The following is a 57671-nucleotide window of genomic DNA, read 5'->3' on the forward strand; positions in this document are numbered from 1 at the left end:
CGATCCTGCGTGACATCACGGACGACAAGGCGGTCCGGTGATGGTTCGCCCCAGCGAACGGGAGCTGCTCGACCTCAAGGGGTCCGAGCTGCCCCTGGGGGAATTCCTCGAGCTTTTCGGTGTCAGGGTGCGCCGGCCCTGGAACGTCCATGAAATCGCCCAGGTGTTGAGCGACGCCGGACTTGCCACCCTTCCGGACTTCGCCACCTGCGGGGCAGGGGACAGGGTACAGGTCGTCGCGCTCGTCACGGCGGTGCCCCCGCCCGGGGAGAGCGAGGACCAGGAAGTCGAGGGCGGCTCGCTGCCGTCCAGTGCACTTCCGCAGCGCCTGCTGATCGGTGACCTGCCGTCTGCCCGTGGGGGAGTGCGCTGTGTCTCCGCCAGCAATGCACTGTCCCAGGCGACGTACCTCATGCGCCACCACGGCTGTGACCAGGTACCCGTCACGACAGGCATGACGGCCGTGCACGGCGTCGTCACCTGGCGCTCTCTGGCCCTCATGTACGAGCGGAACAAGGAGCCGACCCTCGACAACGCCATGCAGCAGGAGTACCTGCCGTGGGCCGACGTCCGACAAGAATTCTTCACCTGCTTGCCGATGCTCACGGAGCAGGGCTACCTGCTGGTGAGGCGGGAGGACGGAAGCCTGTCCGGGATCGTGACCCATGCCCATGTCGTCGATCGCTTCAAGAGCGCTGCGCACCCGTTCTTCCTTCTCGGGGAGATCGAGTCCCTCCTGCGCCGGTGGCTGGGAGCCAGTCTCACCGAAGAGGCGGTCAAAGCCGTCCAGACCAACAAGAAGGCCGAGCAGCGTTCGGGCAGGGTCGAAGACCTGATGTTCGGCGACTACGTGCGCCTGCTCGACGGTGAGCAGAAGAAGACGGGCATGGCGCAGCAAGCCGATCTCAACTGGACGGCACTTCAGTGCGGTTCCCTGGACCGTGCGCAGTTCGTCCGACACCTGCAGCAGGTGCAGGCGATCCGGAACCGGATCGCCCACTTCGATGAGGGACCGCTGCCGCCCGAGTCCATGCGAGAGCTGACCGCCTTCACCGCCCTGCTGCGCGACTATGTCGGCTGAGCCACGACGTCATCAGCACGTGGACAGGCCGAACTGCGTCCGCAGCAGACCGTGGTGCAGCCGGAGCGTCCGCCCGTCCGGCAGCGTCTCCAGGACCTGTATACCGTCATAGTTGAGGAGCTGCCGCAGAACCGCCGCGAAGCCGTCGGCCCGGGTGGCGGGGTAACCGGCTCGCTGGGCGAGCGCCGTCGTCGGCAGCGTGCCTCCCGCGTCGAGGAGAGCAAGCAGCGCCTTCTCGACCTTGTCCTGCGGCGGCTTCCGGGCCAGCAAACCGATCTGGTCCTGGAACACCTCCGACGCGACAAGCGCAGCGACCAGGGACTCGTCCGGCGACACCAGCGCCGTGCTGAGCAGAGCCTCCTCGCCGTCGCCCGCCGGCACCGGGGCGACGTCGAACAGCGAGTCGTGCGTCCGGTCGAGCTCGACCTGGGTCTTCGTGGGCTTCTGCCGGCCGGGCTTCTTCGGCGCGGAGGGTGCGGAGGCCCGGTCGGTCTGCACCGCTGCAGGGCGTGGCTGCTGCCCGTCCAGATGCCACCACAGCGGCCGCTGGTCGCCCAGTTCCTTCCACTCCTTGGGCGGAGTCGCGCCGAAGGGGAGGAAGGCGAGAACCGGAATGGCGAACTCGGCGAGAGAGGCACCGCCGTGGTAGCCCGCCTTAAGGGCGGTGTAACGGGAGTCGGCGTCCCACAGCGCGGTGATCGAGGAGCCGGGCTCGGGCCAGACCACACGCGGCCCGGAGAGCTCGACCTCGGCCTTGCCCACCGTCCCGTCCGGAACGCGGTGACGGGCGGACTCGGGGGACTGTGCCTCGGCCCTCACGCCGTGCCGGTCCACCACATGCCCGTGGTCGCTGGTCAGGAGTACGGCCATGCCTTGCGTGGCTGCCACGCGCAGCAGCTCGAGGAGTCCGGGGATGTGGCCGGCACGCCAGGATCCGTCGCCGAGCTTCTGCTCCTTGGCGAGTCGGTCGTCGATGGCGTTCAGGACGACCGCGACGTGTGTGCGCCCGTCGGTGAGGGCCTCGGCGAGGCTGGAGCCGAAGGTATCCCCCACTCCCTCGCCCCGTAGGTCGTCCTTGTGGAACACCGCGGCGGGAGCTCCGCCCCAGAACTTGTGGGCGGGAAACAGGCGCTGTTCGTCCGCCTGCGATCCCTTCACCAGGCTTCCCGCGAAAAGGGACGTACGGGAAACCGCCGTCACCGTCGGCAGAGCGGCCGCCATCGCACGGCGGCGCGGCACACCCTCCTTCACCGGATCGAACTCGGCCCACGAAGCGCGGAGCTCCTCCGCCAGCTCGACGGCGATGGCGGCGCTCATACCGTCCAGCACGAGCAGCAGGACGCGCTGCGCGTTGCCGCCCCGTACGACCGGTTTCACGACCTGGTCGAGGAATGTCTCCACCGTCAGCATCGAACCCGGCCGAGTGCCGGCTGCCGTCCATTCTGCCAGCGTGTGGGCGAAGTTCCGGTCGATCTCGTGACGGCGCTCGCGGACGTGGGCGCCGAGCCGGTCGTACGCGGACTTCAGTACGGGATCGGGGTCGCCGCCGGCCTCGATGTACTCGAGGGCCTGGTCCACCCACCCGGTCTCCGCGACCTGCCGATCGATCGCGGCGGCCACTGTGTCCGTCGCGACAGCCGGGTCGCCCGCCATCCACTGGGCCAGGCGCTGCCCCATACGGGCCCGTTCGATGCGCACTCGTGACTCGGGCAGGTCCGCGCGCCTGTGCACGTCAAGGGAGCCGACCGCCTCCGCCAGAGGCCCGAGCCGTCCGGCTGCCAGGGCCTGCCCCACGGCCGTGAACCGGGCATCGAGGCCCCCGGGGAGTACGGGACTTTCCGCCGCAGCCGCCTCCGCGCCGAACTGGCGGACGAGGGCGGATGCCCGGTCCAGCACGGTCTCGCTCATCCGCCGGGCCTCCCGGCCCTCCTCCGTGGCGCCGCCCGTCCCGCGTGCCGCGATGATGAGCAGCGCGCAGACGTAGCCCTCCGAGGCCCGGCCGAGGGCGGAAGCCAGGGCGTCGAGGTGCTCACCGGTCGCCGGTGGCTGCTCCCCGAACCACCGCTCGGCGCGCCCCCGTGCCCGGTAGACGCCGGCGTCCGGCGCGGCATGCAGCCACAGGGCCGCGCACACCAGGCCGAACGCGACCGCGTCGGCACCGTGCTCGGCCTCCACCAGGGCAAGGAGCCCCCGGCCTGCGAGGCCCGCCTGCTCCTCCTCGCTCAGGAACGCGGCCAGGGCCGCACGCTCGGGTCCGCGCAGCTCGAGGAAACGCTCGGGGCCACCGACGGTCAGGGACCAGTCCAGCAGGGCCTGCGCGTCGAGACTGCCGTCCGCCGGACCGCGCCCCGGGCGGGTGGGCCCGGCATCGCCGTCGTACGGGCCGAGCCGCAGCCGGCGCAGCGCCAGGGCGGACAGGGCCGTCTGCCGGGACAGCACGCCACCCGCGATCGGCGGCCAGCCACCCGGCGGGTTGGCATCCAAAAGTGCCTCAGCGGCCCAGTTGTCCTCCTTGAGCCGGGAGTCCACCTGCTGCGCGCCGAACACCTCGCGGACCACGTCCCAGCTGTCGACGGCCTCGATGCGCTGCTTGTGGGCGCGGGCCAGGATCGCCGGGTCCAGTTCGTTCTGCTCTCGGTCGGTCAGCACCACGAGGACGTCCGGTCCCGCCGCTCCATCAGTGAGGTGACCGATAATCAGCTCGTGGACGGCGAGCGGGGAGGGCGCGGCCGCGACAGCGGCGGTCTGCCCGTCGCCCCACACGGGTCCGGCGGGACCGTCCCACTGGGGCGCCGAGCGCAGCAGCACCGCCCGCCGCTTGCCGCCACCGGTGAGGGAGGCGGCGAGCGAGGACTGGGACGACAGGTACTGGGTGACGGTCGCGAGATTCAGCCGTACGGCGACCGATGTGGCCGATGTCCTCATGCGTCGACGACCCGCCAGGTGATTTCGACGGTGACACCGGGTTCCCGGGACACGAGCTCGGCCAGCTCGGCCTGGAGCTCCGCCACGGCACGGGCTGCCGTGCTGCGCCTGCCACCGGACCGGCGACGCACCTGGACCGGACTGCCGGCGGATGCCGGCGATACGTCCTCCCGGATGGGCGGGTGACTGGTCTGCGTGGTCAGCGAGACGTCCGCTGCTGACCTCGGGGCGGGGACGGGCGCGGGGGCAGGTGATGGGGCGGAGGGCGCCTGATTGCGCTTGATCAGCGCGAGTACCTCGCGCTGCGTGCGTGCCAGGGCCTCGCGGAGGTCGCCGGACCGCTGGTCGCCGCGAGCGGTGTTCCGCAGGGACTCGAGAAGCGCCTGACCTTCCGGGCCCGCGGCCGAGGCAAGGTCGAGCGTGGTCCACGAGGCCGAGGTCAGTGCCTCGGCCACTGCCCTCGCCTGCTTGACCGACGTGCCGTAGCGGTCCGCGGTGACCTCTCCGAGGTCGAAGGAGGCGAGTGCTTCCACCGTCCTCTTCGCTCCCGCCGATCCTTGACCCGCTGCCCGGGCGAGCTCCTTCAGTAGATCGGCGGCCCGCCGGGCCAGGGCGAGGCGGCCCGACTCGTCGGAGTCGTCGAGGCCCAGGAAACCGGCGTGCTCCTCCAGCCGGCGTACCAGCTCGGCAGCCGACTCCTGATAGGTACGAGCCTGCTCCGTGATCTGGCGGGCGAACTGGTTGACCATGCGCCCACGCCGTAGCGCCGGAGCCTTCTGCCCGAAGACGGCCTCGAAACGCTGCCCGGCCGTCTCCCAGGATGCCTCGGAAGGCAGGGGCTGGCTGCGCAGCGCGTCACGGTCCTTGATCGCTGACAGCTCCGGGGCGGGATCGAGCGGCATGCCCTCGCGCACCCACACCCTGTCGTCCATCTCGGCGAAGGACGCCACCACGAGCTTCGCGAGGAAATCGGGCAGGCCGCGCGGCTCCGGCTTGTCGGTCCAGTCCGTGAGAGTGATCAGCGAGAGGTCGCCCGTGACACCCTGGCCGCGTGCGAGCTGACGGAAGTGGTCCGCCCAGTAGGCGGACAGCTCGAAGTACGCCTCCTTCTGCTGACCGAGCCGCAGCGGCCCGGCCACCCGCTGCATGAGCCTGCGATCCACAGCCGGCACTTCGGTTCGCTGATCGCGCGCCTCGGCGGCGGCCCGGATGTGCGTGAACGCCTTCCGCGCGTCGGCCGACGTCACGGTCTTCCCGCTGCCCTCGGGGTCGAGGTCCGGGTGGGCCGGATACTGGCTCGCGAGCAGCTTGCCGGCGATGTGCCGGATGCCGTCGTGCAGGGACTGGCCGATGGAAAAGCTGAGACCGTCGACGTCGCGCAGCGACTCCACGTGGTCGCTGAAGCCCACCTCCACGTCCGTGGCCTTCTTCTCCGCGAGCCCGTACGCCTGCTTGAAAGCCGCCTTGACGTTCTTGAGCAGCGCCTCCCGCTGTGTCTCCAGGAGCCCCTTGGCACGAGCGCGGTTGTCCGCGTTGAGATGGCCCGCGTACTGCGTGTCGAAGCGATGGTCGTCGGCGAGCGCTTTGTCGATGACGACGAGACGGCAGAAGTCCGCGTGCCTCTGGCTCGACAGGTGCGTGGGCAGCCAGGCGACGGTGCGTGACCGTTCCCCCTGCTGCTTGACGCGCAGCCGCCGCATCCGGTCGGCGTCCTCGACCGGCCCGTATTCGCCCTCATCGAAGGGCAGGTCGACGACGATCCGCCAGCGGCCGTCCGTCAGCGGCTCCAGTGCGTGGTCGGGCAGCTCGTCCTCGTCGACGACGTTCCCGAAGACCACCTCGACGGTACGTTCCGTGCCCTGCCACACGAGGTTCAGCTCGTCGACGAGCTTCCCCTGCTCGACGCCGAGTTCCTCCACGAGGATCCGCTTGGCGAGCGCGGCGCGGTTGCTCGGATTGTCATTGACGTTGGCGTTGGCGATGACCGAGTCGACGTCGACGCCGGAGAGCTCGAGGCGGACACCCGGGTTGGCATCCGTGCCCGTCTCCTTGATCTCAGGGAAGCGGCCCGCCCACTCGGCGATCTTGTTCTTGAGAATGCCGTACTCGCGCCCGGGAATCGGGGCGACGACCGAGCCGTAGTTGAGAGCGGAGAGCCGCCGGATCGTCAGATCGGACAGCGCGGGCACGCTCGGGGCGAGTGCGGACAGCAGCAGGGTGCCGACGATCCGGTTGTCGCCGACGAATGCCTTGGCCCGGACCTGCAGGTCCGGATCGGCGATGCTGTCGGGACGGCGCATGTACTGCTCGACGTCCTCGTCCGTCACGTTGTAGGTGGCGAGGAGGTACGGGCGGAGTTTGGTCTTGTACAGCTTGTCGGCCGCCTCGAAGACGACCTTCAGGCTGTCGGTGAAGGGCTTGTCGCCACCCGCGGTGATCAGTGGGTAGAGGTCTCCCACCGGGATCAGATCGCCCAGTCGCAGCTGGTGACGGTGGTTGGCGAGGAGCTGGCCCATCAGCTTCATACCGGTACGGTTCCGCTGGAGGGCGGAGGAGACATGGACGAGGGTGTCCATGAACGCCGGCGAGAACGGGTAGGTGAGACGGAAGCTCGCCTCGTCCGCGCCTATGCCGTCGGAGCCGCGGTCGGAGCCGAGCAGGGTGTCCCAGACCTCGCGGCGCACCTTGCGGGTCTTCGCGAACTCGGCGTCCACGAGCGCGGCCGCTTCGGGGCCCTTGGGCTGGAGGAGCCGGGCGTGGGCGATCTGGGGGAGGTTGCGGTCCTCCAGGGAGATCTTGTCGAAACGGCCGGATGCCAGGTTCAGAGTGTCCTGGATGGACGACTCGGCCGCGCCCGACACCTCGTCGCCGACCAGTTCGCGCAGGTCACGCTGGCGCGCGATGAAGGAGATCACCGGGACGGCACGGCGCGCGTCGGCACCCTCCACGAAGTTCGTGATTTTGCCGGCCTCGCGGGCCACGAACTTCGGGTCGTGAATGAGGGTCGCGAGCCACAGGATCAGCTCGTCCAGGAAGAGGATCAGCCCGTCATAGCCGAGCGACTTGGCGTGCTCGGCAATCACGGACAGGCCGGCGTCGAGCGAGATGAATCCGTGCTCGTCCTCGGCCGCGTTCTTCGCGAACCCAGGCAACAGGTTCGTGCTCGCGTCCTGTACGAGCCGGGCCCGCAGCTCGGCGGGCGTGGACGGGCTCACGAGGTTGAGCGCCTGATCGGCTTCGTGGACCTCCTCGGCGTCGAGGGCCGTATCGAGGAGGGCCGGTGCCCACGCGAAGGACTCGCCCCACTCGTCGCCCTCATCCTCGTTGCCGCCGGCCGCCTCGGCCGAGGTGAGCCCCTTGATGACGGCATCGTCGCCCATGCTGGCCCGCATGGCCCGGATATCCGCGAACAGGGCGTCCGTCCGGTACACCTGCGGGGTGGGGGTCTCCGGATGCAGCTTCTTGACGTGGCTCACGTACCCGCCGAGGACCCGCTGCTCCATGGCCTTGGCCCCAAGCATGTGGTACGGCACGAGCAGGAACCTCTTGCCGTCGGTGGTGAGCCACTCGTGCTTGGTCAGGGTGGAGTCGAACTCACGGCGCTCGCGGGCGGCCGGGCTGCCGCTCAGCAACGCGTGCAGCACCGCCATGAAGTGCGACTTACCGGAACCGAACGAGCCGTGTAAGTAGGCGGCCTTGGAGCGGTGTCCGTCGAGGGCGGCCTTGATGAGCCCGAGAGCCTGGTCGAAGTTCTCCAGCAGCCGCTCGGTGACCACGTAGTCGTGGAGCGCGCGCTCGGCCCCCTCCGGGGCCGTCGCCTCGGACAGCTGCAGGACGAAGTCCGAGGTGGAGATGGACTCCTTGATGTCGATGACATCGCGGAGCAAGGGCGGCTGCTGGGCCATTGCGGGTCTCGCTCTCCTTCTGCGCGGGGTGCCGATGCCGATGTGCTGTTGCACCTACCGGTTGGGGCTTCGGGACATTGTCCCAGCGTCAGGGGCGAATCGCTTGCGCTCCGGTTGCGACCTTGGGCCTTGTGGTGTGACGCCTGTCACGGGTAAGTCGTTTGGTTTGACGTTGATATGTCGGGGCGTCAGAGGCTTCATGACGCCCCAGCGCGCGGCGAAGGTGCGCGAAGGCCCCCGCCGTGGCGTCGGCGGGGGCCGGGAGGGGGCGCGTCACTCTAGGAGCGTTGCCCTCCAGTTCCGGTGGGCGGTTTCCCGGTAGGCGGTGTGGGAGGGGTTGAGCCCGCTGTGACGAAAGGCCCAGTCGCGAGCCGTCTCGAACCCGCGGCAGGGGCCGGAGCTGTCGTGGCAGACGACGCATTCCAACTCATGCGTGATCTGCGGGACGGCGGCGACCTTCTCCTGGCTGATGCTCCACTGGGCGAACCGGAACACGGATCGCGTCACGTCCACCTGCTTCCCCAGTTCGCGACCTGAACCTTGGCGCTGAGCTTCTCGGCGTCGGTCGCGGGCCGGATGTCGTCGAGGCGCGCGTCCCATTCCCGGCCGCCCTTGGGTGGGCGGAGCTGGAGGCAGGGGCCTTCCTTGCCCATGACTTGTCCGATCTTGCGTCGACGCAGGTCCATGACGAGTGAGCCGACCGGGACGGGCTGGGCTTGAGTGGCGTCGTCGGCTGTGTTCACCGGCTTGCCTCCCTGGCGTGGGGTTGGCCTGGCCGGATGTCGAGGCCATGCGCCGTCGCCCACAGCGTGGGCCCTTGGACGGTGCGGGTGGGGGCGAATTGGTGGCAGCCGCAGCGGGGCCGGGGGCCGGGGTGTGGATGGGCTGGGGTGGGGGTGAGGTGAGGGGTGGTGCGGTGGGGCTCAGGGTGGTGTTGGGGGTGAAGCTCCCGGCCGGATGACTGCTCTAGTCCACTCAAGGACGCGGCGGATAAGGTCGTGCAAGTCAACGCTCCTATCTGGCGTTGGCCACGCCCCCGGACCGATGGCACGGTCGCGGGGGTCCTTGCATTCGCACGCCCACCTGCCGTTATGAGCGCATGGGCACGCAAGGAACACGCCCATCGCGGCGCGTAGTTGGCCAGAAACAGAGTGGCGCACATCACGGTGGATTGGCAAGGCGTACACACCAGTTGGCAATTTTGCCAATCAGGGCCCTGGTTCGCCTGTGCGAGCATGCAGCGGGAGCGCAGTCAGCGGGATCGCGTGGCTGGGGCAGCAGCATCGATGGGAGGTGGCGCGGGATGGCGGTGCCAACTGTGCGTCGTCGGCGACTTGGGGCCGAGTTGCGACGTTTGCGTGAAGAGTCCGACTTCACCTTGGAGGAGGTCGAGGCGCGGTCAGGTATCAGCGCCTCGAAGGTGTCAAGGATCGAGAGCGCAACGCGAGGTGCGAAGCCTGACGACGTTGAGCAGCTGCTCCACCTCTACGGGCTCAAGGACAGCGATATTCGAGATCGCCTGCTCAGGATGGCGCGGGATGGTGGTCGGCGCGGTTGGTGGCAGACCTACGACCTCTCTCCTGTCTACTCGGACCTGATCAGTTTGGAATCCGACGCATCGTCGGTGCGCACCTATGAACCTCTGGTGGTTCCAGGACTCTTGCAGACTTCCGCCTACGCTCGCGCGGTGATCGCTGCACATGGCATGACGGCGTCCCCCGAAGACGTCGACGCTCTTGTTGAGGTGCGGATGGCGCGACAGTCCGTATTGACCAAGCCGAGTCCGCTGCGACTCTGGGCGATCATCCACGAAGCGGCATTGCTGGCCAGCGTTCCGGAACAGGGGTTATGCGGGACCAACTCCAGCGCTTGTTGGATGTTGCTGTGTATCCACACGTAACTATTCAGATCTTGCCGTTGGATGCAGAGCTGCATCCTGGTGTGACCGGCGGGTTCACTGCTCTTGGGTTCGGGCAGCCAGGCTTGGAGGTTGTGCTGCTGGAGAACCTGGAAAGCAGCCTCTACGTGGAGGAACCTGCCAACGTGGCACGCTATGCGGAGGCGTTCGAGCGGCTGACTGCGTCAGCGTTGCCGTTTGAAAGGTCGCTCTCCCGCATCACTCAATTGAAGGAACGGGAAAAGTGAGCAGGCATATCCACAGATCCGTTGCGATGAACGTTGTGTGGCATAAGTCCAGCTACAGTGCAAGTAATAGCAATTGCGTTGAAATGGGCGTATTCGGCGCGAGCGTAGCGGTCCGCGACAGCAAAGATCCGCATGGCCCGTCCCTGAATATTTCCGCAAGAGCATGGAGTGAGTTCATATCTGGGATAGGGACGGGGATCTTTCCAGTTGCCAAATGATCCGTGCACGCAACTCCAGCCTGAGTGTGCTCGGAGCTGGCTTGTCCCCCCGGCAGGTCGGCCCACGAGGGCGTGTCTGGTGGGTCGAACAGCAAGACCTGCCGGACACGCCCTCGGCCGTCTCAGTAAGAGGACTGCCTCTTGGCGGCGCGGCGGCCACGGGGGGTGGCAGCCGGACGCCAGGCTTGCAAGTCGGCATCAGTCAGGCCGTGCTCGCCTTGCACCATCTGGCGGTCACCTCGGAAGAACGCGGCTGGCGAGGCACTGAAGGCGGGGTCGAACTCGTTGTGCCACTGATCCAGCCATGGCTGAAGCTCCAGCAGCCCCGCGAGGAAAGGCATCAGCTCCTCGGTGGCCAGGCCTTCGTGGGAAGCAATGTATGCGTCCAGGGCGTACGCCTGCTCCCGGTGATCCCAGCCGGCCCAGCCGTACAGGTCGGGGGTTGCCGCGTTGCTCTGCCCGCATGAGATGAACCGCTCCTTGGGCACGTCCAGCTTGCCGCGAGCGCGCCAGTAGGACGGCCGCAGGAAGTCGGCCGAGGTGTACTTCGGCGGTACGGGGATGGAGTCCCGGATCTTCCGCTTGGTGATCTCGTCCGTCTCCAGGTCCTCCTGCCGCTGGAGATCCCAGACGTGCTCCCAGTCGGCGCGTTTCTTCAGCCCAGAGGGCTTGTAGCGCAGGGCAGCGAGGAACGGCACGTGCTCGTCGGTCATCAGCTCGGCGACGACAGTGGGGAGTTCCTTGCGGGGTGCGTAGATCTTCGCGACTGAGACGAAGTCGTCGTCGCGGGACAGGGCGTCGGTGAGCCGGGAGAGGGTGACGAGGGCGGGCATATCGTTCTCGTCGTACCAGTGCTCGCGATTCTCGATACGGTCGAGGAGCCAGGAACGAAGGGCCTTCTCCTGGAGCGCGTCCCATCCTTCGGTGGCCCAGCGCCGCTTGTACTCCGGGCGCTCGATCATGCCGATGGCGCGGCTCGACTCGATGGCGTCGATGCGCTTCTGGACGACCTCGCGGTATGCGGCCGGCCAGTGGGCGGGGATTTCGGTGATAGGGGTGGAGCCGTGCCGCTTGAACCACTCGCCGCTGGCCTCGCCTGCGGCGACGCGGCGGGCGAGAACGATTTCGAAGGCGCGCTCGCCGAGGGCGAGTTCGGGGATGTCGGGGGAGTCCGGATTCTCGGAGACGCGCAGGTCCTCGGGGTGCAGGTTGTAGAGCGAATAGACCTGCCAGTCCAGTTCTTCTTGAAGGGCGATCATGCGGGCACGGGTGGTGTGCCAGGCGACGCGAGTCTCGCGGAGTATAGGGGCCGTCGGGGTTGTCTTAGCTGCAATGGCGGAAGGGCTTGTGGCCGTAAGTTTCTGGGCGAGCCCATCGAGAGCAATGGCGAGTTCAGCGGGGTGGGCGGAAGGGAGCGGGAACTCCTCGATCTTAGCTCCGGCGAACTCGTAGAAGTTTTCCCACGCGTAGCGGCCTGTGCCGCGTTCGCCGCCACGGTTTCCCTTGTCGTGGCTGACCATCTTGAGCCAGAATCCAGACGTGGAGCTGTTGAGTACCCCTAGGAGATCCAGGTGTTCTTGTTCGCTAGCCTCTGGGCGCAGCTTAATTACTGGGGCAGAACGACTTGAGACCTTGCCGCCTCTGTCTAGGGCGAAATGGTTGTGAGAGGAGACGAAAGCGAATGTGATGGAGAGAGGAAGCTGATAGCGTCGCTTGAAGAACATTGAGTACTCGAACCATGCGAGACCGCGTTCGAGCTGTGTCTTGCCAAAGGCTGGACGGTCACGCAGGAGTTTGCGATATGGCCACAAGAATTGCTCCACACTGGGCGGTGCGTCTGCCCGGAGATCGCTCTCGGTGTAAGGCCAGAGTGACGTGACCGGCTCCAACAGTGCGAAGTCGCGAACCTCGGTTCCCTCGATGAGAGGGCGTTGGTGACTCAACGGGATTCGGTTGCGGTGGAGGGTGTCAGCGCCAACCATATATGCGCTGTCCTCGCGCGTCACGGCACCTGCGCCGATTTCGGATGCAATTGAGGAGAGCTTAATTTTTGCTTGCTTATTTAGTTGCTCGACCATTTCAAGGCCGCCATCGGCAAGGATCCACGGCTGCTTCCCGAAGTATCGCCCCCGGTCTAGGTCGCCCACTGAAACCCACTTGCTGACTGACCCTGGCTTGTCAATCTGGTTTACGATCGCGTTCCAGACCAACCCGTCCTCAGCGTTCTCCGGTGTGGCGGGTTCCCCCTGAACATTTCGCACTGTACGGATCGTGGCGGAGCGCTTGCTTTCCCCGCGTCGTCTGCCTACAAGGATGACGGTCGGAGTTCCGTGTCCGGGAATATGGGCGCCTGATGTATCGATCACCTCGGTCAACTCCACTGAGTGTCCGAAGTACGACTTGATCAGCCAGGTACCGAACTCTCGCTTCATGAACGAGTTCGCAGTGATCTGCCCGACCATGCCATACCCATGACCTGTATCCGCGTCCCCGGCCTTCGCCAGCTCGAAGAACCGCTGGGCGAAAGGAACGGACAGCGCATAGGCGCCCTGGCAGGCGTCGTAGAGCTTCCGGTATAGCTGATTGAGCTTCTTGTCCTTCACCGTGATGTACGGCGGATTGCCGACCACCACGTGATAGCGACCCGGCTCCAGGATCTTCGGGTGCTCCTGCACGTCCTCCGTCACGTACTTGAACTCGGCGAGTTCGTCCGCGCCTTCCGCGTCCGACTCGTCGAACAACCTGCCCTGTCGATCCGGGTGCTTGATCAGCGAGTCGCCCACCGCCAAATGCATCGGCCACTCGTACCGCGCAGTCTCCGCCATCGTCCGCATGCCACTCGCCGCCATAGCCGCAACCAGCAACCGGAACCGGGCAATAGCCACCGCGAACGGGTTCAGGTCAACCCCGTGCACCGAATCCAGCGCAGCTCGCACGCGCTCGTGCACATCCCGCCCCGGCTGACCCTCGGCCCATAACCGCACAAGCCGCCGAAATGCCCCCAGCACGAAGTGTCCCGACCCGCACGTGGGGTCGATCATCTTCAGGTCCTTGTAGCCGAACTCCCGAAGCGCCGGCTCCATCGTCCGGTCGAGGATGAACTCCTCAACAAACTCCGGTGTCTGCAACAGCGCGTACGTCTTCCGGGCCGTCTCGCTCAGGTCCTGGTACAGGTCACCCAGGAACCGCGTGTCCCAGCCCTCTGTACCGTCCTGGTTCAGCGGGTCGGCGAAGTCGTGAATCAGCACACCAGCTTCATCCCGATGCCGCCAGAACTCAACCAGATCCCGGGCCCCGTCGTGCGAGAGCGGGATCTGGTAGAGCGGATTGTGCCGCCGGTCGAACAGCAGCCGGCCAGCCTGCCCGGCACCCAGCTCCTCGAAGGCGCACTCGATCCATCCTCGGAACGTCGGGTCGGCATCCGTAGCGACGTAGTCCTCATAGCGTGCCAGCGCCAGGTCCCGGCGGTCGTCCTCCGGCGCCGCCAGGTACGGTTCTGGAATCAGTCGGTTGTCCTCACAGAACCGTACGAACACGGTCCCCAGGACCCATGCCACCGCGACCTGTGTAATCCGTTCGTCCAGCCAGGAGTTCTCCGTCGCAGCAGTGCGGCCCAGCTTCTTTGCCTGCCTGTACTCGGCGCTGAGCCGGTCGCCTACCTTCCTGACCGCCTTCACCTGCTTCGCCAAGTCGACTTCGACCGCCTTGACCTGCTGCTTCAGGTCGTTCAAAAGGGCCTTGCGGTCGATCACTTGACGTCTCCCTCAGTTCCTTCAGTTCCTTGAGCGTTCATCGCACCGGTCCCATCCGACCGGTGAGCGTTGTCCACCCACGAGTCCGGAATCTCGATCCATTCACCCAGACCGGCCTGGTACGCCACCGCGACGTGGCCCAGCTTCGGTTCGCGCGCCGGTTCGCTCTGGGGCACCAGGAGCCACAACCCCCGCCCGCCCTGCCGGGCGGCTTCCGCCAGCCGGTCGAGGAGGCCCATCGCGTTGTACCGGGCGAAGACCGTGGCTTCGGTCAGCAGGACCGGCCCAGTTCCGGGACCAAACCCTCGGCCACCATCCAGCAGCGCACGCACCCGCGGTTCCACCGCGCCCCACGCCGTCCGCGCGTACTCCGCGAACTTCATCGCCCCGCGCGACCCCGGCTCGGCGACGTCCGCCTTGAGCAGCGTTTCCCAGGTGGGCTTCGTCCCGGGAGGGACGAGCGCGTGCATGGCCTCCAAAAACAGCTCCGTCACAGAGACAACCTCGGCGCCGAACCGGTCCGGCCGCCTCAGCTCGCGGACGGCATTCCACGCGTTGTCGTGACGCACCGTCAGTACGCGGTAGCCGTCTGTCCGCGCAGACGCGACCAGGCGTTCCTCCGCGCGGATCGCTCCGGCGAGCAGGGGATTGTCCGAGTAGCGTGTCACGGCGCCCACCTCGGTCGACCGGCGCCAGGCGCCGGTCGTCAGGTAGCTGGACGAGTTGTCCATGCGCGTGGGCAGATAGCGCAGCGTCTTGGTGTCCTCGCGCGTCGACAGCGTGAGGTCGAAGCCCGCGTCGCGCAGTGCCTTGGTCAGCGGGCCGTCGCTCGGCAGGTCGTGCGTCAGCCGACCATGGCTGTCCCGGACCGCGAGTTCGGGGAAGCGGGCTCGTACGCGCTCGTGCACGGCTTCGACGGTGAGGCCGGGCTGCCGTGCTTCGGGGACACCGGGGATCAGGGGCACGAGGCCCGCCTGGGTGAGGCGCAGTGCGCGCACGAGGGGCAGGTCTCGCGGGTAGATCTCCAGGCGCGGGGTGGCGGCGGCGTTGAGGGAAGCCGCGGCGGCCAGTTCGACGAGACGGCGCTCGTCCCATTCCATGGTGCCGGGCGGCGGGGCGAGCGCGCCGAGTTCGGCGAGCACCGTCGTCGCCGTGGGCAGCGTGTCGAGTTTGGTGAGCCGGTCGGCGGTCCGGCCCAGCCTGGCCGCGTAGTCGAGGAGCCCGGGTGCGGTGGGGGTGTCGGGGGAGTCGTTCTCCCGCACGTCCAAGGCGAGCAGACCCGCACCCAGGGCCTCCTCTGTGGCCTTGCGGTTGGGCTGGTGCTGGAACTCCGCCTCCTCCGGCTCCAGCTGCTCCACTTCCACCACGGCCCGGACGGCGGCGAGGGCGAGCGCGCGGCGCTGTTCCCGCTGGGACAGCTGCGTACCACGGCGCACGGCGAGAGCGTCGGCGATCTCGGCGGCGGAGGCGACCCGTCCGAGGCTGGCGAGCAGGTCCATGACCTCCTGGCGCAGTGCCTGGATCGCCGGGTGCTTCTTCCAGCGCTTGCGCTCCTCCTTGATCATTTGCGGGATGCGCCCGGCCGACAGACCGAGCTCGTCCGCGACGTCCTTCTGCTTGGGCCAGACGCCGATGCCGGGTAGTTCACCGCGGTCGTTGGGCAGACGCAGCAGCAGCCGGACCATTTCGACCTTGTTGCGGTTGGAGCCGTTGGTGTTCAGCTCCGGCACGAAGACGGTGGCGAGGGTGTCGAGGCTGATCGAGCGCAGCGTGGCGCCGGCCAGGCCGCCCACGTTGTTGCGGGCGGCGAGGGCCCCGAGTGCGGCTGTTTCGGCGACAGAAAGCTGCTCGAGCTCCTCCTTGGCCTCGGCCCGGCCCCGCGGCGTCAGCGGCGAAACCGGGGCCTCACGCAGCCGCTCACCCCACTCGCGCTGACGGCGCTGCACCTCGGTACGGGTCTTGGCGCCCAGGCCCGGAGCGTTGAGGAGCTTGCGGCGGCTGTAATCGAGAAGGCCACCGACGGTGGTGATGCCGAGTCCGTAGAGGAAGGACTCGGCGGCCGGAGTGAGACCGGCGGCCGACAGGTGTGTGTCACGGGTGACGCGAGCGGCCAGCTGTTCACGCTGCTGTTCGGCGGTGAGCGGCTCGGCGTCCGTGACGGCGGACGGTTCCTCGAGGCTCTGCGCGGTCGTCCCGGGGTGACGGGAGCGGTGGCTGGACGTCACCGTCTGTGCGGCGTCGAGGAATACCTTCTTCCAGGCGTCCCGCATCGGCTTCAGCTCGGGGAAGCGCTTGGTGGCGTCCCGGTGCAAGGCCTTGTGGAAGAAGGCGACGAGGCCGTCCCGTACGGCGGGTTCGAAGGCGTCGGCGGCGATCGTCGGGTGAGGGAGTTCCTCCGCGGTCGTCATCTGAGGCAGGACCGCCCCGTCGCCCCATCTGGGCAGCTCGCGCGAGGCCATCTCGTGCAGCGTGACGGCGACCGCGTACCGCTCGGCGTGAGAGTCGTAGGCGGAGCGCTGGAGCCCGCCGATGAACGGGTCGAGGTAGCCCTCCGTGCCGGCTTCGTAGTCCTTCGCCGGATAGCCGGCCAGCGAGAAGTCGATGAGCACGAGTTCGCGGGTGCGGTTCGGCCGGACGCGGATCGCAATATTGTCCGGCTTCAAGTCGCGGTGCCAGACGCCCTCACCCTCAAGGAAATCGACGGCGCCGAACAGATAGTCGCCGTACGCCTCCAGCTCGTCGAGCGGAAGGCGGCCCCGCTCGCGGAGCTGGCGGGCTACCGTCTCCTCGCGGCGGCGCGTGCGGGTGCCGCACTCGGTGCTGTCCTCGTCGATCTCCGGGCGCTCGTCGCCCACGTACTCCAGCGCGAGCACCGTACGGCCGGCGATGCGCAGCGGCTCCGGCTCGGTCAGGCGGATGATCCGGGAGTCGGGGCGCAGACGTCCCATGACCTCGGCCTCACGGGCCAGGATCTCGCCCCGGGAGTCGGAGAGCGCCACCTTGAGCACGTTCAGGGGACGGCCCTTACGGGCCTCAGCCTCCAGGTCGCGCACCAGGAAGGCGCGGCTGGTCGAGCCCGTACCGAGGCGGCGGCGGACCTCCCAGCGGCCGCCGAGAACGTCGCCCGCCACGGCCTCCAGCGGGTCCTTCTCGGGGACCTCGGGCGCGGGGGGAACGGGCGGTGACGTGAGCGTGTCCTCGACGAGCTCCAGCATCTCCAGGAACTCGTCCACGGAGGACAGACGTTGCTCGGGACGGTAGGCGGTGGCCGCCTGCACCAGCTCGTCGATGTCCTCTGACAGGCCGTCCACCAGTGAACTGGGGCGAAGCCCCTCGCCGGCCTCGAGGCGGGACAGAAGCTCGGCTTGGCTGGCGGCAGGCGCCTTGCCGGTGACTAGCAGGTAGGTGAGGACGCCGAGGCCGTACACGTCCAGGTAGACCGGGTCGGCGTTGAGTGCGGTCAGCTCGGGTGCGAGGTACGGATCGGAGCCTTCGGGCACGTGCATGGCGGACAGGGCCGTCGGAGCGAAACGGCTCAGGGCCTGAGCCGGGCCGCCTACGGTGCTGCGCTGTGTGGCGACCTGCCAGTCGGACACCTGTAGGTAAGGGGCGAGCCATGCTGCCTCTTGGCCGATCGCCTGTCCTTTGGGGCCCCGGTTGCGCGGGATGACGTGCACGGAGCGTGCTGCGAGGGCCCGGTGGTGAATGCGGCTGGAGTGCGCGGAGCGCATCGTCTCGGCCAGCTGCCGTACGAGCGCCATACGGCCGAGGATGTCGAGGTGCTGTCCGTACTGGAGTAGATACTCGTCCAGGCGCAGGGTCTGTGGGTGGTAGTCGAAGATGAGCGCGGGGCCGGCCGAGTGCCCGGACGGGTCGTACTGCTTGAGGTGTACGGCGCCGGGGTGGCGAAAGCGCCGAAGGACCGCGGCCTCGCGCCGGGCGGCGCGCTCCACCGACTGGCGAATGGAGGCGTCCGAGCCGCGTTCCCGGAGGTAGATGCGCACGCGCGCCGCCTCGGGCAGTTCGGCGTGCTTGGCCAGGTAGTCGGCCCAGGTGCGTCCGGAGTCGAATGCCTTCCGGTCCAGCCGGTAGGGACCGACCTTGTACTCGGCGTCGCTGCGGCGGATACCGACCTGCTCGAGAGCGGCCTTGATCTCGCGTGAGTCGATGGCGGTGATGCGCTGCCGCTCGTCACGCGGCGGCTGCTTGAGCATCTCGGCCAGCTCGCTCACGGTGTGAACGCCGTTGAGGTCGTTGGCCGGAAGACGGATGCGCAGTGCGTCGTCGGTGAAGCAGACGGCCTCGCCCACCCAGATGCGCTTGCCCTGCTGCTTCAGCAGCGCCGCGAGCTCTTTCGCCTTCTTGTTGGCCAGGTGCAGGGGATTGCCGTGCGTCTCGCGACGGCGGCCATTGGGCGCGGTCTGCACCCAGGTGCCGTTCTCACTAGTGACCGAGCCGTGCCAGTCCTTGAGTTCGATCAGGTACATGCTGCCGGGGGCGACGACGAGGAGATCGACCTCCCGGACGTGTCCGCTGTTCGCGGTGAAGGTGAAGTTCGACCAGGCCCGCCATGGATCGGAGTCCGGTAACTCCTTGCGGATGGATTCCAGGCCGCGGCGCTCGTGATCGAACCCCGACTCGGTGACCGTGATCCACCGGCCTTCACGCATGCATTGCCCCCCGGCACCTTGAATCGTGTGGTGAACGACCGCCCGTGTGATGTGCGTCTCGGCAGCCGAAACCGTCGTTGTAACCCCCCGTTGGGGAATCCTAACGGTGGGCTCTGGGCTGGGAGGGTCGTCGCGATGGATGAGACCGAGCGGTGGCGGATCTACCGGGGCAAACCGCCAATGCCGGTGTCACCGCTGTTGAGCGTCTCGCCTCGCCCGCCCCTGCAGTCCTGACGCCGCCGGCGGGCCGGCTGATCCAGCCGCTGCCGCGCAGGGTGCTTGGTTGACGCTGTAACCCTCGTGCATCGCACAGGTATTCTTGAGCCGACCTCGTCACTGCGGCCCGACAGGCTTCCGATCCGCCCTGATGTGGATGTAACGGACACGCCCCCACCCGCACGAGTCTCTTCGTGCTGCCTGGGGGGCATTTCTTGTTGTTCCGTGCGTCCGCCGAAACCGTCGCCGCCATGGCGCTGGACAGCTCGCTCTTCCTCCACCTGAACGAGCAGTTCTTCCACGTGCTCGGACACCGGCCGGGGTCGTCCGAGGCCCGGTCGTGGGAGCGCAGCATTCCCGCCCTGGCCGCAGCCCTGAATGATGCGGGACTCGGGAACGTCGAGGTCATCCTCGAGTACGCGCTTCCGCTGAACAGCAGGCGTGTCGACGCGGTGCTCGCCGGCATCCACCCGGTCACCGGCGACCCCTCCTACGTCGTGGTGGAGCTCAAGCAATGGAGCCAGGCCACGCCGGACGAGGATGACCCTTCTCTCTGCCGCCTCGACGACGGCCCGGGCCGCCGGTACGCCCGCCCTGTGCTCAACCCCATCGAGCAGGTGCGCCGGTACTGCCAGTACATCGCCGGCTTCAACGGAGCCGTCGCGGGACACCCGGAGCGGGTCAGCGGTGTGGCGTATCTTCACAACGCCACTGAATTCGGTGTCGCCGGCCTGCGCGACATCGAGTGCGACGATCAGGGACAGTTGTTCACCGCCGGCCGGCGTGGTGAGTTCCTCGACTACCTTCGTGCCAAGCTGAGCCCCACGATTCCGGGTGCTCGCGCTGCCGACGAACTGCTCAGCGGGAAACCGGTGCCGTCCAGGCAACTGATGTCCGTCGCGGCCCAGGAGGTTCGCGAGCGAGAACTGTTCGTCCTCCTGGACGAGCAGCAGGTCGCATACCGGATGGTCCTCAATGCCGTCCGCAGGGCGAAGCAGGCCGACCGCAAGGAGGTCGTGGTCGTCACCGGCGGTCCGGGGACGGGCAAGAGCGTCATCGCGCTCTCCTTGCTCGGTGAGCTGTACCGGCAGGGCGTGCCGACGCTCCACGCAACCGGCTCGCAGTCGTTCACCACGACCATGCGCAAGGTCGCGGGGGCCCGTAAGCGTGAGGTGCAGGACCTCTTCAAGTACTTCAACAGCTTCATGACGGCTGAGAAGAACAGCCTTGACGTCCTGATCTGCGACGAGGCCCACCGGATCCGCGAAACCTCGGCCAACCGCTATACCCCGGCCGCCCACCGCACCGGCAGGGCTCAGATCGACGAGCTCATCGACGTGGCTCGCGTACCCGTTTTCCTCCTCGACGAGCACCAGGTGGTGCGTCCCGGCGAACTGGGCACGGTGGCCGACATCAGGGCGGCAGCGGCGGTGAAGAATATCGGCTGCACCGAGATCCGGTTGGACGGCCAGTTCCGGTGCGGTGGCAGCGAAGCCTACGTGCGATGGGTCGTACGGCTCCTCGGTCTCGAAGAGGGCGGGCCGGTGGCCTGGGAGCCCGACGACCGCATGCAGCTGCGGGTCGCCGACACCCCGGAGGAAATGGAGGGCTTCCTGGAGGGCCGCCGTGCCGAGGGATACGGAGCCCGTATCTCTGCCGGCTACTGCTGGCCATGGTCGAAGGAACCCAAGCCGGGAGACCCCCTCGCTGCGGACGTGGTGATCGAGGAATGGGCCCGTCCCTGGAACCTGCGCGGTGATCGAGGTGTGGCCGGCGCGCCTCCGTCGGCGCTCTGGGCCACTGACCCTGCCGGATTCACCCAGATCGGATGCGTCTACACCGCGCAGGGCTTTGAGTACGACTGGTCGGGCGTCATCATCGGACCGGACCTGGTCTGGCGAGGCGACAGGTGGGTCACGGACCGTACGGCGTCCAAGGACCCCGTGTTCAAGAAGTCCACCTCCGATGCCGACGTCGACCGCCTCATCCGCAACACCTACAAGGTGTTGCTGACACGAGGCATGGTCGGCACCGTGGTGTACTCCACCGATGCGGAGACGCGCGAGAAGCTTCGGGAGCTCGTGGGAGAGCGGGACGTTATTGCCGCGGTCTGAGACACGCCCGAGCCCACCGTTTCCCCGGTCCCGGCCGACTCTCTAAGATCGTCGCCACGGTTGCGGCCCGACGGGCTTCCTGAGCAGGACATGCCCCCACCCGCACGAGTCACTCGTGCTCTGGGGGAACCACCTCATGCCCATGCTCCTGCTGAAACTCTCGGCCAACGACCTTCTGACGCTCAACGACCGGCGCCGTATGGTGCCCCACCTTGCTGAACGGTGGAAGCACTTCCGCGGCAAAGAGGCATCACTCTCCGAACGGTCCGCGTGGGCCGAGAGCCTGGTCGCGCTGGCCGGTGACATGGTGGCGGCCGGCCGGGGGAACGTCGAGATGATCGTCGAATGCTCGGCGACCGTCGACGAGCCGGAGGAGTCCGAGGGCGGCGAGTCCAAGGACGACGATTCCAAGCGCAAGCCGACCATCGATGTCGTCCTGGTCGGACGGCACCCGGAGAGTTCGAGTCTTTCCGTGCAACTCGTCGAGCTCAAACGATGGTCGACCGTCACCAGGGTGGAGGAGGCCACGTCCGAATGGGTCCATGTCCCCGGCATCGAAGAGAAGAAGAAGCACCCCGCCCTGCAACTGGCGGCAAGTTTTGAGGCGTTCGGCAGTACGGCGGGGCCGCTCCACGGGCTGTCCTACGAGTGCGGCGGATTCGCCTACCTGCACAATGCGACCGAGGACTCGGTGCGGCCGCTCATCGGTCCTGGTGCGCCCACCGGTGCGTACTCCCGCGTCTACACGCAGGACAGGCGTGCCCAACTGATGCGGGATCTCAGAGAGCACTTCAGCGATGACGAGCAGCATTCGCATGCGGAGATACTGCTCGCCCGCATGAACCTGCGGAACACTCCTCTCCTTGACGCCATGATCACGTCGAGGGGTGAGGACACCGTCTTCACCTTGCGAGGGCGTCAGAGGAAGGTCGCGGAGCATGTGGTCGAGGCCTCGGCCACAGTGCTCGACGACCCTGCGCGTGAGGCCCTCGTGCCCAACCCGAGACGTGCCGTGTTCGTGGTCACCGGTGGCGCCGGAACGGGCAAGAGCGCCATTGGCCTGCAGCTCAAGGCAGAGTTCGAGGCCGAAGGTCGAACCGTCAAGTACGCGAGCGGCTCACGGGCCTTCAATGGCGCGATGCAGGAGCACGTGGGCTACGGCGACCGGGAATTCCGGGAGAGCTTCACGTACTTCAGCAGCTTCGTCACCACCCCGGAAGAACCGCTGGACGTGTTGATCTGTGATGAGGCGCACCGGTTGCGGGAGCGTTCCACCAATCGGCGCTGGCCGGCGGAGAAGCAAGGGAAGCGCCCCCAGGTCGATGAACTGCTGGACGCGTCCCGGCTCACCCTGTTCTTTCTGGACGAAGGTCAGTCCGTACGGCCGAGCGAGGTCGGCACAGTGGCCCTGATCGAGGACGCTGCACGACGGCGTGGAGCCGACTTCGCCCGCTACGACCTCAGGGAGCAGTACCGGTGCGGTGGCAGTGACGCCTATGTGCGCTGGGTGCGGGACCTTCTCGGTGTGTCGGGCGAGGAGCCTGAGCAATGGGTGCCCGACGGACTGATGCACATCGAGGTGGCGGACACTCCCGAGGAACTGGAGCAGACCATTTTGCAGGAGGCCCGGGCCGGCGCCTCCGCGCGCATGGTCGCCGGATTCTGCTGGCCATGGACCAAGCCCCGAGGAAAGGAGAAGCGGCTCGAGGCCGACGTCCGTATCGGGGACTGGCACCGGCCGTGGAACGCCTACAGCGAAAGCTTCTGCGAAAACGGAGCACCTCCTTCCAAGATTTGGTCCGTGCACGACGGCGGTCTCGGTCAGATCGGCTGCGTGTACACGGCCCAGGGCCTGGAATGGGACTGGTGCGGCGTCATCATGGGCGACGACATGGTCCGGCGTGACGGCCGTTGGGTGTTCCAGAGGGGGAAGCAGCGGAGGGACAAGGAAGCCGGTGTGAACCGGGTCGCCGTCCCCGGGTCACTCGATCCCGAGGTGCGGAAGAAGAACCTCGACGACGACGAATTCGCTCGCTGCGTGCGTCACGCCTACCACGTGCTGCTGACCCGCGCGAGTCGTGCCACGGTGCTCTATTCCACGGATCCGGAGACGCGGGCATACCTCAAGAAAGTCGTCGGTGACGTACAGATTCACGGTCTGCGTCCTACCAGGGAGAGCATCCCGCCGGAACTCCGGGTAGCCCATCAGCCCCGACCCGGCCGCGGCAGGGGCCGGAAGGCCCGGCGCAGGTCTCGTGCGCGGAAGGGGCAGCAGACGCTGTTCTGAGGGAGCGCGAGGAGGGTGGTGTGGCGGGCTCTCCGGACCCGCCACTCGCCTGGCTCAGAAGAGCAGGCGCGCTGCCGACGTCAGCACCGTCGCCAGAAGACTGGATGCGGCACCGATTGCGACGTCGATCAGGATCCTGCGGAACCGGATGCGACGCGCGGACTCGTACTCGACCGGGTTCATGCTTGGCCACTCCATGAGGTGAGTTCGGAATGGCAGGGACAGCCCTACCGGGCATCCGCACTCACGTCGCGTGCGAACACACGACGGATGACCATCTTCACTCACAGCAGGGCGGACCATGTGCGTGAACGTGGGTTTCGTACCCTCCGGGAAGGCGGGCAGCGTAAATGATGCTACCGCGTGCCAGGTTGGAGTGACCGCGGAGATCGGCATCGGGGTGCCGGCCCTGGAAGCGACCCCGACCACGTCCACGCGAGAGGTTCGGCTGCCGGAGTTGCGCAACGGTTGCTCGCTGGTCACAGCTCTACCGGGTCCTCGCGCGTTTCGGCCATCCGGGCTGAAAAGGCGTCATTCCCCGAAATGCCGACCCGACACACCCTGAAGGTGAGGGAAGAGGGCACGGGCAGAGCCAAGGGGGAGCCGCCATGTCCGGACCGCTTTACGTCCCCGTCCTGCAGGCTCGGCCGCACGCTGCCGAGGCGTATCGGCAGCTGAGTCCGGCCGTTCAGCGGGCCGTCGTACCGCTCTGGAGCTTCCTGCCACGTACCGGGCTGTCCCTGGACGCGCTCACCGCACACCTGCAGCGTGAAGCACACGCCCTGAACAAGGTGCAGCGCCACTATCCGGCGTGGGTCGACATGCCCGTCGCCGACGAGACGCAACTGGCTGCCCTCGCCGGCGTACTGTCCGATCTCGGCGCACTGACACTGCTGCGCCCGGTGACCGGTCCCAGGCGCACCGAGCACCAGCAGAGCTCGGCGTTCGAAGCCGCCCGGCGCAGCGGAAGGGGTCTCGGTATACGCGTCGCTCTCTCAGGGGAGTGGGACGGCGCCACCACCCCCCTCGTCCGCGACCTGCTCGACCGCGCCGGCCTGGCCGTCGAGACGGATCTCCTACTCGACCTGGGCGCGGTCCGCGCCGACCGGACCGATGCCGTGAAGGAAGCGCTGCGCGCGCTGGACGCCTTGATACCCCTGACGCAATGGCGGACCGCCGCGGTCCTGAGCGGCGGCTTCCCTGAGGTCACTGCCGAGATGCTGGAACAAGGGCTGCGCAGCGAGCCTCGTACGGACTGGCAGTGCTGGTGTGGGGTTACCGACAGTGGCCGGTCGTACGTGCCCTCGGTCAGCTACGGCGACTACGGAATCCAGCCCACCCGAGCCTTCACCCGTGAACCGTCGGCAGGTCGTGGCGGTCCTCCCTGGGGCGTGCTCCGCTACACCATCGAGGAGTCGTTTGTCCTCGGCAAGATGCTGGCACGTGGCGACGACCGGGCAGCTGCCAATCGGGCGATGGCCCGGAAGATTCTCGAATTGCCGGAGTTCCGGGGCGCGATGGCCAGTTCAGGCGAGAGCTGGTTGCGTGACTGTGCGCGTGGCCATGGCGGGGCGGCCGGGACCGGCAACGCCACGGTCTGGCTCCGCGTGGGCAATGTCCAGCACATGTCGTACGTCGTGCGGAGCCTGCTGGTCTGAGGCTGGCATCGGTGCCGCCGCGCAAGGCGAGTGCTCCAGTCGTTCCGCGGGCTCGCCATGGAGTCCGGATCGCGCTCCACCCAGCGCGGTGCGGTCCAGGCAGGTGAGCCACCGTGCTCTGATGGACACCGCTCGGCGGTGACCTCGAGGCCTGTAGGGCGCAGACGGCTGCGGTCCGACAGGGCTGAGGGCAGTGCGAGCGCTGTGCGCCGGGCCGGGGAGGGGGCGGCCGTGTCCACGTGCACCCCCAGCCCCGGAATTTGGTTTTCCGGATAGATTGATCAAGGCGGACGGAAAACAGACCGTCAATTGATCTTTGTTCCTGGTGATTTGGGGAATGCGGCTATCCATTTCTGAAACTTGACTCGACGTCAAGTACTCCTCATGATGGTCAGGCGCAGAGGCGCCAGGAGTCCCAAGCGGATGCTTGAGTCCCTCGCGACACGGAGTTGCGAGGTGTATGGCGGGGAACGTCCTCTTTTGCATTCGCATGCGCGGTGATGTGTGGCGCGCCGGACGGCTTAAGAAGATCAATTCCCCTCCCTATCTCTTGACCTCTGGAGGAAATGGAGGGTCAATGCCGGTGCAACCGACCTATCCCGGCGTCTACATCGAAGAACTTCCCAGCAGCGTCCGTACCATCACGGCGGTCAGTACGTCCGTGGCCGCCTTCCTCGGGCACACCCGCCGGGGCCCGGTGAACCGGCCGGTGACCATCACCAGCTTCGCGGACTACGAGCGCCGGTTCGGCGGTCTGGCCTCGGACAGTGCGGTGGGGTACGCCGTTCAGCAGTTCTTCCTCAACGGAGGATCGATCGCGGTCGTCGTGCGGGTGGGCGCCGCGGGGACCGGCAAGTCGGCCGCCGTGACGCTGACGTCGAGCGAGCGCGAGGCCGCCGCCGAGACGCTGGGGCTGGCCGCCAAGGAGCCGGGTGTGTGGGGCTCGGGGCTGCGCGTCGCCGTGGACTATGACACGCCGAAACCGAAAGAAACGTTCAACCTGCATGTCTTCGACAGTGCCGGCGGGGCGCGGGAGTCGTATACCGGTATCTCGATGGATCCGGCCCACCCCCGGTATGTCAAGGCATTGGTGGATTCCGCTTCCTCTTTGGTCCAGGTGACGTCGGCGGCGGGCGGCCGTCCCGACCCCGTGGGTACGGTTTCGAAGCCGTTCGGGGAACAACTTCCGGATTTGACCCCGGTGATCGAGGTCGGAATCGGATCGGTCAAACACAAATTCAAGATCTACGATCCGGCCGCGGACGGCGACTCGGCTCCGAAATCCGTGCCGCAGCTCGCCCTCCTGCTGGAACGCAAACTGCGGGCGCTGCCCGACGCCCCGGGCAGGCGCGCCTTCGCGGGCCTGCGGGTCACCGCGTTCGGGCAGCGTCTCCAGGTCGTGGCGGGGTCCACCGACAAGGACGACGTCGTGCGCTTCAGCGGCGAGGCGGCGGGGCCGCTGGGCCTGGAGGACTTCGCGCGGCCGCCGGTCTTCGTCTTCGACGGCGGCCGGGACGCGGGTCCGCCCGGGCCGATGGACCTGATCGGCAGCGAGGCCGGGAAGACGGGCATCAACGCGCTGCGCGAGGTCCAGGACGTCAACCTCCTGGTCCTCCCGGAGGTGGCCGGGTACGACAACGTCGACGACATCGCCACCGTGCTGTCCGCCGCCGCGGCCCTGTGCCAGGAGAAGCGGATGTTCCTGGTGGCCGACGCCCCCGCCGCGTGGCGGAGCATCGACGCCGCACGGGTGGGCCTGGCCGCCTTCGAGTCCGTACCCGGCACCCACACCGCCGTGTACTTCCCGCACCTGGAGATGGTCGATCCGCTCACGGGGCGGCTGCGGGCCTTCCCGCCGTCGGGCGCCGTCGCGGGCGTGATGGCCCGCACGGACAGCGAGCGGGGCGTGTGGAAGGCGCCGGCCGGCACCGAGACCAAGCTCGCCGGGGTGCGCGGGCTCACCGTGCCGATGACCGACCGGGAGAACGGGCTGCTCAACCCGCTGGCGCTCAACTGCCTGCGGTCGTTCCCGGTCGTGGGCCCGGTGGCCTGGGGCGCGCGGACGCTGGCCGGGGCGGACGCCCTCGCCTCGCAGTGGAAGTACGTACCGGTCAGGCGCCTGGCGCTGATGCTCGAGGAGAGCCTGTACCGCGGCACCAAGTGGGTCGTCTTCGAGCCCAACGACGAGCGCCTGTGGTCGCAGGTCCGGCTCAACGTCGGCGCGTTCCTGCACACCCTCTTCCAACAGGGGGCGTTCCAGGGGACGTCCGCGCGGGAGGCGTACTTCGTCAAGTGCGACCGGGACACCACCACGCAGGACGACATCAACCGGGGCGTGGTCAACGTCGTGGTCGGATTCGCGCCGCTCAAGCCCGCCGAGTTCGTGATCGTCAAGATCGAGCAGATGGCCGGACAGATCGAGGTATAGGAGCTCCATGGCCGAGTTCACGGTCAACGCGCAGCGGTTCGACCCGTACAAGAACTTCAAGTTCCTGGTCGTCTGGGACGGGCGCGTCGTCGCAGGCGTCAGCAAGATCAGTCCACTCAAGCGCACCACCGAGGTGGTCAAGCACCGCAACGGCGGCGACGCCAGCTCGCCGCGCAAGTCCCCGGGCCGCACCGAGTTCGAGGCCGTCACGCTGGAGCGCGGCGTCACCCACGACGCCGAGTTCGACCGCTGGGCGAACAAGGTGTGGATGGTCGGAGCGGGCCGCGGGTCCGAGGTCTCGCTGGCCGACTTCCGCAAGGACATCGTCATCCAGGTGCTCAACGAGGCGGGCCAGGTGGCCGTCTCCCACAAGCTCTACCGCACCTGGATCAGCGAGTACCAGATCGTGGGCGAACTGGACGCCAACGCCAACGCGGTGGCGATCCAGAGCCTGAAGCTCGAATGCGAGGGCTGGGAGCGGGACTACGAGGTCCCCGAGCCGGAAGAGCCCTCGTACCAGCTGCCGGCCTAGGCCGGCCGGGAATGGAACACCTGGGGGCCGGGGCGCTGCTCGCCGCGTGGGAGGCGGGCCTCGCGTCCGACGACGGTGGGCGCGCCCTCCTCCTGCACGCTCTCGCCCGCCCCGGAGCCGACGCCGGGGAACTGCTCTCGGTCCCGCTGGGAGCGCGGGACGCCGAGCTGTTCGCCGTGCGGCGGGCGCTGTTCGGGGCGCGGCTGGAGGTGCGCACCGAGTGCGCCGAGTGCGGGGAGGACATGGAGTTCGAGTTCGACGCCGACGGGCTGGGCACGGCCCGCGCGGCGCCGGACGGACCGCTCCGGGTCGAAGCCGACGAGTGGGCGGTCGAGTTCAGGCTGCCCACCCCGGCCGACCTGGCCGCCGTGGAGTCCGCCGCCGACGAAGAGGCCAGGGCGGCGCTGCTCGCCCGCTGCGTCCTGCGGGCCGAGCACGCCGGCCGGCCGGTGGCGGACCGTCCGCTGCCCGACCACGTGCAGCGGCGGATCGCCGCCGTCTCCGCGGAGTCCGACCCGCTGGCCGACGTGACGCTCAACGTCGCCTGCCCGGCCTGCGGGAAGGCGACCCGGGCCGAACTCGACATCACCTCCTACCTGTGGGCCGAGCTGGACGCCTGGGCCCGCGACACCCTCCTGGACGTCCACCTGCTCGCCACCGCGTACGGCTGGAGCGAACCGGAGATCCTGGCGCTCAGCCCGCTGCGGCGCCGTTACTACCTGGAGCTGTGTGCGGATGCCTGACTTCTTCGACCGCCTGCTGGCGCGCCACGCCCCGGGCCGCCGGGGCGCACCGCCCCTGGCGCGTCTTCGCCCGCGCCTGCCGGGGCCGTTCGAACGCGTCGAGACCACCGGGGCCGAGGCCCCCGGCCCCGCCGGGCCTTTACCCGCGCCCGGCCCCGCCCACGGCACCACACCGCCTCCCGCGCCGGCACCGCGCCGGCCGGCGGAGGCCGCCGCCCCGACCGCACCCCGGGCGGCCACGGCCCCGGGACCGGTCCGGCCGGCCGTGCCGGCGGCACGGCTCGTCCCCGCGCGGCCCCTGCTCGTTGCACCGCCGCTGCCGCCGGCCGCCGGCTCCCCGGACGGGGAACGGACGCGGCGACAGCCGCCGGGCGGCTCCTTACGACCGGACGCACCCGGCCGCCCCTCGGGGGAGGCCCCCCGGCGGACCGCCGCACCCGGCCCCCGGAACACGGCGGCGAAACCTTTCACCTCGGCCGCCCCCGCCGCTCCGCCCGTGCCGGCCCGGAGGTCCGCCGAGAACGCGACCGGCGGTAACCGGCGCGAGCGGCGCCGGCAGCCGCCCGAGCGGGTGGTGCATGTCAGCATCGGCCGCCTGGAGGTCACGGCCGGCCGCCGACCCGGCCCGGCACAACCGGCCGGACGTCCCGGAACCGGCGACGGCGGACGAACGAAGCCCGCCATGACGCTCGACCGGTACCTGGCGCGGGAGAAGGGACAGCAGGCATGAGCAACTCGCTGGCCATCGCCACCGTCACCGAGGCGCTGCGCCTGCTCGTCGCGAACTCGGTGGCCCTCGACGTCCCCTTCGCCGTCGACGTCGCGGCCATCAAACCGCCCGCCCAGCCGCCGGCCCAGCCCACGATCACCGTCTTCCTCTACCAGGTCACGCCCAACGGATCGCTGCGCAACAGCGACACCCCCACCCGCGCGAGCGACGGCACCCTCCGCACCAGAGCCGCCGCCGCCCTCGACCTGCACTACCTCATCAGCTTCTACGGCGACGAACGCGAACTCGTCGCCCAGCGGCTGCTCGGCTCCGTCGTCCGCACCCTGCACGAGACGCCCAACCTGCCCAAGGAGCTGATCGACGACGCCGCGGCCGCGCCGTTCCTGGTGGGCAGCGACCTCGCGGCCGGGCCCCAGAAGGTGCGGTTCACGCCCTCGCAGATGGACGTGGACGACGCCTCGAAGCTCTGGTCGATGCTCTTCCAGACGCCCTACGCGCTGTCCCTCACCTACCAGGGCACCGCCGTCCTCATCGAGGGCCGGCAGGAGCCCGTCGCCGGCAAGCCGGTCCTGCGCCGCACCGTGCGCGCGATCCCGTCCCGGCAGCCCCTCATCCACCGTGTGCTCTCCCGCCCCGCCGGCTCGCCGCCCGGCACCGACCCGGTGGAGGGCCCGGTGCCGGCCGACCACGAACTCGTCCTGCAGGGCACCGGGCTGCGCGCCGACCGGGTCACCGCCCGGCTGGGCGGACGCGACCTGCCGCTCGACGCCGGACGGGTACGCGACGACCAGGCCGTCGTCCGCGTCCCGCAGGACCTGCCGCCCGGCGTCCACGGCGTACAGCTGCTGCACGGCGTCGACCTGGGCATCCCGGCGACACCCCACTGGGGGCTGGAGTCCAACGCCGTGGCCTTCGCCCGCCGCCCCGGCATCACCGGCCCCATCCGCGTGGAGGACCGGGCCGGTGACGGGACGGTGTCGGCCGTGATCGTCCTCGACCTCGACATGCCGCTGCGCGACGACCAGAGGGTGCTCCTCCTGCTCGACGAGAAGCGGCCGCCGGCCGGCCGACCCGCGTACGGATACCAGTTCCGCGCCCCGTTCCCGCTGGGCCCGCGGCCCGACCCCAAGCGGGTGCGGATCGCGGTCAAGGGCGTACGCCCGGCCGTCTACCTGGCGCGCGTCCAGGCCGACGGGGTGCAGAGCGCGCTGACCTTCTCCAACGAGGGGGCGTTCGAAGGCCCGGTGGTCGACCTCGGCGCGCCGCGCTGAGCGGGGGCGGAGCCGGGGCCGGTGTCGAGGCCGGGATCGGGACCGAGGCCGGGATCGGGACCGAGGCCGGGATCGGGGCCGGGATCGGGGCCGAGGCCGGGACCGGGACCGAGGCCGTGGCCGGGAGCAGAGCCACAACCGGAGCGGGGGCCGGAGTCATGACGAAGCGGGGGACCGCCGGATGCCGGGGGAGGGTATGAGCGAGCGGTACGGAGCACCACACCAGCAGGCCCTCGCCGCCGCCGTCGAGGCGGTACTGCGGCGACTCGACGCGCACGCGCACACGTCCGCACGGCCGCACCCCGGGCCGGACGGCCTCGCGCGGACGCCGGCCGCCGGCCCACGGCAGGAAACAGCACCCCGCGAGGACGCGGCCCCGGCCCCGCCCCCGAGGACGGCGCGCCCCTGGACGCGCTGGCGGTCGTCGCCTCCTGCTTCGGCCTCACACCCTTCGAACGCGACGTCCTCGTCCTCGCCGCCGCCGAGCAGACCGACCCGACCACCGGCCCCCGGTGCGCCGCCGCCTGCGGCGACCCGGCCCGCCCCCACCCGACGTTCGCCCTCGCCCTCGCGGCCCTCGACGACCCGCACTGGAGCGCCCTGACCCCCGTCGGCCCGCTGCGCCGCTGGCGGCTGATCGAGCTCGACGACGAGACGTCGCCGACGACGTCGCGGCTGCGCGTGGACGAGCGCATCCTGCACTTCCTGGTCGGCGTGCCCTATCTGGACGTACGCCTGCACGGACTCCTGCGGCGCCGGTCCCCCCGGCAGGAGACGCCGCCCCCCGGCCACCGGGACGCGGTCGAGAGCGTCGCCCGCGTGTGGACCGGCGCCGGGTTCGACGGCCCGCCGCACGCCGAACTCGTCGGCGCGGACCGTGCCACCCGCTGGGACATCGCCGCCACCGCCGCCGAGCATGCGGGCCTCGCGCTGTACACCGCCGCCGCGGACGACCTGCCCACCGACCCCGCCGAACGGGACCGGCTCGGCCGGCTCTGGCAGCGCGAGGCCATCCTCATCCCGGCCGCCCTGCTGATCGAGGACGGCGACCGGACGGGCGAACGCCGCGACGGTGCCGAGGGGTTCCTCGCCGAGCTGCCCGTACCCGTCATCCTCTCCGGCGACGAGCCCCGGCCGGGCGGCATGGCCCAGCGCGAACGCGTCACCGTCCCGCCCCTGACCTCCGACGAACAACTCCACCTGTGGACGGGGGCGCTCGAAGGCGTCGACGGCATCGGCGAACAGGACGTACGCGACCTCGTCGCCCAGTTCTCGCTGCCCGCCCACGTCATCCGCTCGGCGGGAGCGGCGGTGCGCCGGGCCCCCGGAGGCGACGCCAGGCGGCAGGCGTGGAGGGCGGGACTGGCCGAGGCCCGGATGTCCCTGGACGAGCTCGGCCGCCGGATCGAACCCCGCGCCGGCTGGGAGGACCTCGTCCTCGCCGACCGCCAGCACGAGATCCTGCGCGAAGCGGTCGCCCACGTGCGGCGGCGCGCCACCGTCTACCAGGAGTGGGGCTTCGAGTCGGTGCTGCGGCGCGGCCTCGGGGTCACCGCCCTGTTCGCCGGCGGCTCGGGAACGGGCAAGACGCTCGCCGCCGAGGTCGTCGCGGGCGAGCTGGGCGTCGACCTGTTCGTCATCGACCTCTCCCAGATCGTCAGCAAGTACATCGGCGAGACCGAGAAGAACCTGCGCAAGGTCTTCGACGCGGCCGAACGCGGCGGAGCGCTCCTGCTGTTCGACGAGGCCGACGCGCTGTTCGGCAAGCGCAGCGAGGTCAAGGACAGCCACGACCGGTACGCCAACCTCGAGGTCAGCTACCTGCTGATGCGCATGGAGGCGTACCGGGGGCTCGCCATCCTGACCACGAACATGAAGCAGGCCCTCGACCAGGCGTTCATGCGCCGGATCCGCTTCATCGTCGACTTCCCCTTCCCCGGCGTACCGGAACGCGCCGAGATCTGGCGCCGCGTCATCCCTCGCGCGACCCCGAGCGAGGACCTGGACCCCGACCGGCTGGCCCAGCTCACGGTCGCGGGCGGCTCCATCAGGAACATCGCGCTGGCGGCGGCGTTCCTCGCCGCCGACGAGGGAAGCCCGCTGCGGATGCGGCACATGCTGGCCGCGGCGCGTACCGAGTACGTGAAGCTCGAGCGTTCGCTGACGCCGTCGGAGGTGCGCGGATGGGTGTGACGGATCCCCGGCGCGTCGACATCGAGATCGGCGAGCTGGTGCTGAGCGGCTTCGAGCACGTCGACCACGACCTCGTCGTCGACGCCTTCCGCCGGGAACTCCACCGGCTCGTCCGCGACCGTGGCGTCCCGCTCGCGGAGAACGCCGACGTCTCCGTGGACCTCCTCCGCGGCCTCCCGCCGCTGCCCGCCACCACCACCCCGCACCGGCTCGGCGCGGCGCTCGCCCGCGCCGTGCACACGGGGCTGGCGGGGGGCGGGCGTACGGACGGCAGTCGTACGGACGGCGATCGTGGGGGTTTCGGGCGTACGGACGCCTCCGGTACGGACGTCGGGGGGCGGCGCGCATGAGACGGGCTCAGGTGTCCGCCGACCGGCAACAGGCGGCCGAGAGCGAGCAGCGCAGGCGCAAGGCCCGGGCGCCCAAGGCTCGTACCCCGGAGCCCAAGGAGATCATCACCGCGGCCGGTCAGCCGCTCGACCTCGGGCTGCGGCGCGAGCTGGAGGAACGATTAGGCCATGACTTCGGCCGCGTCCGCGTCCACACCGACCGCGACGCGGCACTCCTGACCGACCTGCTGGGCGCGGACGCCGTCACCGTCGGCGAGGACATCTTCTTCGCCGAGGGCAGGTTCAGCCCGGGCACGGAGGACGGGCGGCGGCTGGTCGCCCACGAGCTGCTGCACACCGTCCAGGCGCCGCACCCGCTGGGGGCGTTGACGGCCGGACGCGATCTGGGCGCGGTCAGCCTGCCGCAGGACGCGGTGGAACGGCAGGCCGAGGCCGGCGCCCGCTCGGACCAGCCGCTTCCCGAGGTGACGCGGAGCGCCACGCCGGGCTGGCTGCGGTACGCGCGCGTGCGCGCCGACCAGTTCCGTACCGAGCTGCTCGACCCCGCGACGCTCGTGGACCGGCTCACGGCGGGCATCCTCCGCTCCCTGCGCGGCGACCCCGCCGACGCGGCCGGACGGGTACGGCAGCAGCTGACCCGCTTCGCCCCCGAGTTGAAGGCGTCGGTGCTGGAGCGGCTCTCCCACCGTCTGCCGTCGCCGGACCACGAGCGGCTGCTCGAACTGGTGGAGATCAGCGAACACGGCCCGGCGGACACGGACGCGGGTCTGACACCCGGCCCGGTGACGGATCCGGCGCCCAGGGTGCCGGCCGAGGAGGCCGAGGAGCCCGAGACCCCGCCGAAGGACTCGAAGGATCCGGCCGAGGGCGGGGAGAAGGAAGAGCCGCCGCCGGCCAAGGACGAACCGCAGGACACGCCGCAGGACGAGCAACAAGGCAAGGAGAAGGAGAAGGGCAAGGAGAAGGGGAAAGACGAAGAGAAGGACGCGGAGAAGGACAAGGACAAGGAGCAGGACGGGCGGCAGCACAATGAGGAGCCCGGGCGTCCGCAGCCGCGCGCTGCGGTGGCGGCCGGTGTCGTCGGCGCCGCTGCTGCCGGACCCGCGGCCGGCGCCGAACCGCCCCTCGCGGCCGCCGCCGCGCAGGCTCCCGGCGCCCCTGAGCAGCAGCAGAAGGCCATGCGGCGTGCGCCCGCCGAGGGTTCGCGGCCCGCCGCCGTCGACGGGCGGGCGGAGCGGCAGCCCGGGCCCGTACGGCCCGAGCGGGTGGACAGGCTGGCCGAGGCCGAGGACAGTTCCCTGGCCCGGCACGGGCTCCTCGACGACGACAAGGGCGCCGCCGAGGACGAGCCGCTGGGCGTGGAGGCGGGAGCCGACAAGGAGCCCGAGACCCCGAAGGACGACGAGCCGGAGGCCGCCAAGCCGGCCGGGCCCGAGCTGCGCCCGGAGGACTTCGTCCCCGGCACCGACCTCGACGTCTCGTCCGTGCCCACCGCCGACCGGCTCGACCCCTCGGACGGGGGCGCGGCGGCGCAGGAGGCGCCGTCGTTCCCCGAGCCGCCGAGGACCAAGGCGGACGAGATCCAGGAGGACCGGCGTGACGAGGCCGGGGAGGACGCGGAGGAGGCGCCCGTTCCCCAGCAGTCCGCCGACGCCGGTCAGCCCGCGCCGGCACCCGAGGCCGAGGCGTCGGCCCGGCGTGAGGCCGACCGTGAGTCGCAGGACCGTACGGCGCGGGACCTCACGCCGGACAAGCCGGTCGAGCAGGAGGTCGGCCCGGAGCCGGAGACGGCGAGTCCCGGTACCGGGCGGGCGGAGCCCGAGCCGTCGTACGACGAGGGGGCCGGCCCGCAGCACGAGGAGCCGTCGGCTGCGGTCGGTCCCGTAGCCGACGGACGGTCCGCCGGCGCGGACATGGCGCCCAGCACCGGGCCGGGTACGGCCCCCGACGGCCCCGGCCCGCTGGCGGACGACGGGGAGCGCGGGGCCGCGCTCGGCGCCATGGGGCCCGCCGCCGAACAGGCCGACGCGCCCGGCGGACTCGGCGCCCCCGGCGCCGGGCCCGGGGCGGACGCCTCGATGGAGGAGGGCGGCGGCGCCTGCGCCGGGGCCCCGCAGCCCACCACGGAGGAGGAGGGCGGCGGCGAGGGCGGTTGCGAGGGCGGCGGCGCGGCCGCGGGCGGCAAGGAGAAGGAGGCCGAGAAGCCCGCACCCCCCGACGTCTCCGGCCAGGACCCGCAGAGCGCCCTCGCCACGGCCGGCGCTCTGCCGCCCGACCAGATGGCGGACACGCTCGACGGCGTGGACGGCGCGGTGGACCGCTCGGTCGGTGAGCAGCACGCCGCGTTGGAGGCCAACGCCCCTACTGCGCAACGCCCTTCGGGAGCTCCGCGTACGCTCTCCGGCGCGCCGGAGGAGGCCGCCCCCGCCCAGCAGGTCACCGAGCACGTCGAGCGGGAGGGCGCCGAGGGCGGCAAGGAGCAGAAGAAGGCGGACGGCGAGAAGGTCGAGGGACACAACCCCGGGGCCGACGTCGCCCAGCCCCACGTCGCGGACGACGGGGCGAACCAGGTGAGCGCCCAGGACGTCCAGAACGTGCAGCACGCCGTCGGCGAGGTGCCCACCACCGACCCGTCCCTGAACACCACGGTCGGCACGGCCCCCAAGGTGCAGCTCACCGGCGAGAGCGACCCGAAACGCACCGACAGGCAGGCCGAGAACCTCAAGAAGTCCTCGGAGAAGATCCTCGGCGTCGGCCGCGAGGACGCGGCCAAGCCGATGGGCGAGGACAGGATCTACCCGGACGTGCCCGGCGAGACCCTCCGGGGCGAGGTGCCCGGGAGCGGTGGCGGGGGCGGTACGGGCAGGCGTCGCCGGGGTGGCGCGGGGCCGGCGGGGCCAAGCCCGGCGTGGCCGTCGTCGCCCAGCAGGAGCGCGGGCCGCAGATCCAGACGGCGGTGGGCCAGGCGCAGGGCCGCATGGGCGAGGAGCAGTCGCGGCAGAAGCAGTCCGAGGCCGACGAACGGCGCAGGAGCCAGGAGGCCCAGGACCAGGCCGTCGCCGAGAACGCCGAGGCGCAGGCCGGCGAGCGCGGCCGGACCGCCGAGCAGGTGGCGGCCGAACGTACGCAGTGGCAGGCCGAGCAGGACGAGAAGATCACTCAGGCCGACGCCGACGCCGTGAAGGAACACGGCGAGAAGAACAAGGAGATCGACACCAAGCGCACCGACACCGACAAGGAGGTCGGCAAGCGCCAGGAGGACGACAACAAGAAGATCCAGGACAACCGGAAGGAGGCGGAGGAGAAGGCCCGTAAGGAGAAGGAGCGCAAGAAGGAGGAGTCCTCCGGCTGGTGGGGCTGGGTCAAGTCGAAGGTGAAGGCGGCGTTCGACGCGCTGCTGAGCGCGGTCACCGGGATCTTCGACTTCTTCCGCAAGATCGTCAACGGCATCATCGAGAAGTTCCGGGAGTTCGCCAACTGGGCGATCGAGCAGGCCAGGAAGCTCGCCGTCGAGCTCATCAAGAAGCTCGCCGACGCGCTGATCGCCATCGGCGACGTGCTGCTGGCGGCGTTCCCGGAGCTGCGGGAGAAGTTCCGCAACAAGATCCGCGCATGGCGCGACAAGGCCATCGCCAAGGTCAACGAGTGGGCCGACAAGCTCAAGGCCGCCGTCAACAAACTCCTCGACCTGCTGGCCGCCGGCCTGAACAAGCTGCTCGACGCCCTGGAGAAGGGCCTCAAGGCCGCCATCGAGATGGCACGCAGCGCGGTGCTGGCCGCGATCGACTTCGCGCAGAAGGCGATCGCGATGCTCGGCCAGTTCGCGGCACTGGTCGCGGACATCGCCCCCGACCCCGGCGGCTGGCTGGCCAAGCTGGGCGGCGCGGCCAAGGAAGGCATCCAGAACCACCTGTGGGGCGCCGTCAAGACGGCGGTGAAGTCGTGGTTCAACGAAAAGGTCGAGTCGGTGCTCGGCCTCGGCAAGACCATCATCAACATCCTGGTCAAGGGCTGCGTCTCGACCGCCCGGATAGGCCGGATGGCCTGGCAGGCGCTCGTCCAGTCGCTGCCCGCCATCATCATCTCGATCGTCATCGAGAAGCTCGTCTCGCTGATCGTCCCGGCCGCCGGCGCGATTATGACGATCATTCAGGGCCTGATGGCCGCGTGGGGAACGATCAGCAAGATCATCGCCGCGTTCGGCAAGTTCATGACCTTCCTCAAGGCGGTCAAGTCGGGCGTCGGCGCGGCATGCCTCTTCGCTGCGGCGGTGGCGTCCGGGGTGGTGGCCCTCCTCGACTTCATCACCAACTTCCTGCTGAGCCGCCTGAAGATGGCGGCGAAGGGGGTCGGCGGGCGGCTCAAGGCGATGGCCCAGAAGATCACGAAGGGGCTCGCCAAGGCGACGAAGGGGCCGCGGAAGGCCGCGGGAGCGGCCGTGAACCGGGCGAAGGACGCCCTGGCCCGTGCGGGCCGGGCCCTCGGGGGCCCGCGCCGCCGCCCGGCGACGAAACCGGTCCGTCGCCCGGCCGCCGCCGGCCCGGCGAAGCCGGCCCCCACGCGCCGGTCCCCGGAGCGGCCTCCTTCGGGGGCGCGCCAGGCCGCCCCCAAGCCCAAGCCGTCGACGACCCGCCGCCCCGGCCCGTCGCTTGCGGGCCGCGCCCTGAACGGGGCGAAGACGGCGGTCAAGGGCGCGCTCAAGAAGGTCGGGAACGCGGCGAAGGCGCTGGGGCACAAGCTCAAGAACAGCAAGCTGGGGAAGGCGCTGACGAACGGGGCGAAGAAGATTCGCGACGCGTTCACGCGGCAGCGGGATCGCTTGCGCGACCGGTGGAGGAAGCGGCAGGAGCAGCGCCGGCGGCAGCGGGACGAGCGGAACAAGCGCGAGAACTCGCCGCAGGCGAAGCAGGCGCGCTTGGACGTGATTCTCGCTCGCATCAAGCCACGCTTGGAACGTCTTCTCCGCAAGGGAGTGGCCGGGGTCCCGCTGCGAGCCCTCCTCGGAGGAATGCGCCTGTGGTACCGCTTGACATCCCTGAATGTCAGGGGCGCTGAGGGCTCCCGTGAGGTCTGGGCGGTTCTGAACCCGGGTGGTTCGGCCGGACGGCCGTACCAGCCGGCTGAAGGTGAGCTCCGGGAGATCGTCCGCGAGGCGGTGCGCGAGTTCCTCGCCAACACCGAGGTGAAACGCGCGTCGCGTCGAATACGAAGGGAGGAGGAGGCCTCCTCCACTCGCCCACGAACAGCGCCATGGCCGCACGTCGCCGGCGGCGCAGATATTCCGGGCGCGGTTCGACACATGCAGCGACGGGGGGCGAACATCCCGCAGGCTTACATGGGATTCACCTTTGGCGAGAACGGGATGCATGTCAGCGAGTTCCATCCGGGTGCGAAGCAGAACGCGGCCGACGCGCGAAACGCGATGGTGAACCACATCGGTAAGTATCCGGCCATCGCCAAGCAGACGAATACGACGGCCGACCGCCTCAGTCGATACGCAACCGAGACGTTGGAGAACCCCAGTGTCAGCCGCAGTGCCGCACGGGATCTGAAAGCAATGCGGCTGGGCGGTCCTTTCATCGCTAATGCGGTATCGACGTTCGTGGCCACGGGGAAGTGGCCGGCGGGGCTGTCGGAGCAGGAGGAAAGACGTCTGGGTCGCCTCGCCTGGCTCATGCATGTCCGCGAATCCGTGCGTGACCCGGAGAATGTGGCGCTGGCGCCCATGACGCTCGATCTCATTGCCAATCAGCGCCTGACCGTCGACGATGCCTTCCAGTCGTTCGCAGATCCGAGTGCCAGGCCCGGTTCCCAACCCAGGGTGGGGGGCGGCGGGCTCTACCCTGCTTCCATGGAGGGTGCCTATCGGGCCACGCGCGGTCTCGAGGCGGAGGACAGCGGGCGGACGCTCGCCGACCGGGCCGAGGAAGAGCGGGTCAAGGCCCATGGCGACGCGGAGGAGAAGCGACGACTGGACGACGCACAGGCGGAGTTCGGAAGCCACGACGAGCGCCGCGAACTCGAGTCTCGAAAGCTGGAAATCATTACCCGGTGGGTCACCATGAAGTTGGAGATGGGTGGAGGAGTTTGGGGAAGTACCCGTAAGGACGTCGTGCAGTACATCAAGCGATTTATCATGCAGCACCATGGGATGCTTCCGAAATGATGGGTGTAACAGCGGTGGACCTGGAAATTCGAGTCGTACTCAAGTCGGAAGTGTCGAGGGATGACACCGCTACGCTGGGATGGAACCGCGGCTGGAAGTTGGACGCGATCGGGCGTGAAGGGAGTTCGCCGCTGCGCGACCTGTGGTCGAAGGATGACGTCTCGATCACATATATCGAGGACCCCGTAGTACAACTCCGCTATTTTGTGATGCGAGGGCCCGAGGCAAGGGACGTCGCCCGGGATGTGCGTGAAGCGCTCGCCGTCTGGTCGGTCGACGAGACGTTGGGGCTGCTGACGCGCGCCTCCGGAAGGGACGCGAAGATCCACGCGATCTACCTGGTTGCGCTCACTGCGTCATTCGATCAGGACGAACAGATCGTGGCAGCGTTTCGGCGGGTAGCGCAGGACGGCGAAGTGGATGCTCGTCATGCGCTGCTCGTGGCCATCGGATATCTCGCGTCCTGGCCGGCCTTGAGGGAACTCGCAGAGACCATCCAACGCGAGGACCCGGCTCCTGCCGTGCGGCGAGATGCCGGATTCCTGCTGGAGGGGCTCGACCTGGCGGACGGTGGCTGATGCGGGGATCCCGAGCCGAGGAAGCGGAGGTCACCATCGTGCCGATATCGAAGCAGCAGTCAAATAGGGAGGTCGGATGACCCGCTACGCCGACATCCCCAAGCCCATCCGTTCCGGCATCGTCATCATCGACCCCCGGCGCGGCACCCCCCGCGGGATCATCGTGCTGCAGTTCAATCCCGATTCCCTGGAGCGTTCGCTCGCGCCGCAGGCCGCCGGGGCGGAGGGGGCCGGGGATCGGACCGAGGCGTTGCGGTTGAAGGGGCCTGCGGCCGAGACGTGGAAGTTCACGGCGGAGGTGGATGCCACCGATCAGTTGGAGGCGCCGGCTCCTGATGGGATTCAGCCGCAGTTGGCGGCGTTGGAGATGTTGTTGCATCCACCCAGCGCCACGTTACGCGGCAATCAGGCGCTCGCCGGGTTGGGGACGTTGGAGATCACGCCTGTCGAGGCGCCGTTGACGTTGTTCACGTGGGGGCGCAAGCGCGTGCTGCCCGTTCGGCTCACCGAGTTGACCATCACCGAGGAGGCGTTCGATGTCGAGCTGAATCCGATACGTGCCGCCGTGGGGATCGGGTTACGGGTGCTGACGGTCAACGATCTGCCGACCGGGCACCGGGGGGCGGAGTTGTATCTGGCGCATCTGTCGCAGAAGGAGCAGTCGGTCGGGCGGGCGGCTGCCGGTAGCCGGGGTGCGCTCGGGCTGGGGAATGCGGGGGGTTTCTGATGACGGTCGAGAGCAATGGTGTGGCCGGGGCGCTGGACGCGATTCCCGCGCCGTCGGCCTATCCCCGGTCCAGCCGGTACTACGGCGTTCCGGTGGCTGTGCACACCGAGGCGGACGGGCGGCAGATTCCGTATCTGCGCAGGCGGCTGCTGCCGGATCCGGCGCGGCTGAGTGTGCTGGCCGAGCACACCGTCAGTGCGGGGGACCGGCCGGATCTGCTGGCGCACCGTTATCTCGGCAGTGCCGAGCAGTGGTGGCAGATCGCGGACGCCAATCCGGTGCTCGATCCCGGGGATCTGACCCGGGCGCCGGGCCGCAAGGTCAGGGTCGCGTTGCCGGCGGGCATACCCGGAGCCGCGAATGGCTGACACCCCGGTCACCACCGGACCGATTCATCTGACGCTGATGATGGGGCCCCGGATTCCGGTGCCTGTGCCGCAGCCCGTCACCGATGCCCTGCTGTCCGCCCAGGTCACCGTGGCCAGCGGGCAGCGCAGCGGGTTCCAGCTGGCGTTCGACCTGTCGAAGAACGGGCTGATCAACACCGCTCTGCTCCCCGGCGGCTTCTTCGATCCGCAGATACGGGTCGTGCTCGTCGTCACCGTGCAGGGCACTCCGACCGTCCTCATGGACGGTGTGCTCATCCGCCAGGAGGTCGGGGTCAGCAATCAGCCCGGCCAGTCCACCCTCACCGTCACCGGCGAGGACCTGACGGTGCTGATGGACCTGGAGGACAGGACGGGTACGGGCTTCCCGGCGATGTCGCCCTCCGCGCGCGTCAACGTCATGCTCACGCGGTACGCGCAGTACGGCATCACGCCGCTGGTGGTCCCGGAGCTGATTCCGCAGATGTCGTTGCCGACGCAGCGGGTGGAGGCCCAGAACGGGACCGATCTCGCCTACATCAGCGAGCTGGCGAAGGCCAACGGCTATGTGTTCTACCTCGATCCGGGGCCCGTGCCGGGCATGAGCCGGGCGTACTGGGGGCCGGAGGTGCGGCTGGGCCTGCCGCAGCACGCGCTCAACGTGAACATGGACGCGCTGTCCAACGTCGACCAGCTCACCTTCGCCTTCGACGGCACCGCGCGGGAGGAGCCGAGGGCGCGGGTGCAGATCCCGGCCACCAAGATCGCGACGCTGCTGCCGATTCCCGAGGTGAGCATCCTGCGGCCGCCGCTGGCCCTCAAGCCGGCGCCCGCGCTGAAGAAGACCTCGGTCAACGACGCGGCGAAGAAGGACACGGGCAAGGCCCTGGCGGAGACGCTCGCCAAGGCCATGGAGTCCGCCGACGCGGTCTCCGGCTCCGGTCAGCTCGACGTCGCCCGCTACGGGTACGTCCTGCGGCCCCGTGAGCTGGTGGGCGTACGGGGGGCCGGGATCACGTACGACGGCCTGTACTTCGTCAAGAGCGTCACCCACAGCCTCCAACGGGGCGCCTACTCCCAGAACTTCACCCTCGCCCGCGAGGGCCTGATCTCCCGCACGCCCGTCGTCCGCCCGTAGCGCGAGAGGCGCACACGGCACGGCCGGCGCCGTACGAGCCCCAAGAGCCCGACTGCCAGTACGAGCCGCAAGAGCCCGACACAGCAAGGAGCACAGGAGCAGACGCATGGCCACTGAACCGACCCGCTACCTCGGCAAGTACCGGGGCACCGTGGTGAACAACATCGATCCGGAGCGGAAGGGCCGCATCACGGCGACGGTGACCGACGTCCTCGGTGACCAGCCGTCCAACTGGGCCATGCCCTGCTTCCCGGTGGCCGGCCCGAGGATGGGGCACTTCGCGGTGCCTCCGGTCGGGGCCGGGGTGTGGATGGAGTTCGAGCAGGGCAATCCCAGCGACCCCATCTGGTCCGGCTGCTGGTACGGGCACGAGCGGGAGCTGCCGCCGCAGGCGCTCGCCGGCCTTCCCGGCGTGGCCAACCAGGTGCTGCAGACGCAGTTGGGCCGGCAGACGGTGGTGCTCTCCGACGACCCGGTCACCGGGCTCACCCTCAAGGCGGCGTCCGGCGCCTCCATCGTGATCAACGACGCCGGGATCCACATCGACAACGGCCAGGGAGCGAAGATCACGCTCATCGGCCCGACCGTGACCATCAACCAGGACGCCCTGAGCGTGACCTGAGAGGGGAGGGTTTCCGTGTCCGGGAATCTCCTGCACGTCAACGCGACGGTGACCTGCCCGCACGGAGCACGGGCCACGGTCCTGCCCGCGCAGGCGCGGGTCGTCGTGAGCGGGAACTTCGCCGCCTCGGTGGCCGACCAGTACACCGTCACCGGCTGCCCGTTCACGGTGGTGAACAAGCCGCAGCCGTGCGTGACGATCCGCTGGGTGGCGCCGTCCACCCGGATCAGGATCAACGGCTCGCCGGCCGTCCTGCGCTCCTCCACGGGCCTGTGCCAGAGCCCCGAGCAGGTGCCGCAGGGGCCGCCGAACGTGTCCGTGGTCCAGCAGAGGGCGGTGGGACGATGACGGGGCCGGGCGGCATCGCGGGGCTGAGGACGCCCGGCGCCGGTCCGCGCCGGACCGACATCGCCTTCCCGTTCCGGATCGGCAGCCGGGGCCGCACCGCGGAGGCCGGTTACGACGACCATGTGCGGGACCTGATCGAGCAGTTGCTGTTCACCAGCCCGGGCGAGCGCGTGATGCGCCCCGACTTCGGCTGCGGGCTGCTCGACCTGGTCTTCGCCCCCAACAGCCCCGAGCTGGCCTCCGCGCTGCAGCTGACGGTGCAGGCGGCCCTTCAGCGCTGGCTCGGCGACGTCATCGAGGTGGAGTCCCTCGACGTGGAGAGCGAGGAGAACGTGGTGCGGGTGCACCTGGTCTATGTGGTGCGCCGTACCGGATCGCGCCGCGTCGAGGAGTTCGAAGGGCGGGGAGCGGCGTGACGGGCGGGGCGACGACCGGAAACTGCGCCACCGGAAACAGCGCTACCGAGAACTGCGCCACCGAGCGCAGACGCGCCGACGTCCGGCGCGCACATCTCAACGGCGTCGACGGGATCGAGGTGTCCGACGACGGCCGCACGCTCACCGTCACGTTCCTCGGCAAGGCGCCCTCGCCGTGCCACATCGGCCCGCACAACATCCGCATCGACGGCGGCCGCCGGATCACCGGCATCCGCGCCGTCGAGGTGACCGTCGAGGCGGAGGAGGACCCGGAGCTCGACGACCGGATGTTCGTCACGCTCGACCGGGCCGGGGACACCTCCCGCTACCGGCTGGGCGTGGTCGAGGCCGATCCGTACGGGCGGCCGGGCGAGCAGCCCTACCGGGGCTTCGACCCGCGCTACCACCGGGCCGAGTTCGGCTTCGACGGCTCGTGCCCCACGACGTTCGACTGCCGGGCCGTCGAACCGTGCCCGCCGGAGGCCGCGCCGCGCCCGGTCATCGACTACACCGCGCGCGACTACGAGAGCCTGCGCCGCCTGGCCCTGGACCGGATGACGCTCACCGCTCCCGACTGGGTCGAGCGGCACGTCCCGGACCTGGGGGTGACGCTGGTCGAGCTGCTCGCCCACACCGCGGACCAGATCGGCTACCAGCAGGACGCGGTCGCCACCGAGGCCTACCTGGACACCGCCCGGCGCAGGGTCTCGGTGCGACGCCACGTCCGGCTGATCGACTACCCGATGCACGACGGGTGCAACGCCCGCGCGTTCGTGGCCCTGGAGGTGGACAGCGCCCTCACGCTCGAGGCCGGTACGTTCCGCTTCGCCGCCGTGGACGTCAGCGGGCTCGGGCCGCAGGAACGGCCGGACCTGGGGCCGGTGGTACCCGACGGAGAGCTCGACGCGCTCACCGAGAACGCCCTGGTGGAGGTGTTCGAACCGCTCGGCGGGTGCGACGTCGGCCTGCGCCCGGAACACAACGCCGTGCGCCTGTGGACCTGGGGCGACGAGGAGTGCTCGTTGCCCAGGGGCGCGACCGCGGCCACCCTGCGCGACGAATGGTGCGGGGGGAGCGGGAAAAAAGGGGGCGACGGCGGGGAGCGGGAACGCGCGCTCGCGCTGAGCCCCGGCGACGTGCTGCTGATCGAGGAGGTGCTCGGCCCGCGCACGGGCGCCCCCGCCGACGCCGACCCGGCCCACCGGCAGGCCGTACGGCTCACCTCGGTCACCCCCCTCGTGGACGAGCTGTACGACCAGCCCGTCGTCGAGGTGACCTGGTCCCAGGCCGACGCGCTCACCTTCCCGGTGTGCCTCTCCAGCCGTGGCGGCACCGACTGCGCGCCGCTGAGCGACGTCAGCCTCGTCCGCGCCAACGTCGTCCTGGTCGACCACGGCCGCTCGCTCACCCACTGCGACGACGCGCCCGAGGTCGTCCCCGTGCCGCCGGGCCCCGTCATCGTGCCCGGCTGCGAGCCGCCGTCCTTCGGCTGCGGCGACCGTACGGAGCCCGCCGGACCGGCCGCGGCCGTCCACCGCCTGCTGGACCGTACCCGGGCCGGGTACCAGCTGGAGCCCGACGACGTGCGCGAGCTGCACCACGTCGTGGGCGAGCCGGCCGTGGCCCGGGCCGGGCTCGGCCTCCACCCGGCCCCGGGCCAGGGCGGCGAGGAGCGGGTCTCGCCGCCCGACGCCGACGCGCAGGCCGCCGTCCTGGAGACCCTGCTCGCCCAGACCGGCTATCCGGACGTGCCGGCCCGCTTCCGCCCCGTCCTGCGATACGCGCCGGTCACCCAGGCCACCCCGTACCCGGCGTCCGGGCACGTCGCCGAGGGCCAGGCCGATCTGCTCGCCGGCGTGCCGGAGCGGCTGCGGCTGCGCCTGGAGGAGCTGTGGCGGCAGGTGTGCGACGGCGAGGAGCTGACGCCGGAGCAAGTCGACGAGCTCACGGTCGTCTTCGGCACCCGTACCCTCGAGAGGCTGCACCTGGGCCAGCGGCCCGCGCAGGCCCTGCGCGCCCTGTCGGCCCGCCGCGAACGGCTGCTGGCGGGCAAGCTGCGCCGGCTGTCCGTGCTGCTCGCCCGGGCCCGCGCCGGAGGCGTTCTCGACCGCCGGGTCGCCTGGGAGCTGCGGCACAGCTGGGGCGAGGCCTACGCCGACGGCATCGACCCGGACGACCCCCGCCTCGCCGGGCCCGCCACGGCGATCGTCCAGGACCCCCGCTCCGCCCTCCCCGCCGTCACCGCCCGGGCCGGGCGGAAGACCTGGCGGCCCCGCCGCGATCTGCTCTCCAGCGGGCGCCGGGACCGGCACTTCGTGGGCGAGCTGGAGGACGACGGCACGCTCGCGCTGCGGTTCGGCGACGGCGCGCACGGCGCCGCGCCGCCGCCCGGCTCCCGGATGGAGATCGCGTACCGGATCGGCGGCGGCCCGGCGGGCAACGTCGGCGCCGAGGCCATCAACCACCTGCTGCTGTGCGGCTCCGGCTCGCCGGACGTCATCCGGGTGCGCAACCCGCTGCCCGCCGCCGGCGGCACCGGCCCCGAGTCCCTGGAGGACGTACGCCGGCTGGCGCCCCTGGCCCTGCGGAGGACCCGGCTGCGGGCCGTCACCGCCGAGGACTACGCCGAGCTGGCCGCCGGCGTCCCCGGGGTCCGGCGGGCCGCCGCCGACATCCGCTGGACCGGCGCCGCCCAGGAGGTCCACGTGGCCGTCGACCCGCTCGGCGCCGCCGCGCCCGGACCCGTCCTGCTGGAGCGGGTCGGCCACGTCCTCGACGCCTGCCGGCGCATCGGCCACGACGTGGTGGTCCTGCCCGCCCTGCTCATCCCGCTCGACATCGCCCTGGCCGTGTGCGCCGCCCCCGGTTACCAGCGCGGGCACGTCCTCGCCGAGCTGCGCCGGGTGCTGGGCACCGGCGTCCTCCCGGACGGCCGCCTCGGCTTCTTCCACCCGGACGCCCTCACCTTCGGCGAACCCGTCCGCGTCAGCCGGCTGGTCGCCGCGGCCGCCGCCGTACCCGGAGTGGTGAGCGTCCAGGCCACCCGGCTGCGCCGCCTGCACCACCAGGAGGACGGCGAACTCGACGCCGGAATCCTGCGGCTGGGCCCGCTGGAGATCGCCCAGTGCGACAACGACCCGGACCGGCCGGAGAACGGCCGGCTCGCCATCGAGATCGGAGGCGGCCGATGAGCGGCCGATGCGACTGCGGCTGCCGGGGCACCGGGACGGCCACACCCGCCGAGGTCACCAACCCTCCCGGCCTGGGCGCCATCCGCTACCGGGTGGGCACCCACGGGGAGTTCCTGTCCTCCATGCTCGCCCGGCTCTCCGGGCCCGCCTACCCGGCGCTGCGCGACCTGACCGTACGCACCCCCGACGACCCGGCCGTCGCCCTGCTCGACACCTGGGCCGTCCTGGGCGACCTGCTCACCTTCTACTCCGAGCGGATCGCCAACGAGGGCTATCTGCGCACCGCCACCGAGGACGGTTCCCTCACCCTGCTCGGCCGGCTCGTCGGACACCGGCCCCGCCCCGGCGTGGCCGCCGGCACCTTCCTCGCCTACACCCTCGACCAGGATCCGCGGCCCGGCCAGGAGACGCCGGTGGTGATCCCCCGGGGCGCCCGCAGCCAGAGCGTGCCCGGGCCGGGGGAGGACCCGCAGTCGTTCGAGACGTCGGAGGAGCTGGCGGCCCGCTGGTCGTGGAACGAGCTCGCCGTGCGGCGCCGCCGCCCCTACCAGGTGACGCCGCGGTTGTTGGCGGAGCGCACCGAGCTGTTCGTCCAGGGCACCGCGAACAACGTCAAGCCCGGCGACCAGCTGCTGTTCGTGTTCAGCGCCGAGGAGTCCGCCCGCGACAAAAGGTTCCTGCGCACCGTTCCCCACGTCCGGCTCGACCGCGAGAACGACGTGACCGTGATCGGCCTGCCGGTGACGGCCCAGCCGTCGCTCAAGGGCCTGCGCGAGGAACTGGCGAAGTGGATCGACCCGGCCGAGAAGGAGCCGCCCAACCCCCGGCCGAAGGCGAGCCGCCTCGTCGACCGGTTCGACGAGGACGTCCTCGCCCCGCTGCGCCGGGACCTCGAGACGCTCAAGACCGCGAGCGCCTTCGCCGACCGGCTGAGCGCCGACGTGCAGCGGGCGGACGAGGCCGCCGAACTCGCCCGCCCCTACCGGGAGATCGCCGCCTGGTTCCGTACCCTGGCCGCGACGTTCACCACGCTGATCCGGCAGGCCCGCGCCCTGGAGCCGCCCCAGCCGGCGGACGCCGCACCCAAGCCGCCCCTGACGCCCCTGCCGCCCGGCGGCTCCCGGACGCCGCTCTACGACGGGCTGCGCCTGGGCACCGACCCCGCGCGGGAGGACGGCGGGCAGGCCGACGCGCCGGCCGGTCCGCTCCACGCGGCGGTCAAGGGCCTGGGCGCCCTGCTGCCCGCCCTGCGCACCACCCCCGTGCGGCCGCCGGTCAACGCCCGCCACCTCGCCCGCGACCCCGAGCGCCTCTACGCCCCCGGCTCCGACATCGGCGCCCAGCTGCTGGCCGCGCTCGACCCCAGGCTCCGCGAGGGCCTGAACGACGCCTGGCGGCAGGTGGACCTCACCGCGCCGTCGGCGCTGGCCACGGTGCAGGTGATGAGGGTCACCGCCACCCCCTTCGGGGCGACGGCGCCGCTCGTCCCCCGCTACAAGGACAACCAGATCGCCTACTACGAGGACTGGCCCCTCAGCGGGAACATCTCGCTCGACACGACGGTCACCTACGACAACGACGGCGGTGTCCCGGCGTCCATCGCGTTCACCTACTCGGTGGCCGAGGGCGCCTCGCCCTCGAGGGAACTCACCCTCCGCACCGACCGGGAGATGAACGAGAAGGTCTCCGACGTCGGACCGGGCGACGTGCGGGTACGCACCAAGCTGCCGCCTCGCCCGCCCGCGCCCGCAGGAAAGGACCCCGGCGCCGCCGCGTCCCCGGAGCCCCCGGACCCGCACCAGCTCGGCGTCTCCGCGGAGATGCTGCCCAAGCTGCCCCGGGCCACGGTGTTCGTCTCCCGGCCCGACGACCGGAACAAGGTGCTGGTGACGGTCACCGACGGCACCGACACGGTGCGGGTCACTCTCGGCCCCGACGAGCTCGGCCCGCAGCAGACGCTCGGCACGCTCAAGGTCACCGCGGCCCGCCGCAAGCCGAAGGACCTGCCCGCCACCGTCAGCGTCACCATCGCCACCCAGCTCGAGGTCACCGACCGCAACAAGCTCGCCCTCGACGCCGTGTACGAGGGCATCGCCCCCGGCAGCTGGATCGCCGTCGAGCGGCCGCGCAAGGGCAGCCCCGGACAGATCCCCGGCGGCAAGGAGTTCGCCCAGGTCGTCACCCGGGTCACCGATGTGCGCGTGCTCTCCCGCGCCGCCTTCGGCATCTCCGGCAAGGTCACCGAACTCACCCTCAAGGACGACTGGCTCGACGCCTACGACGTCAACCTCTCGCACATCAGGGACGCCACCGTCCACGCCCGCGGCGACGCCCTCCGCCTCGCCGAGGAGACGGTCACCGAGGACGTCGACGGCAACGAGATCGAACTGGCCGGGCTGTACGACGGGCTGGCACCCGGCCGCTGGGTGGTGTTCAGCGGCGAGCGCACCGACATCCCCGGCACCACCGGAGTACGCGGCACGGAGCTCGCCATGATCGCCGGCGTCGAGCAGCGCGTCGACCCCGCGCGGCCGGGCGACGCCGTGCACACCCTGCTCGTCCTGACCGCGGACCTCGCCCACCGCTACCGGCGCGAGAGCCTGCGCGTGTACGGCAACGTGGTCGGGGCCACCCATGGCGCCACCCGCGACGAGCCGATCGGCAGCGGCGACGCCGGGAAGGCCGGCCAGTCGTTCGTCCTGTGGCAGTCCCCGCTGACCTGGCTCGCCGACGACAACGCGCTGGGCGCGCGCAGCACCCTGGAGATCAGGGTGGACGGCGTGCTCTGGCACGAGGTGGACAGCCTCGCGGGCCGTGGCCCCCGGGAACGCGTCTACGTCACCGGCACCACGGACACCACCGGCACCGCCGACCCGGCCGCCGCAGGCCGGGTCACCGTCACCTTCGGCGACGGCGTCCACGGCGCGCGCCTGCCCACCGGCCACGAGAACGTCCGCGCCCGCTACCGCATCGGCGTCGGCAGGGCCGCCAACGTCAAGGCGGGGCGCGTCACCCAGCCCACCACCCGCCCGCTGGGCGTCAGCGCGGTGGTCAACCCGCTGCCCGCCACCGGCGGCGCCGACCCGGACGGTCCCGGCCTCGCCCGCCGCAACATCCCGCTTGCCGTCACCGCGCTCGACCGCCTCGTCTCCGTCGCCGACTACGAGGACTTCGCCCGCTCCCGGGCCGGCATCGGCCGGGCCAGCGCCCGCGAGGTTTTCGACGGCACCCGGCGCCGCGTTCATGTCACCGTCGCGGGCGTCGACGACATCGCCCTCGGCGACGACTCCGACATCGTGCGCACCCTGCGGACCTCCCTCGCCGCCCACGGCGACCCCCGGGTGCCGGTCACCGTGGCCGTGCGCGAGCTGGTGCTGCTCGTCGTCGCGGCCAACGTCAAGGTGCGTCCCGACCACTCGTGGGACCTGGTGGAACCGGCGGTGCGCCGGGCGCTGGCGGCCCGGCTCGGCTACCCGGCGCGCGAGCTCGGCCGGCCCGCCTACCTGTCGGAGGTGCTGGCCACGGCCCAGTCCGTGCCGGGCGTGGAGTACGTGGACGTGGACGCGTTCGCCGGGGTGCCCGGCAGCCTGACCCCACAGGGGCTCGAGGAGCTGCCGGAGCGGCTCAGGCGCCCCCAGGCGGCGGTGGACGCCCGGCTCGCCGCGTACCACGAGGACCGCTACACGGTCGCGCCCCCGGCCCCGCACACCACCGAGACCCTCACCGAGGTGGCAGCGAAGAACGGCATCACCGTCGCCGAACTGCTGCGGCTCAACCCCGGCATCACCGACACCCGGCCGCTGCCGAAGGGCCGCACGGTGTTCGTCTTCCGCGGCATCCGCCCGGCGCAGTTCGCGCTGCTCTCCCCGGACGTGCCGGACACACTGATCCTTAAGGAGGCACGGGCGTGAACCGTGAGCCCGACGGCCTGCTGGAGCTGCTCCCGCAGTGGCACCGGCTGCGCGACGCCGAGGCGGGGGAGCCGCTGCGCGCCCTGCTCGCCGTGATCGCCGAGCAGGTCGACCTGGTGCGCTCGGGCGTGGAACAGGGCTACGAGGACTGGTTCATCGAGACCTGCTCCGACTGGGCCGTGCCCTACCTCGGCGACCTCGTCGGCTACCGCATCCTGCCCGGGTACGAGGAGGTGCTGACCACCGGCCTGTCCCCGGGCGGCCCCGGCGGCGGCACGGCCGCCTCGCGGCGGCGCCTCGCCGCCCGGCTCGCCCCCCGCCGCGACGTCGCGGAGACCGTCGCCAACCGGCGGCGCAAGGGCACCCTGGCCCTGCTGGAACAGCTCTCGGCGTCGGTGGCGGAATGGCCCGCCCGGGCGGTGGAGTTCTCCCGGCTGCTGTCCGCCCACCAGCCGGTGCGGCTGCTCGGGGCGGGCCGGGACGCCGCGGGCGCGGCCCGCCCGGCCCGGGGCCGGCTGCTCGACGTCCGCGACGGATCCGCCCTGGACCTGCTCGGCGGGGCCTTCGACCCGGCCGCGCACACCGCCGACGTGCGGCGGGCCGGCTCCGCGCGCCGCAAGAGCGGCTACACCCCGGCCGGCGTCGGCCTGTTCGTATGGCGGCTGGGGGCCTACCCGGTCACCCACGCCCCCGCCTACTGCATCGACCGGGCCCGCAACCTCTACACCTTCTCCATCCTCGGCAACGACAGCCCGCTGGTGGTGAAGCCCGAGCCGGAGCCCTCTCCGTCGCACCTGGCGACCCTGGACGACGTCCCCGCCTTCATCCGCCGCCGGCAGCTCGCCGACCGGCTCACCGACCACTACGGCCCCGGCCGGTCGTTCACCATCTGGCGGGACGGCGGCGACGAACCGGTGCCGCCCGCCGACATCGTCGTGGCCGACCTCTCCGGCTGGCACTACCGGCCCCGGCGCGGCCAGGTCGTCGTCGACCCGGAGCTCGGCAGGATCGCCTTCGGAGCCCGCACCGCGCCCCGGCACGGGGCGTGGGTCAGCTACCACTACGCGTTCAGCGACGACACCGGCGGCGGGGAGTACCCCCGCGAACGCGACACCCCGCCCCGGGCCACGGTCTACCGGGTCGGGCCGGACGGCCCACACGAGCGCATCATGGACGCCTACGAGCAGTGGCGCTCCGACGGCGGCGCCGAGGCCGTCATCGAGATCACCCACAGCGGCGCCCACCAGGAACAGCTGGACTTCGACCTCTCGCCCGGGGAACGGCTGGAGGTGCGGGCGGCCGAGGGCGCCCGGCCGGTGATCCGCCTGCTCGACTGGTACAGCAACCGGCCCGACGCGCTCAACATCCACGGCAACCCCGGCGACGGGCCGCCGCCGCGCGTCGTCCTGGACGGGCTGCTGGTCACCGGGCGCGGCATCAACGTCACCGGCCCCGTCGGGTCCGTCGTCATCCGGCACTGCACGCTGGTGCCGGGCTGGTCGCTGGAACCGCGCTGCGAGCCGCACTCGCCGCAGGAGCCCAGCCTGGTCCTGGAATGCACCACGGCCTGCGTGGAGATCGAGCGCAGCGTGCTGGGCACCATCGAGGTCGTCGGCGACGAGGCCGGCACCGACCCGCTGCGCATCCACATCTCCGACAGCGTCCTGGACGCCACCGGCTCCGACCGCGAGGCCCTCTCCGGGCCCGAGTGCCGCCACGCCCACGCCGTGCTGCACGCCCACCGCACCACGGTGATCGGCGAAGTGCACGTCCACGCCGTCGACATCGCCGAGGACACCATCTTCACCGGCCGCGTCAGCGCCGCCCGCCGCGGCATCGGCTGCGTGCGCTTCAGCTACGTACCCCCGGGCTCGCGCACGCCCCGCCGCTACCACTGCCAGCCGGACGGCGTGCGCGCCGCCGTGCGGGAGAGGGCCGAGAAGGGCGAGATCGACCGGAAGGACGTCCCCGCCCTGCAGGACGCCGAGACGGCCCGGGTACGGCCGGTGTTCACCAGCGTCCGCTACGGCACCCCGGCCTACGGCCAGCTGGCCGACGGCTGCGCGCCGGAGATCGGCCGGGGCGCCGAGGACGGATCCGAACTCGGCGCGTTCCACGAGCTCTTCCAGCCGCAGCGCGAGGACAGCCTGCGCGCCCGGCTGGAGGAGTTCTCCCCGGCCGGCACCGACGCCGGGATCATCCACGTCACCTGACCCTGCCCGACGGGCACCTTCCCAGAGGAACCCACACATGCACGCAGACCTCTCCCGTCTCACCTTCCGGCCCGCCAAGCACTACTCCGGCGTGCTCGCCCAGCAGGGCCGGGTCCAGCTCGACGCGGACGCCAACGAACAGCACGCCATCCAGCAGCACCAGGCCCGCACCCTGGCCGCCGACCTGATCGGGCAGCACGGCGGCCCGTACGGCGCGGCCGGCTTCCGCATCGCCTACTGCCGGGGCGAGAACACGCTCGACAACCTGGCGATCCACGGCGGTCGTTACTACGTGGACGGCATCCTGTGCGACGCCGGCCGGCCGCCGGCGGGGATACCGGCCGGGGAGGGCTCGGGCCCCAAGTCCGCCGACGGCCCCGCGCCCGAGGGCGAGCCGGCCGGCGAGTCGGAGGGCGGGCAGAGCCCCTGCGACGACCCCGCCGTCTGGACGTACTGGAACCAGCCCGACGCCTACCGCGACCCCGAGAAGCCCGCCGACCGGCTGCCGACGCAGTTCCCCTACCTCGTCTGCCTCAGGGTCTGGGAGCGGGCGGTCACCGCGGCCGAGGACCCCGAGATCCGGGAGGTGGCCCTCGGCCCCGCCCTCCCGGACACGGCGGCCAGGATCAAGACGGTCTGGCAGGTGCTGCCCCTGCCCGCCGCCGAGCTGACCGTGCCCCAGAGCCCGACGGCCGCCCAGATCCGCGAGGCGTTCCGCACCTGGGCCGACGCCCGCCGCGCCCCGGCCGCCTCCGCCGCGTTCCGCGCCGAGCGCCCGGAGCGCACCGACGAGGAACCGTGCCTGGCCCGGCCCGAGTACCGCTACCGGGGCCCGGAGAACCAGCTGTACCGCGTGGAGATCCACACCGGGGGCACGGCCGAGACCGCCACCTTCAAGTGGTCCCGGGAGAACGGCTCCGTCGTCTTCCCCGTCGCCGCGCTCGACGGCACCTGGGTGGAGCTCGCCACGCTCGGCGGCGACGACAAGCTGGACCTGAACGCCGGGGACCGGGTCGAGCTCGCCGACTCCGCCTCCACCAGCCGCGGCGAGGGCGCCGAGCTGCTGCGGGTGGAGGAGGTGGACGTCCCCGGACGCCGGGTGAGGCTGAACGCCGAACCGGGCCCGGGCACCGGCAGGCTGCCGGGCCTGCACCCCTTCCTGCGCCGCTGGGACCACCGCGCCCCCGGGGCGCGCGGCACCGCCCGGCAGCACCGCGACGGCACGCTCAAGGTCGTCGAGGGCACCTGGCTGGCCCTCGAGGACGGGCTGCAGGTGTGGTTCGAGCCGGGCGGCCGCTACCGCCCCGGCGACTACTGGAGCGCGCCCGCCCGCACCGCCACCGGCACTGTGGAGTGGCCGGCGGCGGCCGACCGCCGGCCACTGCTGCAGCCCCCGGCGGGCATCGACGTCCACTACGCCCCGCTCGCCTGGGTGGGGGCCGACGGGGCGGTGACCGACCTGCGGTACACCTTCCGGCCGCTGGCGGCGCCCGTCGAGGCCGCCACGGCCGACGGGTGAACGACCCGCTTCCGGCCGACGGGTGAACGACCCGTTCCGGACCACCGTCCCGCCGGGCGCACGGCCGCCCGGCGGGCGCGGATCACACGCGTGCACATCCCAAGGAGGAGAACCATGGCACAGCCCTTATCCGCCGACCGACTCGTCGCCGCACTCCGCGAGGAGGGCCTGAGGGTCGTGGAGCACCGCAGCTGGCGCACCCACAACCGCAACGGCAAGGGACCGTGGGGCCCGGTGAACGGAGTGGTCGTCCACCACACCGTCTCCTCGGGCGCCATGAGCTCGGTCGACCTCTGCTACGACGGCTACGACGAGCTGCCCGGCCCGCTCTGTCACGGCGTCATCGTCAAGGACGGCACCGTCTACCTCGTGGGCAACGGCAGATCCAACCACGCCGGGCTCGGGGACGGCGACGTCCTCAACGCGGTCATCGCCGAGCGGCCGCTGCCCGAGCCCGACGAGAACGACACCGACGGCAACGCCCGCTTCTACGGCTTCGAGTGCGTCAACCTCGGCGACGGCAAGGACCCCTGGCCCGCCGCCCAGCTCGAGGCCATCGAGAAGGCGTCGGCCGCCATCTGCCGGGCCCACGGCTGGACCGAGCGCTCGGTGATCGGCCACAAGGAGTGGACCAACACCAAGAACGACCCGCTGGGCTTCACCATGGCCTCCATGCGTTCCCGGGTCGGCGCCCGCCTGCAGCGCAAGCCGGACGGCCCCCTGCCGAACCCCCCGCAGGGCCAGTACGCCCCCTTCCCCGGCAGCGACTTCTTCCGCGCCGGCCGGCGCAGCGCCCTCATCACCGCCATGGGCGTACGGCTCGTGGAGGAGGGCTGCGGCCGCTACGAGGAGGGCCCCGGCCCGGAGTGGACGGAGACCGACCGCGCCTCGTACGCGGCCTGGCAGCGCAAGCTCGGCTACTCCGGCCCGGACGCCGACGGCATGCCGGGCGAGACGAGCTGGACGAAGCTCAAGGTGCCCAAGGTCTGACGGGGCGCATAAAGGGCGACCGTGAGCCGATACCGCCCGCCTGCCGGCCTCCCATCCGGCGGGCGGGCGGTCCGCGTGCGGGCGATTCGTCCCGCCCGGGGCAGCCGGGCCGACCCCGGCCCGCGCCGCCTGGTGTTCTAAGGTCGCCGTAGCGGCTTGCCGATCACTTCCATGGGAGAGCACGGATCATGAGCACACACTTCGACGTCGTCGTCCTGGGCGCGGGCCCGGGAGGCTACACCGCGGCGGTCCGCTGCGCCCAACTCGGCCTGCGGGTCGCCGTGGTCGAGGAGAAGTACTGGGGCGGGGTGTGCCTCAACGTCGGCTGCATCCCCTCCAAGGCGCTGCTGCGCAACGCCGAACTCGCCCACACCGTCACCCGCGAGGCGAAGACCTACGGCATCAAGGTCGAGGGCAGCATCAGCTTCGACTACACCGAGGCGTTCAAGCGCAGCCGCAAGGTGGCGGACGGCCGCGTCAGCGGCGTGCACTACCTGATGAAGAAGAACGGCATCACCGAGTACGACGGCCGGGGCACCTTCACCGACGACCGCACCCTCCAGGTGGCGCTGTCGGCCGGCGGCACCGAGACCGTGACGTTCGACCACTGCGTCATCGCCGCCGGCGCCACGACGCGCCTGCTGCCCGGCACCTCCCTCAGCGAGCGCGTGGTCACCTACGAGGAGCAGATCCTCACCGACCAGCTGCCGGAGAGCATCATCATCGCGGGCGCCGGCGCGATCGGCGTCGAGTTCGCGTACGTCCTGCACAACTACGGCGTCCAGGTCACCGTCGTCGAGTTCCTCGACCGGCTCGTGCCGCTGGAGGACGCCGACGTCTCGGCCGAACTCGCCAAGCAGTACCGCAAGCTGGGCATCAAGGTCCTGACGTCCACCCGGGTCGAGTCGATCGACGACACCGACCCGGCGGCCAAGGTCCGGGTCACCGTCACCCGCGACGGCCGGCAGGAGGTGCTCGAGGCCGACAAGGTGCTCCAGGCCATCGGCTTCGCCCCGCGCGTGACCGGCTACGGCCTCGAGACCACCGGCGTGCGGCTGACCGAGCGCGGCGCGATCGACGTGGACGCGCGCGGCCGCACCAGCGTGCCGCACATCTTCGCCATCGGCGACGTCACCGCCAAGCTGATGCTGGCGCACGCCGCCGAGGCGATGGCCATGGTGGCCGCCGAGACGATCGCGGACGCGGAGACCATGGAGCTGGACTTCATCATGATCCCGCGCGCCACCTACTGCCAGCCGCAGATCGCCAGCTTCGGCTGGACCGAGGCCCAGGCCCGGGAACAGGGCTTCGACGTACAGGTGGTCAAGTTCCCCTTCTCGGCCAACGGCAAGGCCCACGGCCTCGGTCACCCCACCGGCTTCGTGAAGGTCATCAGCGACGGCCGCCACGGCGAGCTGCTCGGCGCCCACCTGATCGGCCCCGAGGTCACCGAGCTGCTCCCCGAGCTGACCCTGGCCCAGCAGTGGGACCTGACCGTCCACGAGGTCGCCCGCAACATCCACGCGCACCCCACGCTGGGCGAAGCGGTGAAGGAGGCCGTGCACGGCCTCGCCGGCCACATGATCAACATGTGACGCCGGGCGCGCCGGGCCGTACGCGCGAGCGCCCGGCCCGGCGCGCCCGCAGAAGTGCGCACGCTGCGATATGTCGTTCCGGCGGCCGCGGCGGGGACGATCGGCCCCGCACGGTCCAGCGGTCGACGTTTTCGGAGTGATGGTGGTCAAGACGATCGTCGGTGAGGCCGTGCCGGGTCTCCGTGGTGTCCTCAGCACCCGTGAGGCCGATCTCGACGCCGCGGCGCGGGACTTCGGCAACCGGGTGCGGCGGCGTCCGCTCGCCGTGCTGCGTCCCGCCGACGCGGGCGACGTGGCGGCGGTCGTACGGTTCGGCCGGGAGCACGGCATCACGGTGGTGCCCCGGGGCGCCGGGCACGCCGTCGACGGGCAGGCCCAGGCGCGGGACGGCATCGTCGTCGACCTGAGCTCCCTGGACGGGGTGGGCGAGGCGGGCCCCGACGCGGTCACGGTGGACGCCGGGGCCCGGTGGGACGCGGTCGCCGACGCCGTCCTGCCCGCGGGGCTCACGCCCATCGTACTGCCGGACCACCTCGGGCTGACCGTCGGAGGGACGCTGTCCGCCGGCGGCTTCGGCGGCACCAGCCACCGCCACGGCTGCGTGGCCGACACCGTCCGCGACCTCGAGGTCGTCACCCGGTCCGGGGAACGGGTCACCTGCTCGCCGACCGGGA

General features: G+C 70.7%; 35 protein-coding genes and 2 pseudogenes (2 of these 37 cut by a window edge). 30 read left to right on the top strand and 7 right to left on the bottom strand.

Going from position 1 to position 57671, the window contains the following annotated elements:
• Window positions 1-41, top strand: the end of a protein-coding gene (locus J1792_RS22670) for a DUF262 domain-containing protein (protein ID WP_086571292.1). 1780 nt of this gene lie to the left of the window's left edge; only the last 41 of its 1821 coding nucleotides appear in the window; its start codon lies off the left edge, out of view; its stop codon occupies window positions 39-41.
• On the top strand, window positions 41-1081 hold the full coding sequence (locus J1792_RS22675) for a CBS domain-containing protein (RefSeq protein WP_242646344.1): 1041 nt from the start codon (window positions 41-43) through the stop codon (window positions 1079-1081). The genes J1792_RS22670 and J1792_RS22675 overlap by 1 nt, the downstream gene beginning before the upstream one ends.
• A 12-nt stretch (window positions 1082-1093) precedes the next feature.
• Here the strand turns inward: J1792_RS22675 and pglZ are convergent, their stop codons facing one another.
• The 4 genes from pglZ to J1792_RS22695 form a co-directional block, all read right to left on the bottom strand.
• Complete coding sequence (gene pglZ / locus J1792_RS22680; RefSeq protein WP_086571289.1) at window positions 1094-4006, bottom strand: BREX-2 system phosphatase PglZ; 2913 nt, start codon at window positions 4004-4006, stop codon at window positions 1094-1096.
• Window positions 4003-7911 (bottom strand): BREX-2 system ATPase PglY, encoded by a 3909-nt coding sequence (gene pglY, locus J1792_RS22685; RefSeq protein WP_207248053.1) that lies wholly within the window; start codon window positions 7909-7911, stop codon window positions 4003-4005. The genes pglZ and pglY overlap by 4 nt, the downstream gene beginning before the upstream one ends.
• 273 nt (window positions 7912-8184) lie before the next feature.
• Window positions 8185-8418 (bottom strand): DUF7848 domain-containing protein, encoded by a 234-nt coding sequence (locus J1792_RS22690; RefSeq protein WP_086575428.1) that lies wholly within the window; start codon window positions 8416-8418, stop codon window positions 8185-8187.
• Window positions 8415-8654 (bottom strand): hypothetical protein, encoded by a 240-nt coding sequence (locus J1792_RS22695; protein ID WP_207248054.1) that lies wholly within the window; start codon window positions 8652-8654, stop codon window positions 8415-8417. The genes J1792_RS22690 and J1792_RS22695 overlap by 4 nt, the downstream gene beginning before the upstream one ends.
• A 560-nt stretch (window positions 8655-9214) precedes the next feature.
• On the opposite strand from J1792_RS22695, the pseudogene J1792_RS22700 reads away from it, so the two are divergent.
• Both J1792_RS22700 and J1792_RS22705 read left to right on the top strand, forming a co-directional pair.
• Window positions 9215-10056, top strand: a pseudogene (locus tag J1792_RS22700) (helix-turn-helix domain-containing protein).
• 26 nt (window positions 10057-10082) lie between these two features.
• Window positions 10083-10274 (top strand): DUF397 domain-containing protein, encoded by a 192-nt coding sequence (locus tag J1792_RS22705; RefSeq protein WP_086569141.1) that lies wholly within the window; start codon window positions 10083-10085, stop codon window positions 10272-10274.
• 122 nt (window positions 10275-10396) lie between these two features.
• On the opposite strand, the gene pglX is transcribed toward J1792_RS22705, so the two are convergent.
• Both pglX and pglW read right to left on the bottom strand, forming a co-directional pair.
• Complete coding sequence (pglX, locus tag J1792_RS22710; RefSeq protein ID WP_207248055.1) at window positions 10397-14026, bottom strand: BREX-2 system adenine-specific DNA-methyltransferase PglX; 3630 nt, start codon at window positions 14024-14026, stop codon at window positions 10397-10399.
• Window positions 14023-18696: a BREX system serine/threonine kinase PglW gene (gene pglW, locus J1792_RS22715; protein WP_207248056.1), complete on the bottom strand. Its 4674-nt coding sequence runs from the start codon at window positions 18694-18696 to the stop codon at window positions 14023-14025. The genes pglX and pglW overlap by 4 nt, the downstream gene beginning before the upstream one ends.
• Window positions 18697-19127: 431 nt before the next feature.
• Here pglW and J1792_RS22720 point away from each other — a divergent pair, with 431 nt between their 5' ends.
• The gene (locus J1792_RS22720; protein WP_207248057.1) at window positions 19128-21026 is read left to right on the top strand and encodes a DUF2075 domain-containing protein; all 1899 of its coding nucleotides are present in this window, start codon (window positions 19128-19130) and stop codon (window positions 21024-21026) included.
• A 136-nt stretch (window positions 21027-21162) separates the two neighbouring features.
• Complete coding sequence (locus J1792_RS22725) at window positions 21163-23313, top strand: DUF2075 domain-containing protein (RefSeq protein ID WP_207248058.1); 2151 nt, start codon at window positions 21163-21165, stop codon at window positions 23311-23313.
• A 54-nt stretch (window positions 23314-23367) separates the two neighbouring features.
• On the opposite strand, the gene J1792_RS34350 is transcribed toward J1792_RS22725, so the two are convergent.
• Window positions 23368-23496 carry a DUF6408 family protein gene (locus tag J1792_RS34350; RefSeq protein WP_242646345.1) on the bottom strand — a complete coding sequence of 43 codons (129 nt, stop codon included), beginning with the start codon at window positions 23494-23496 and terminating at the stop codon, window positions 23368-23370.
• A gap of 425 nt (window positions 23497-23921) precedes the next feature.
• Between J1792_RS34350 and J1792_RS22730 the strand changes: the two genes are divergently transcribed.
• The 24 genes and pseudogenes from J1792_RS22730 to J1792_RS22845 form a co-directional block, all read left to right on the top strand.
• Complete coding sequence (locus J1792_RS22730) at window positions 23922-24971, top strand: beta family protein (RefSeq protein ID WP_207248059.1); 1050 nt, start codon at window positions 23922-23924, stop codon at window positions 24969-24971.
• A gap of 577 nt (window positions 24972-25548) precedes the next feature.
• Window positions 25549-27399 (top strand): phage tail sheath C-terminal domain-containing protein, encoded by a 1851-nt coding sequence (locus J1792_RS22735; RefSeq protein ID WP_207248060.1) that lies wholly within the window; start codon window positions 25549-25551, stop codon window positions 27397-27399.
• 7 nt (window positions 27400-27406) lie between these two features.
• Window positions 27407-27931: a phage tail protein gene (locus J1792_RS22740; protein ID WP_086569125.1), complete on the top strand. Its 525-nt coding sequence runs from the start codon at window positions 27407-27409 to the stop codon at window positions 27929-27931.
• 11 nt (window positions 27932-27942) lie between these two features.
• On the top strand, window positions 27943-28674 hold the full coding sequence (locus J1792_RS22745) for a T4 family baseplate hub assembly chaperone (RefSeq protein ID WP_207248061.1): 732 nt from the start codon (window positions 27943-27945) through the stop codon (window positions 28672-28674).
• On the top strand, window positions 28667-29404 hold the full coding sequence (locus J1792_RS22750) for a hypothetical protein (protein ID WP_207248062.1): 738 nt from the start codon (window positions 28667-28669) through the stop codon (window positions 29402-29404). Before J1792_RS22745 ends, J1792_RS22750 begins: the two co-directional genes overlap by 8 nt.
• The gene (locus tag J1792_RS22755; RefSeq protein WP_242646346.1) at window positions 29401-30675 is read left to right on the top strand and encodes a Pvc16 family protein; all 1275 of its coding nucleotides are present in this window, start codon (window positions 29401-29403) and stop codon (window positions 30673-30675) included. Before J1792_RS22750 ends, J1792_RS22755 begins: the two co-directional genes overlap by 4 nt.
• Before the next feature lie 414 nt (window positions 30676-31089).
• Window positions 31090-31353, top strand: a pseudogene (locus tag J1792_RS35870) (ATP-binding protein); the annotation flags it as partial.
• Window positions 31354-31356: 3 nt separating this feature from the next.
• Window positions 31357-32868 carry an ATP-binding protein gene (locus J1792_RS22765; RefSeq protein WP_307843061.1) on the top strand — a complete coding sequence of 504 codons (1512 nt, stop codon included), beginning with the start codon at window positions 31357-31359 and terminating at the stop codon, window positions 32866-32868.
• Window positions 32865-33218, top strand: coding sequence for a hypothetical protein (locus tag J1792_RS22770; protein ID WP_207248063.1), 354 nt, complete (start codon window positions 32865-32867; stop codon window positions 33216-33218). The genes J1792_RS22765 and J1792_RS22770 overlap by 4 nt, the downstream gene beginning before the upstream one ends.
• Window positions 33215-36400, top strand: coding sequence for an eCIS core domain-containing protein (locus tag J1792_RS35120; RefSeq protein WP_207248064.1), 3186 nt, complete (start codon window positions 33215-33217; stop codon window positions 36398-36400). The genes J1792_RS22770 and J1792_RS35120 overlap by 4 nt, the downstream gene beginning before the upstream one ends.
• Window positions 36401-39398: 2998 nt before the next feature.
• A complete protein-coding gene (locus J1792_RS22780) occupies window positions 39399-39962 on the top strand; it encodes a hypothetical protein (RefSeq protein WP_086566857.1) in 564 nt (187 codons plus the stop codon).
• Between the two features lie 76 nt (window positions 39963-40038).
• On the top strand, window positions 40039-40689 hold the full coding sequence (locus J1792_RS22785; protein WP_086566855.1) for a hypothetical protein: 651 nt from the start codon (window positions 40039-40041) through the stop codon (window positions 40687-40689).
• Window positions 40689-41057: a LysM peptidoglycan-binding domain-containing protein gene (locus J1792_RS22790; RefSeq protein WP_207248065.1), complete on the top strand. Its 369-nt coding sequence runs from the start codon at window positions 40689-40691 to the stop codon at window positions 41055-41057. Before J1792_RS22785 ends, J1792_RS22790 begins: the two co-directional genes overlap by 1 nt.
• The gene (locus tag J1792_RS22795; protein ID WP_207248066.1) at window positions 41050-42192 is read left to right on the top strand and encodes a hypothetical protein; all 1143 of its coding nucleotides are present in this window, start codon (window positions 41050-41052) and stop codon (window positions 42190-42192) included. The genes J1792_RS22790 and J1792_RS22795 overlap by 8 nt, the downstream gene beginning before the upstream one ends.
• A 106-nt stretch (window positions 42193-42298) precedes the next feature.
• The gene (locus tag J1792_RS22800; RefSeq protein WP_086566851.1) at window positions 42299-42814 is read left to right on the top strand and encodes a phage baseplate assembly protein V; all 516 of its coding nucleotides are present in this window, start codon (window positions 42299-42301) and stop codon (window positions 42812-42814) included.
• Between the two features lie 15 nt (window positions 42815-42829).
• A complete protein-coding gene (locus J1792_RS22805) occupies window positions 42830-43162 on the top strand; it encodes a hypothetical protein (protein ID WP_086566849.1) in 333 nt (110 codons plus the stop codon).
• Complete coding sequence (locus tag J1792_RS22810; RefSeq protein ID WP_086566848.1) at window positions 43159-43578, top strand: GPW/gp25 family protein; 420 nt, start codon at window positions 43159-43161, stop codon at window positions 43576-43578. Before J1792_RS22805 ends, J1792_RS22810 begins: the two co-directional genes overlap by 4 nt.
• Window positions 43575-46769 carry a putative baseplate assembly protein gene (locus tag J1792_RS22815; RefSeq protein WP_372446154.1) on the top strand — a complete coding sequence of 1065 codons (3195 nt, stop codon included), beginning with the start codon at window positions 43575-43577 and terminating at the stop codon, window positions 46767-46769. The genes J1792_RS22810 and J1792_RS22815 overlap by 4 nt, the downstream gene beginning before the upstream one ends.
• Window positions 46766-50680, top strand: a complete 3915-nt coding sequence (locus J1792_RS22820; RefSeq protein ID WP_086566846.1) for a putative baseplate assembly protein — start codon at window positions 46766-46768, stop codon at window positions 50678-50680. Before J1792_RS22815 ends, J1792_RS22820 begins: the two co-directional genes overlap by 4 nt.
• Entirely contained in the window at window positions 50677-52893 is a 2217-nt protein-coding gene (locus J1792_RS22825; RefSeq protein WP_207248067.1) for a hypothetical protein, read from the top strand. The genes J1792_RS22820 and J1792_RS22825 overlap by 4 nt, the downstream gene beginning before the upstream one ends.
• A gap of 37 nt (window positions 52894-52930) precedes the next feature.
• On the top strand, window positions 52931-54412 hold the full coding sequence (locus tag J1792_RS22830; protein ID WP_207248068.1) for a DUF6519 domain-containing protein: 1482 nt from the start codon (window positions 52931-52933) through the stop codon (window positions 54410-54412).
• A gap of 114 nt (window positions 54413-54526) precedes the next feature.
• Complete coding sequence (locus tag J1792_RS22835) at window positions 54527-55402, top strand: peptidoglycan-binding protein (RefSeq protein WP_207248069.1); 876 nt, start codon at window positions 54527-54529, stop codon at window positions 55400-55402.
• A gap of 188 nt (window positions 55403-55590) precedes the next feature.
• Complete coding sequence (gene lpdA, locus J1792_RS22840; protein ID WP_086566840.1) at window positions 55591-56997, top strand: dihydrolipoyl dehydrogenase; 1407 nt, start codon at window positions 55591-55593, stop codon at window positions 56995-56997.
• A gap of 139 nt (window positions 56998-57136) precedes the next feature.
• A protein-coding gene (locus J1792_RS22845; RefSeq protein ID WP_207248070.1) for an FAD-binding protein crosses the window boundary here: on the top strand, window positions 57137-57671 show its start. It continues 770 nt past the right edge of the window; only the first 535 of its 1305 coding nucleotides appear in the window; the start codon lies at window positions 57137-57139; the stop codon falls past the right edge of the window.

The sequence above is a fragment of the Streptomyces triculaminicus genome, from assembly GCF_017349075.1.
GTDB lineage: Bacteria > Actinomycetota > Actinomycetes > Streptomycetales > Streptomycetaceae > Streptomyces > Streptomyces triculaminicus.

Bases quoted from the DNA above. Each gene is read 5' to 3' on its own strand.
- J1792_RS22675 (WP_242646344.1), top strand. From the start codon at position 41: ATGGTTCGCCCCAGCGAACGGGAGCTGCTCGACCTCAAGGGGTCCGAG.
- pglZ (WP_086571289.1), bottom strand. From the start codon at position 4,006: ATGAGGACATCGGCCACATCGGTCGCCGTACGGCTGAATCTCGCGACC.
- pglY (WP_207248053.1), bottom strand. From the start codon at position 7,911: ATGGCCCAGCAGCCGCCCTTGCTCCGCGATGTCATCGACATCAAGGAG.
- J1792_RS22705 (WP_086569141.1), top strand. From the start codon at position 10,083: ATGAACGTTGTGTGGCATAAGTCCAGCTACAGTGCAAGTAATAGCAAT.
- pglW (WP_207248056.1), bottom strand. From the start codon at position 18,696: ATGCGTGAAGGCCGGTGGATCACGGTCACCGAGTCGGGGTTCGATCAC.
- J1792_RS22725 (WP_207248058.1), top strand. From the start codon at position 21,163: ATGCCCATGCTCCTGCTGAAACTCTCGGCCAACGACCTTCTGACGCTC.
- J1792_RS34350 (WP_242646345.1), bottom strand. From the start codon at position 23,496: ATGAACCCGGTCGAGTACGAGTCCGCGCGTCGCATCCGGTTCCGCAGG.
- J1792_RS22730 (WP_207248059.1), top strand. From the start codon at position 23,922: ATGTCCGGACCGCTTTACGTCCCCGTCCTGCAGGCTCGGCCGCACGCT.
- J1792_RS22735 (WP_207248060.1), top strand. From the start codon at position 25,549: ATGCCGGTGCAACCGACCTATCCCGGCGTCTACATCGAAGAACTTCCC.
- J1792_RS22740 (WP_086569125.1), top strand. From the start codon at position 27,407: ATGGCCGAGTTCACGGTCAACGCGCAGCGGTTCGACCCGTACAAGAAC.
- J1792_RS22745 (WP_207248061.1), top strand. From the start codon at position 27,943: ATGGAACACCTGGGGGCCGGGGCGCTGCTCGCCGCGTGGGAGGCGGGC.
- J1792_RS22750 (WP_207248062.1), top strand. From the start codon at position 28,667: ATGCCTGACTTCTTCGACCGCCTGCTGGCGCGCCACGCCCCGGGCCGC.
- J1792_RS22755 (WP_242646346.1), top strand. From the start codon at position 29,401: ATGAGCAACTCGCTGGCCATCGCCACCGTCACCGAGGCGCTGCGCCTG.
- J1792_RS35120 (WP_207248064.1), top strand. From the start codon at position 33,215: ATGAGACGGGCTCAGGTGTCCGCCGACCGGCAACAGGCGGCCGAGAGC.
- J1792_RS22785 (WP_086566855.1), top strand. From the start codon at position 40,039: ATGACCCGCTACGCCGACATCCCCAAGCCCATCCGTTCCGGCATCGTC.
- J1792_RS22790 (WP_207248065.1), top strand. From the start codon at position 40,689: ATGACGGTCGAGAGCAATGGTGTGGCCGGGGCGCTGGACGCGATTCCC.
- J1792_RS22795 (WP_207248066.1), top strand. From the start codon at position 41,050: ATGGCTGACACCCCGGTCACCACCGGACCGATTCATCTGACGCTGATG.
- J1792_RS22800 (WP_086566851.1), top strand. From the start codon at position 42,299: ATGGCCACTGAACCGACCCGCTACCTCGGCAAGTACCGGGGCACCGTG.
- J1792_RS22810 (WP_086566848.1), top strand. From the start codon at position 43,159: ATGACGGGGCCGGGCGGCATCGCGGGGCTGAGGACGCCCGGCGCCGGT.
- J1792_RS22820 (WP_086566846.1), top strand. From the start codon at position 46,766: ATGAGCGGCCGATGCGACTGCGGCTGCCGGGGCACCGGGACGGCCACA.
- J1792_RS22830 (WP_207248068.1), top strand. From the start codon at position 52,931: ATGCACGCAGACCTCTCCCGTCTCACCTTCCGGCCCGCCAAGCACTAC.
- J1792_RS22835 (WP_207248069.1), top strand. From the start codon at position 54,527: ATGGCACAGCCCTTATCCGCCGACCGACTCGTCGCCGCACTCCGCGAG.
- lpdA (WP_086566840.1), top strand. From the start codon at position 55,591: ATGAGCACACACTTCGACGTCGTCGTCCTGGGCGCGGGCCCGGGAGGC.